At 45.0% G+C, this 57,671-nt stretch carries 52 protein-coding genes and 1 tRNA gene (1 of these 53 cut by a window edge); 17 read left to right on the top strand and 36 right to left on the bottom strand.

Features of this window, described 5'->3' with window-relative positions; translation table 11 throughout:
* On the top strand, window positions 1-1,194 hold the 3' portion of the coding sequence (locus tag HMPREF0645_RS05480; protein WP_007173916.1) for a RecQ family ATP-dependent DNA helicase. Its footprint begins 705 nt before the window's first position; 1,194 of the gene's 1,899 nt are visible here — the last part of the coding sequence; its start codon lies off the left edge, out of view; the stop codon is at window positions 1,192-1,194.
* 108 nt (window positions 1,195-1,302) lie between these two features.
* Here HMPREF0645_RS05480 and ilvC read toward each other — a convergent pair whose 3' ends face one another.
* The 13 genes from ilvC to HMPREF0645_RS05415 form a co-directional block, all read right to left on the bottom strand.
* Window positions 1,303-2,346, bottom strand: a complete 1,044-nt coding sequence (gene ilvC / locus HMPREF0645_RS05475; protein ID WP_007173915.1) for a ketol-acid reductoisomerase — start codon at window positions 2,344-2,346, stop codon at window positions 1,303-1,305.
* Between the two features lie 114 nt (window positions 2,347-2,460).
* Entirely contained in the window at window positions 2,461-3,246 is a 786-nt protein-coding gene (locus tag HMPREF0645_RS05470) for an acyl-[acyl-carrier-protein] thioesterase (protein ID WP_007173914.1), read from the bottom strand.
* Window positions 3,247-3,251: 5 nt separating this feature from the next.
* On the bottom strand, window positions 3,252-3,791 hold the full coding sequence (gene ilvN, locus HMPREF0645_RS05465; RefSeq protein ID WP_007173913.1) for an acetolactate synthase small subunit: 540 nt from the start codon (window positions 3,789-3,791) through the stop codon (window positions 3,252-3,254).
* Window positions 3,792-3,794: 3 nt separating this feature from the next.
* Window positions 3,795-5,588, bottom strand: coding sequence for a biosynthetic-type acetolactate synthase large subunit (gene ilvB / locus HMPREF0645_RS05460; protein ID WP_007173912.1), 1,794 nt, complete (start codon window positions 5,586-5,588; stop codon window positions 3,795-3,797).
* A gap of 32 nt (window positions 5,589-5,620) precedes the next feature.
* Window positions 5,621-7,423, bottom strand: coding sequence for a dihydroxy-acid dehydratase (ilvD, locus tag HMPREF0645_RS05455; RefSeq protein ID WP_007173911.1), 1,803 nt, complete (start codon window positions 7,421-7,423; stop codon window positions 5,621-5,623).
* Window positions 7,424-8,197: 774 nt separating this feature from the next.
* Window positions 8,198-9,313, bottom strand: a complete 1,116-nt coding sequence (locus HMPREF0645_RS05450; protein WP_007173910.1) for an OmpA family protein — start codon at window positions 9,311-9,313, stop codon at window positions 8,198-8,200.
* Between the two features lie 257 nt (window positions 9,314-9,570).
* Window positions 9,571-12,105: an alpha-L-arabinofuranosidase C-terminal domain-containing protein gene (locus HMPREF0645_RS05445; protein ID WP_044123322.1), complete on the bottom strand. Its 2,535-nt coding sequence runs from the start codon at window positions 12,103-12,105 to the stop codon at window positions 9,571-9,573.
* Window positions 12,106-12,264: 159 nt separating this feature from the next.
* Window positions 12,265-13,149: a bifunctional methylenetetrahydrofolate dehydrogenase/methenyltetrahydrofolate cyclohydrolase FolD gene (gene folD, locus HMPREF0645_RS05440; RefSeq protein WP_007173908.1), complete on the bottom strand. Its 885-nt coding sequence runs from the start codon at window positions 13,147-13,149 to the stop codon at window positions 12,265-12,267.
* Window positions 13,150-13,167: 18 nt separating this feature from the next.
* Window positions 13,168-14,523, bottom strand: coding sequence for a signal recognition particle protein (gene ffh / locus HMPREF0645_RS05435; RefSeq protein WP_007173907.1), 1,356 nt, complete (start codon window positions 14,521-14,523; stop codon window positions 13,168-13,170).
* A gap of 133 nt (window positions 14,524-14,656) precedes the next feature.
* Window positions 14,657-15,361, bottom strand: a complete 705-nt coding sequence (locus tag HMPREF0645_RS05430; protein ID WP_007173906.1) for an SIMPL domain-containing protein — start codon at window positions 15,359-15,361, stop codon at window positions 14,657-14,659.
* 167 nt (window positions 15,362-15,528) lie between these two features.
* Window positions 15,529-16,119: a response regulator transcription factor gene (locus HMPREF0645_RS05425; RefSeq protein ID WP_044123423.1), complete on the bottom strand. Its 591-nt coding sequence runs from the start codon at window positions 16,117-16,119 to the stop codon at window positions 15,529-15,531.
* The gene (locus tag HMPREF0645_RS05420) at window positions 16,119-17,075 is read right to left on the bottom strand and encodes a LuxR C-terminal-related transcriptional regulator (RefSeq protein WP_007173904.1); all 957 of its coding nucleotides are present in this window, start codon (window positions 17,073-17,075) and stop codon (window positions 16,119-16,121) included. Before HMPREF0645_RS05420 ends, HMPREF0645_RS05425 begins: the two co-directional genes overlap by 1 nt.
* 417 nt (window positions 17,076-17,492) lie before the next feature.
* Entirely contained in the window at window positions 17,493-17,831 is a 339-nt protein-coding gene (locus HMPREF0645_RS05415) for an RNA recognition motif domain-containing protein (RefSeq protein WP_007173903.1), read from the bottom strand.
* 503 nt (window positions 17,832-18,334) lie between these two features.
* Between HMPREF0645_RS05415 and HMPREF0645_RS05410 the strand changes: the two genes are divergently transcribed.
* Both HMPREF0645_RS05410 and HMPREF0645_RS05405 read left to right on the top strand, forming a co-directional pair.
* The gene (locus tag HMPREF0645_RS05410; protein WP_007173901.1) at window positions 18,335-18,730 is read left to right on the top strand and encodes a DUF1573 domain-containing protein; all 396 of its coding nucleotides are present in this window, start codon (window positions 18,335-18,337) and stop codon (window positions 18,728-18,730) included.
* 187 nt (window positions 18,731-18,917) lie between these two features.
* A complete protein-coding gene (locus HMPREF0645_RS05405; protein WP_007173900.1) occupies window positions 18,918-20,384 on the top strand; it encodes an SLC13 family permease in 1,467 nt (488 codons plus the stop codon).
* A gap of 83 nt (window positions 20,385-20,467) precedes the next feature.
* Here HMPREF0645_RS05405 and HMPREF0645_RS05400 read toward each other — a convergent pair whose 3' ends face one another.
* A complete protein-coding gene (locus HMPREF0645_RS05400) occupies window positions 20,468-21,697 on the bottom strand; it encodes an MFS transporter (protein ID WP_007173899.1) in 1,230 nt (409 codons plus the stop codon).
* 352 nt (window positions 21,698-22,049) lie between these two features.
* Here HMPREF0645_RS05400 and HMPREF0645_RS05395 point away from each other — a divergent pair, with 352 nt between their 5' ends.
* Window positions 22,050-22,796 carry an HAD family hydrolase gene (locus tag HMPREF0645_RS05395; RefSeq protein WP_007173898.1) on the top strand — a complete coding sequence of 249 codons (747 nt, stop codon included), beginning with the start codon at window positions 22,050-22,052 and terminating at the stop codon, window positions 22,794-22,796.
* A 599-nt stretch (window positions 22,797-23,395) separates the two neighbouring features.
* Here HMPREF0645_RS05395 and HMPREF0645_RS05390 read toward each other — a convergent pair.
* A complete protein-coding gene (locus tag HMPREF0645_RS05390; RefSeq protein ID WP_007173897.1) occupies window positions 23,396-23,791 on the bottom strand; it encodes a hypothetical protein in 396 nt (131 codons plus the stop codon).
* A gap of 350 nt (window positions 23,792-24,141) precedes the next feature.
* Between HMPREF0645_RS05390 and HMPREF0645_RS05385 the strand changes: the two genes are divergently transcribed.
* Together HMPREF0645_RS05385 and aroC are read left to right on the top strand one after the other, a co-directional pair.
* On the top strand, window positions 24,142-24,747 hold the full coding sequence (locus HMPREF0645_RS05385) for an FKBP-type peptidyl-prolyl cis-trans isomerase (protein ID WP_007173896.1): 606 nt from the start codon (window positions 24,142-24,144) through the stop codon (window positions 24,745-24,747).
* Window positions 24,748-24,866: 119 nt separating this feature from the next.
* A complete protein-coding gene (aroC, locus tag HMPREF0645_RS05380; protein ID WP_007173895.1) occupies window positions 24,867-25,946 on the top strand; it encodes a chorismate synthase in 1,080 nt (359 codons plus the stop codon).
* A gap of 276 nt (window positions 25,947-26,222) precedes the next feature.
* On the opposite strand, the gene HMPREF0645_RS05375 is transcribed toward aroC, so the two are convergent.
* The 4 genes from HMPREF0645_RS05375 to holA form a co-directional block, all read right to left on the bottom strand.
* A complete protein-coding gene (locus HMPREF0645_RS05375) occupies window positions 26,223-27,128 on the bottom strand; it encodes a dihydroorotate dehydrogenase (protein WP_007173894.1) in 906 nt (301 codons plus the stop codon).
* A complete protein-coding gene (locus tag HMPREF0645_RS05370) occupies window positions 27,122-27,895 on the bottom strand; it encodes a dihydroorotate dehydrogenase electron transfer subunit (protein WP_007173893.1) in 774 nt (257 codons plus the stop codon). The genes HMPREF0645_RS05375 and HMPREF0645_RS05370 overlap by 7 nt, the downstream gene beginning before the upstream one ends.
* Window positions 27,896-28,018: 123 nt before the next feature.
* Entirely contained in the window at window positions 28,019-28,483 is a 465-nt protein-coding gene (locus HMPREF0645_RS05365) for a helix-turn-helix domain-containing protein (RefSeq protein WP_007173892.1), read from the bottom strand.
* A gap of 780 nt (window positions 28,484-29,263) precedes the next feature.
* Window positions 29,264-30,292: a DNA polymerase III subunit delta gene (gene holA, locus HMPREF0645_RS05360; RefSeq protein WP_007173891.1), complete on the bottom strand. Its 1,029-nt coding sequence runs from the start codon at window positions 30,290-30,292 to the stop codon at window positions 29,264-29,266.
* A gap of 78 nt (window positions 30,293-30,370) precedes the next feature.
* Between holA and HMPREF0645_RS05355 the strand changes: the two genes are divergently transcribed.
* A complete protein-coding gene (locus HMPREF0645_RS05355) occupies window positions 30,371-30,820 on the top strand; it encodes a type I restriction enzyme HsdR N-terminal domain-containing protein (RefSeq protein ID WP_007173890.1) in 450 nt (149 codons plus the stop codon).
* A gap of 133 nt (window positions 30,821-30,953) precedes the next feature.
* Here HMPREF0645_RS05355 and HMPREF0645_RS05350 read toward each other — a convergent pair whose 3' ends face one another.
* A complete protein-coding gene (locus tag HMPREF0645_RS05350; RefSeq protein WP_007173889.1) occupies window positions 30,954-31,163 on the bottom strand; it encodes a hypothetical protein in 210 nt (69 codons plus the stop codon).
* 141 nt (window positions 31,164-31,304) lie between these two features.
* Here HMPREF0645_RS05350 and HMPREF0645_RS05345 point away from each other — a divergent pair, with 141 nt between their 5' ends.
* Entirely contained in the window at window positions 31,305-32,126 is an 822-nt protein-coding gene (locus HMPREF0645_RS05345; RefSeq protein WP_007173888.1) for a DnaJ domain-containing protein, read from the top strand.
* Window positions 32,127-32,238: 112 nt separating this feature from the next.
* On the opposite strand, the gene HMPREF0645_RS05340 is transcribed toward HMPREF0645_RS05345, so the two are convergent.
* Together HMPREF0645_RS05340 and HMPREF0645_RS05335 are read right to left on the bottom strand one after the other, a co-directional pair.
* Entirely contained in the window at window positions 32,239-33,078 is an 840-nt protein-coding gene (locus HMPREF0645_RS05340) for a zinc ribbon domain-containing protein (protein ID WP_007173887.1), read from the bottom strand.
* A 22-nt stretch (window positions 33,079-33,100) separates the two neighbouring features.
* Entirely contained in the window at window positions 33,101-33,922 is an 822-nt protein-coding gene (locus HMPREF0645_RS05335; RefSeq protein ID WP_007173886.1) for a Nif3-like dinuclear metal center hexameric protein, read from the bottom strand.
* A 380-nt stretch (window positions 33,923-34,302) separates the two neighbouring features.
* Between HMPREF0645_RS05335 and HMPREF0645_RS05330 the strand changes: the two genes are divergently transcribed.
* Window positions 34,303-35,256 (top strand): IS30 family transposase, encoded by a 954-nt coding sequence (locus HMPREF0645_RS05330; RefSeq protein ID WP_007173884.1) that lies wholly within the window; start codon window positions 34,303-34,305, stop codon window positions 35,254-35,256.
* A gap of 311 nt (window positions 35,257-35,567) precedes the next feature.
* A complete protein-coding gene (locus HMPREF0645_RS05320) occupies window positions 35,568-37,040 on the top strand; it encodes an alpha-amylase (RefSeq protein ID WP_007173882.1) in 1,473 nt (490 codons plus the stop codon).
* Between the two features lie 751 nt (window positions 37,041-37,791).
* Here HMPREF0645_RS05320 and HMPREF0645_RS05315 read toward each other — a convergent pair.
* Complete coding sequence (locus tag HMPREF0645_RS05315; RefSeq protein ID WP_007173880.1) at window positions 37,792-38,238, bottom strand: copper resistance protein NlpE N-terminal domain-containing protein; 447 nt, start codon at window positions 38,236-38,238, stop codon at window positions 37,792-37,794.
* Window positions 38,239-38,791: 553 nt separating this feature from the next.
* Here HMPREF0645_RS05315 and HMPREF0645_RS05310 point away from each other — a divergent pair.
* Window positions 38,792-39,691 (top strand): FimB/Mfa2 family fimbrial subunit, encoded by a 900-nt coding sequence (locus HMPREF0645_RS05310; RefSeq protein WP_007173878.1) that lies wholly within the window; start codon window positions 38,792-38,794, stop codon window positions 39,689-39,691.
* 270 nt (window positions 39,692-39,961) lie between these two features.
* Here the strand turns inward: HMPREF0645_RS05310 and HMPREF0645_RS05305 are convergent.
* From HMPREF0645_RS05305 to rlmN, 9 genes are all read right to left on the bottom strand, one after another.
* Window positions 39,962-40,037 (bottom strand) — tRNA-His (locus tag HMPREF0645_RS05305).
* Window positions 40,038-40,116: 79 nt separating this feature from the next.
* Window positions 40,117-40,512 carry a preprotein translocase subunit SecG gene (gene secG, locus HMPREF0645_RS05300; RefSeq protein WP_007173877.1) on the bottom strand — a complete coding sequence of 132 codons (396 nt, stop codon included), beginning with the start codon at window positions 40,510-40,512 and terminating at the stop codon, window positions 40,117-40,119.
* Window positions 40,513-40,522: 10 nt separating this feature from the next.
* The gene (locus HMPREF0645_RS05295; RefSeq protein WP_007173876.1) at window positions 40,523-41,293 is read right to left on the bottom strand and encodes a tetratricopeptide repeat protein; all 771 of its coding nucleotides are present in this window, start codon (window positions 41,291-41,293) and stop codon (window positions 40,523-40,525) included.
* A gap of 30 nt (window positions 41,294-41,323) precedes the next feature.
* On the bottom strand, window positions 41,324-41,863 hold the full coding sequence (locus HMPREF0645_RS05290; protein ID WP_044123422.1) for an LptE family protein: 540 nt from the start codon (window positions 41,861-41,863) through the stop codon (window positions 41,324-41,326).
* Window positions 41,864-41,882: 19 nt separating this feature from the next.
* The gene (locus HMPREF0645_RS05285) at window positions 41,883-43,136 is read right to left on the bottom strand and encodes a sigma 54-interacting transcriptional regulator (RefSeq protein WP_007173874.1); all 1,254 of its coding nucleotides are present in this window, start codon (window positions 43,134-43,136) and stop codon (window positions 41,883-41,885) included.
* 117 nt (window positions 43,137-43,253) lie between these two features.
* Window positions 43,254-44,261, bottom strand: a complete 1,008-nt coding sequence (locus tag HMPREF0645_RS05280; protein WP_007173873.1) for a lysylphosphatidylglycerol synthase transmembrane domain-containing protein — start codon at window positions 44,259-44,261, stop codon at window positions 43,254-43,256.
* Window positions 44,262-44,273: 12 nt separating this feature from the next.
* The gene (locus HMPREF0645_RS05275) at window positions 44,274-45,398 is read right to left on the bottom strand and encodes a PdxA family dehydrogenase (protein ID WP_007173872.1); all 1,125 of its coding nucleotides are present in this window, start codon (window positions 45,396-45,398) and stop codon (window positions 44,274-44,276) included.
* A 4-nt stretch (window positions 45,399-45,402) separates the two neighbouring features.
* Window positions 45,403-46,347: a DUF4837 family protein gene (locus HMPREF0645_RS05270; RefSeq protein ID WP_007173871.1), complete on the bottom strand. Its 945-nt coding sequence runs from the start codon at window positions 46,345-46,347 to the stop codon at window positions 45,403-45,405.
* Window positions 46,348-46,351: 4 nt separating this feature from the next.
* Window positions 46,352-47,431: a dual-specificity RNA methyltransferase RlmN gene (gene rlmN, locus HMPREF0645_RS05265; RefSeq protein WP_007173870.1), complete on the bottom strand. Its 1,080-nt coding sequence runs from the start codon at window positions 47,429-47,431 to the stop codon at window positions 46,352-46,354.
* 185 nt (window positions 47,432-47,616) lie between these two features.
* On the opposite strand from rlmN, the gene HMPREF0645_RS05260 reads away from it, so the two are divergent.
* Both HMPREF0645_RS05260 and HMPREF0645_RS05255 read left to right on the top strand, forming a co-directional pair.
* Window positions 47,617-49,026, top strand: a complete 1,410-nt coding sequence (locus HMPREF0645_RS05260; RefSeq protein WP_007173868.1) for a SpoIID/LytB domain-containing protein — start codon at window positions 47,617-47,619, stop codon at window positions 49,024-49,026.
* Between the two features lie 37 nt (window positions 49,027-49,063).
* A complete protein-coding gene (locus HMPREF0645_RS05255; RefSeq protein ID WP_044123318.1) occupies window positions 49,064-50,392 on the top strand; it encodes an MFS transporter in 1,329 nt (442 codons plus the stop codon).
* Between the two features lie 68 nt (window positions 50,393-50,460).
* Here the strand turns inward: HMPREF0645_RS05255 and HMPREF0645_RS05250 are convergent, their stop codons facing one another.
* From HMPREF0645_RS05250 to fldA, 4 genes are all read right to left on the bottom strand, one after another.
* On the bottom strand, window positions 50,461-51,216 hold the full coding sequence (locus HMPREF0645_RS05250; protein WP_044123420.1) for an amidohydrolase: 756 nt from the start codon (window positions 51,214-51,216) through the stop codon (window positions 50,461-50,463).
* 72 nt (window positions 51,217-51,288) lie between these two features.
* The gene (locus HMPREF0645_RS05245; RefSeq protein ID WP_044123317.1) at window positions 51,289-52,323 is read right to left on the bottom strand and encodes a YeiH family protein; all 1,035 of its coding nucleotides are present in this window, start codon (window positions 52,321-52,323) and stop codon (window positions 51,289-51,291) included.
* Window positions 52,324-52,743: 420 nt separating this feature from the next.
* Window positions 52,744-53,103 (bottom strand): DUF2023 family protein, encoded by a 360-nt coding sequence (locus tag HMPREF0645_RS05240; RefSeq protein ID WP_007173863.1) that lies wholly within the window; start codon window positions 53,101-53,103, stop codon window positions 52,744-52,746.
* An 82-nt stretch (window positions 53,104-53,185) separates the two neighbouring features.
* A complete protein-coding gene (gene fldA / locus HMPREF0645_RS05235; protein ID WP_044123419.1) occupies window positions 53,186-53,674 on the bottom strand; it encodes a flavodoxin FldA in 489 nt (162 codons plus the stop codon).
* Between the two features lie 316 nt (window positions 53,675-53,990).
* Here fldA and HMPREF0645_RS05230 point away from each other — a divergent pair, with 316 nt between their 5' ends.
* The 4 genes from HMPREF0645_RS05230 to HMPREF0645_RS05215 form a co-directional block, all read left to right on the top strand.
* Complete coding sequence (locus tag HMPREF0645_RS05230; protein WP_044123418.1) at window positions 53,991-54,848, top strand: M48 family metallopeptidase; 858 nt, start codon at window positions 53,991-53,993, stop codon at window positions 54,846-54,848.
* 343 nt (window positions 54,849-55,191) lie between these two features.
* Entirely contained in the window at window positions 55,192-55,644 is a 453-nt protein-coding gene (locus HMPREF0645_RS05225; RefSeq protein WP_044123316.1) for an NfeD family protein, read from the top strand.
* A gap of 12 nt (window positions 55,645-55,656) precedes the next feature.
* Entirely contained in the window at window positions 55,657-56,586 is a 930-nt protein-coding gene (locus tag HMPREF0645_RS05220; RefSeq protein ID WP_007173858.1) for an SPFH domain-containing protein, read from the top strand.
* A 228-nt stretch (window positions 56,587-56,814) separates the two neighbouring features.
* On the top strand, window positions 56,815-57,671 hold an 857-nt coding region (locus tag HMPREF0645_RS05215; protein ID WP_007173857.1), incomplete at its 3' end, for a UDP-N-acetyl glucosamine 2-epimerase.

Here is a 57,671-nt window from a genome sequence, read left to right as displayed (position 1 = left end):
AGTCGAAGAAGATGCAAGGATATTTCGGGCATGCTCGAACGAAATAATATTTCCTCCACATTTTATCATGCCGGACTGGAACCAACCGTCAAGGATGAACGCCAAAAGCTGTGGAAGCAAGACCAGAAGCGTGTTATCGTTGCTACCAATGCGTTTGGCATGGGCATCGACAAACCCGATGTCAGACTGGTGGTGCACATCGATTGCCCGGACTCCATCGAAGCATACTTTCAAGAGGCAGGCCGAGCCGGACGTGATGGTAACAAAGCTTACGCGGTACTGTTATGGAACAATAGCGATCATCGCAAGCTCATCAAGCGTATAGCTGATAATTTTCCCGAGAAAGATTATATTAAGGATGTCTATGAACATTTGTCCTACTACTATACAATAGGTGTGGGGAGCGGGTTTGAACATACCTTTGCTTTCGAAATCGATAAGTTCTGTCATACCTATAAATATTTTCCGATTATGGTGAATTCGGCCCTGAAGCTGTTGCAAAACGCCGGATACATCGAATATGAGGTTGATCCAGATGCCAGCGCACGACTCATGTTTCTATTGGGGCGAAGCGAACTTTACCGACTTAACGAACTCTCTCCACACGAGGAAGCAGTTATTACGGCCATTCTTCGCAATTATGGTGGACTCTTCACCGATTACGGATATATCGACGAAGCGCTTATAGCTATGCAAGCCGGAATTGGCAGAGAATCTACCTATCAAGTGCTCAAGACGCTCAGCAGAAAACATATCGTGCATTTTATCCCCCAACGCAAGACACCTTATATTACCTACACGCAAAGTCGAGTGGACATCGACGAAATGGTTATCGCGAAAAATGTGTATGAAGACCGGAAGGAACAGTTTACCAAACGCATCGAAGCCATAATCGAATATGCTTCAAACAATAATGTATGTCGAAGCCGCCAACTTCTTCGATACTTCGGGGAAACGAAATCACACGATTGCAACGTATGCGATGTGTGCGTTTCCAGCAGAGTGGACAGAACTTCCGGTGAAGATGACAAATACGCTCGCCAAGCCGTTATCGTTCTTCTTAAAGATGGAGAAAAACATATGATCAACGAGCTACACCAGCTCAACATTCCCAAAAAACAGCTTGACAACGCCTTGAGATATCTGGTGAACGAAGAGATAATACATTTGGATGGTTCGTTGATCTATCTATAAACAGATGGAGCGCATAGTTCATCATACACGTGGACTGTAGACAGCCATATAACGAAAAGCCCTGAACTTTCACAAGTTCAGAGCCATGACATGATATAATTATAAACTTTAATTGTTTTCCGGACGGAGCTGACGCACTGTCTCTGCGGCACGCCACATTTCCATATCGTGCATTTCTTTCAACTCAGCATTCAGTTTTTCACGATAGTCTGGCTGAGAGTTTCTGTCTATGGAAATCTGTGCTTCGGTTCCATTCTGCACACTCAGATAAAGCCACTCCATCACTGGCTTGATCGCAGCTTTAAAACGTGGACGCCAATCCAGAGCACCACGCTGTGCCGTGGTGGAACAATTGGCATACATCCAGTCCATTCCTTTTTCTCCGAACAACGGGCCAAGACTTTGTGTCAGCTCCTCAACGGTCTCGTTGAAGGCTTCCGATGGTGAATATCCATGCTCACGGAGGGTTTCATACTGAGCCTCAAGCAATCCTTCAATAGCTCCCATCAGTGAGCCACGCTCGCCAGTGAGGTCAGAGATAGCCTCGCGTTGGAAAGTTGTTTTAAACAGATAGCCGGCACCGATACCAATACCCAAAGCGATGGTTTTATCCTCTGCCTTGCCGGATGCATCCTGATAAACAGCATACGAGCAGTTCAATCCACGTCCTTCGAGGAACATAGTGCGGAGCGAAGTGCCCGACCCCTTAGGAGCAACCATAATAACATCGATATCCTTTGGTGGAACAACTCCTGTGCGGTCAGACCAGTTGATGGCAAATCCATGGGAATAATACAAGGTCTTTCCAGCAACAAGTAATGGCTTGAGCTTGGGCCACAAGGCAATCTGACCTGCATCAGACAACAGCATGCAAATAATGGTACCTTTCTTGACTGCTTCCTCGATAGGAAACAGCGTTTTGCCTGGCACCCATCCGTCTTCGACCGCCTTCTGGTAAGTCTTACCCTCACGCTGACCTACAATAACATTGAATCCATTGTCGCGTAGGTTACCGGCCTGTCCTGGTCCCTGAATGCCATAACCAATAACTGCTATGGTTTCGTCTTTCAGCACCTCTCGTGCTTTTTCCAAAGTAAACTCTTTGTTGGTGATAACGGTTTCCATAACACCACCAAAATTCATCTCTGCCATAATCTATGTGTTTTAATAACGTTAAATATCTTTTCCAAAATTCAAGGAAATCCTGTTTTGTTCAATTTTCGCCCACAAAGGTAACAAAATAATAGAAAATAAGCAAATAGTATTTCAACTATTTGAAAAATAAAGCAAACATCTTACAACTTCCACCTCTTCTTGATCTCCTTTTGTTACGCTCACGCAATATTCACCATCATTATTGCTCTGCTTGTAAAAATTGAGTCTGTCGCCCAGATGACTTTCTGCCACATAGGATATTTCCATCCTTTTAAGAAAGTTCGATCGATACCATTCCAAATTGAAAAGATCGAGTATATGTTCTATGTATTTGACAGAATTGACATGCCCATTCACATCTATATCATTATAATATGTGTCACAGCTACGCACAAACGTTGCATCCTTATCTATCTTCACACGTCCGGGATTATGAATAGGACACGCTTTTTCCGTTTCGATATATTCTAAAATCAATCCATCGTGTATACTTTGCAAATCCGCAGGGCGACGAGTTTGAGTATCAATCAGCGCCCAAATGCTGCGCCCATATCCGTAAACCTTTTTGCCGTCCCGAGCGACAACCGCAAAGTTTCGACTTGTAAACGACCTCATCGTTCCATCTACCCAGGTTTCAATCGAAAATTCATCATAGGCTTCAGGCATATCCGTTATTTCCACGGCCAGTCTGGACAACACCCATGTTTTTTGAATGGTATTGAGATAATGCATGCCATAACCACGTTCGTTGCTGTGGAAATCGGCCGCATTAAGCATTGCATTTCCCAAATGACCCATGAACATTCGATTTTGAAAATCGCAATGGAACGGTTCTGCAATAAAATCATACCGCCCCACCTTGGGTAACTTTTCGTCCTTCTGCTTGTCGTTCGTCATTACGTTTATATCATTGTCTCGTCCTGTCCATTGAGGTATTCCGTAATTGGTTCCTCAAAACTACGGGTTACAGCGATACGACCCGAGCGTGAATATTGCAACAGACAGTTATAAGCACTCAGCTGATCGTACAAGTCGGCGATATCTTCTGTCAGACCAGCAAGCAACACAGTGGAGTAAGTCGGGTTGACTTCCATCATACGCGCATCGTGCCTGCGTATGGTTCGTGATATTTCCGGATTGTCTAAAAGTGCCAGCGTGGAGATTTTATACAGGGCAACTTCATGGATAAACAACTCGTCATCCGTGTAGTAGTTAGCCTTGATCACATCTATCTTTTTCTCTATTTGCTTTGTGATTTTCACAATCTCATCGGGTACACTCCAACACGTTATGGTGTATTTGTGTATACCCTCTATGCTCGATGCCGACACATTCAGACTTTCAATATTCACCTGGCGACGTGTAAACACAGCTGTAACCTGATTCAACACACCAGCTACATTCTCACTATATACTAATAAGGTATAAAACTTCTGCTCCATTTCTTAAATATCCAAATGCAACTTCATTTCGTCCACAGCACTCCCCGGGGTTATCATCGGTACCACATTCTCCTCCTCCATCACAGCACATTCCAGTATATAAGGACCGTCCGTGGCCAGCATTTTTGCTATCTTGTCCTTGAGATCCTCACGGTTAATCGCCACATCGTATGGTATTCCGTATCCCTCGGCAATCGCATCATATCTGGGATTAAGCATTCGGGTGAAGGAGTGACGGTGATCAAACATCAAGTCCTGCCATTGACGCACATTGCCTAAATAATTATTGTTCATCACTATCATCTTGACAGGAGTCTGTTGCTCCATGATGGTGCCCAGCTCCTGAATAGACATCTGGAAACCTCCGTCACCCATAAAGCAGCATATCGTGCGATCGAGAGTCCCGAAAGCAGCTCCTATGGCTGCGGGAAGGCCAAAGCCCATGGTTCCCAGACCACCGCTGGTAACGATACTTCGTTTTTTTGTATAGTTGAAATATCGGCTCGAAATCATCTGATTCAAACCCACATCATTCACTAAGACGCCATCGGCACCCACGGCATTGGTCACGGCTCTCACCACCTCGCCCATCAACAAGGGTCCGGATTCAGGACGTGTTGCGCCATCGATTACTTCTCGTTTCTCTTCTTCATAGAGCGGGGCAAACGACTCTATCCATTCGCCATGATCGGCTTTTTGCAGCAGTGCCGTAATGGCCGGCAAACTTTCTTTGCAGTTGCCCACCACAGCTACATCGGCCCTTACATTCTTGTTTATTTCTGCAGGATCAATATCCAAATGAACAATCTTTGCCTGCTTGGCATAATCATTAAGCCGCCCGGTGTCACGGTCAGAAAAGCGCATGCCCACTGCGATAATCACGTCGGCCTCCTGTTGCTTCACATTAGGTGCATAGTTGCCATGCATGCCCAGCATACCCATATTCAGCGCATGATCTGTTGGCAGCGCCGACAATCCAAGCAATGTACGTGCAGCTGGGATGTTGGCCTTTTCTATAAAGTCTTTCAATTCATTCTGCGCATCGGCAATCTCCACTCCATGTCCCACAAGAGCCATGGGTTTGCTGGCATTGTTGATCAATTCGGCTGCTGCTCTCACGGCCTCGCGGTCGATCTTCGGATAGGGCAAATAAGAACGCACCGCGTTTGTCTTACCCGGCATCCACTTGGCTTTGCTCACTTGTGCATTCTTGGCAAAATCGAGCACCACAGGACCGGGACGACCACTCCGGGCTATATAAAAAGCACGGTTCACTGCCCATGCTACATCCTCCGCATGTCTGATTTGATAACTCCATTTGGTGATGGGCTGGGTCATTCCAACAAGATCCACTTCCTGAAAAGCATCGGTCCCCAAGTCGTTGATGCCCACTTGTCCGGCAATCACCACAATGGGTATAGAGTCCATCATTGCATCAGCCACACCAGTCAAGGTGTTGGTGGCACCGGGACCCGACGTCACCAAAGCCACCCCAACTTCTCCACTCACGCGCGCATAGCCCTCTGCCGCATGGGCTGCAGCCTGCTCATGGCGCACCAACACATGATGAAACCACGGCTCACGCTTATGGGTATAGGTATACAACCTGTCAAAAACGGGTATAATCGCTCCGCCAGGGTAACCAAATATCGTTTTTACATTCTCCTGGTATAAGGCGCGCATCAATATCTCTGCACCGCTGCACTCCTCTCCGATCTGAATTCCCGCCCACGGAGACTCTGTTTCCTGTAGACGGTTGTCGCTCTGTGTAGCGTATTCTTTTTTCTTACTATCCATTATCCTAACAAATTAATCTCTTGGAGGACTATTTAATCTACAATTCTAACCCCACCCTTATCGGCTGAACTAACACTCTGAGCATAAGCTCTCAAGGCTTTACTTACCAGTCGATTACGTTTTAAGGGTTGTTGTCTTCTGTTTGCAAGTTCGTCTTCGCTGAGCTTCACCTGAATACTCCGGTTGGGAATGTCTATCTCGATGATGTCTCCATCTTTGATCTTACCGATATTTCCGCCCGAAGCTGCCTCTGGCGAGATATGTCCAATACTCAGCCCACTGGTTCCGCCGGAGAAACGTCCGTCGGTAATCAGTGCACACGCTTTGCCAAGGTGGCGGCTCTTAATATAAGATGTGGGATAAAGCATCTCCTGCATACCTGGTCCCCCTTTAGGACCTTCGTGGGTAATAACCACGCAGTCGCCACTCTTCACTTTCCCACCAAGAATTCCCTCACAGGCATCCTCTTGAGAGTCGAAGACTACAGCAGGACCTGAAAAATGCCACAGGCTCTCGCTCACTCCAGCCGCTTTGACCACACATCCATCTTGTGCTATATTGCCAAACAACACGGCCAGACCACCGTCCTTGGTGTAGGCGTGTTCCAGCGATCGAATACATCCGTTTTCCCTGTCCGTATCCAAAGAGGGCCACTGCTCATTCTGGCTTCCCATCTTCGTAGAGAAGCGGTGACCAGGGGCACTATGGTAAATCCGGTCGGCTTCGGGCGAGATGTTTGGCTTCGTAATATCATACTCAGCTATAGCCTCACCCACAGTCAAACCATCTACACGTTTGACATGGTTGACGATCAGTCCACCCTTGTTCAGTTCACCCAAAATACCCAAAATGCCTCCGGCCCGATTGCACTCCTGCACCGAGTATTTCTGTGTATTGGGTGCTAACTTACATAGGCAGGGTACACTTCGACTCAGTCGGTCGATGTCCTTCATCGTGAAATCCACTTCGCCCTCCCGAGCCACTGCCAGCAAGTGGAGAATGGTGTTGGTGCTACCTCCCATGGCAATGTCAAGCGACATGGCATTCATAAAGGCATCGCGCGTGGCAATATGACGCGGCAAGACGCTGTCGTCTCCATCCTCATAATAAGCCATCGCATTTTTGACGATCTGTCGGGCAGCTTGCCTGAACAGTTCTATACGGTTGGCATGTGTAGCAAGAATTGTTCCATTGCCGGGCAGCGACAAGCCAATGGCTTCGGTCAAGGAGTTCATGGAATTGGCCGTGAACATGCCCGAACAGCTTCCACATCCCGGACAGGCCGATTCCTCTATTTTTTTCAGCTCCTCATCGCTGACCTCTGAGTCAGCACCCTTGACCATAGCTGTGATCAAGTCAGCATTTTCGCCACGCCAACGTCCGGCCTCCATCGGGCCACCTGAACAAAACACCGTTGGAATGTTTAGGCGCATCGCAGCCATGAGCATGCCGGGCGTTACTTTATCACAGTTGGATATACAGATCATGGCATCTGCCTTATGGGCATTGACCATATATTCCACAGAGTCAGCAATAATATCGCGTGAAGGCAACGAATAAAGCATGCCGTCATGCCCCATAGCAATACCATCATCAATAGCGATTGTGTTGAATTCAGCTGCGTAGCATCCTGCCTTCTCTATCTCCTGCTTTACTATTTGGCCAATCTCGTGCAAATGGGTATGCCCCGGCACAAATTGTGTAAACGAATTGACAATAGCAATAATCGGCTTGCCGAATTGCTCATGTTTCATGCCTGCTGCTACCCAAAGCGAACGAGCCCCGGCCATACGCCGACCCTCCGTGCAAACTGCACTTCTCAACTTGTGTTTCATAACAAAACTATATTATCTTTATGCAAAGGTACAGTTTTTATTTATAATCGCAACGAAACGGAGTATATAATTTCTTTTTTCAGTGCAAAATGTAAGCAAAATGCCAACATTTCTTTTAGTTTATTAGTCAAGGGTCGCATAATAACTCTCATATGCATCCGACAAATTGGAACTTGTCAAAATGAATTAAAATAGGTATAACCAGCAAGATGGGTTGCAAAACCATGCAGAAATGGTAATCTGAGAGGTATATGTTGTGTCAAGAAAAGTTCACCAAAAGACTGTTGTGGATTAATCATGCTCCAGACTCAATTGCGCCATGTTTCTGAAATAAAAATCGGAAATAAAACCCGTTTCATCTCCCATACCGTTGCGATTAGTATCGATTCATGATGCGGCAACAGTGCATTCGCACAATCGCGAAGCCACAATCGAATCGTCACTAAGCCTTAATCGTGCTACCAATAAGCCTTAATCGCAGGTTGATCAGATTACAAACAAAACAAGACAAGTATATGTAACTAATAATCTTTTGGTTATCAATAGATTACAAAACCAGCTCGTTCTTTCATTATTCTGAGCAAACGCTTTGTTATTTTCAAATTTGACAAGCATATGTGCGCTGTTGTCAAATTTTATATCTAATAAAAATCCCGCAGCCCTAATGGTTGCGGGATTTTCTTATAATCATTGCTATTAGTTAAAATAGCAAGCTGAGCCTGTTTGGTCAAGGATTATAAAATCTCTTTGACTCTTTGAATGTCGTGTTATTGATTACTGAACGTAAACAACTGCCAATCGGTTAGAGGTTGCACCCTGTACACCCTTACCGGTAGCTTCTTCGATCACGACGCCTCTGTTCTTCAAGTAGTTGGCAACAACGTCTGCACGAGACTGAGACAGTCTGTCGTTAATTTCCTTAGAACCTTCAGGTGAAGCTGTTCCAACAACCTGTACGTGTGAGCCTGACTTGATGTTGTCAAGAGCATTTTTAGCAGCTCTGGTCAATACGGACTTGCCCTGAGCAAATGTTACGAACACAAGGTTCTCAACCTTAACAACCTGCTTGGGAGCAGCGGCAGGAACTTCCTTAACAACTTCCTTAACAACCTCCTTGGGCTTCTGAGCCAACTGATTGCGGAGATCATTGATTGTAGAGTTCAGTGCATCAATTTCGTGCTGGTCGCGCAACTGGGCAATGGTGAAGTTATGGCTGCCATTCGAATTCTTAAACTTGTATACAAATCCGGCGTTCAACTGAACGAAAGATTTGTTGATGTTATACTCTACGCCTTCGTAGCCAAAACCATTCAGACCCCAGATCACAGCGGGCTCAACATAGAACTGCCAAGCCTTGGCGTCTCCAAGATTGAAAGCAAAGTTAAGTCCAGCCTTCGAGGTCAAGCTATTTGATTTAACAATATTCTGACCTGCTGCCATCTTAGCTCCCTGATCGGCATGCTTGAAGTCGGCACCAACATATTTGTCGCTATTGCCGAAAACATGTCCCCAGCCAAGGCCATAAATTGCACTAACCTCAAGAGGACGAGGCTCACCCTCGTAACCACCGAACCAGTTGCTCAGGTTAACAGTACCCAGCAAACTTGTGTTGACTGCACGAACTGCGGTTCCTACAGATTTCCAAGGCTTATTGGAAAAATATGCATTGCTTTCTACAGCAAGTCCGAACACCGGAGTAAAGTTGCGGCCGATACGAAGGCCCGCATTAGGATTGAGATCCTTCATCCATGCATGGCCTGTGGTTTTGGTAGCCACGCCACCATTTATACCAATGTATACATTGTCAAATGTTTTGCTCTCTGTAACAGTCTGAGCTGTCATCGTGGCAGCAAACATTCCTGCTGCCATTAAAGTAAATAATTTTTTCATACTCTCTGTTATTAAATTATATTGTCTTTATATCCTATTTAACATGATGCAAATTAAAGAAAAAAAACTCAGTTCTCCAAAAGAATTTTCTTAAATTTTTATATTTTCACAATCTTATTGATATAGAACAATCCATTGCTTCATACGAGCAGCCAGTGTCAATATCATTTATCAAATATGACCAGTGTTTTGCAGACCATTATACACGGTCTTATTGTGATGAAACCGGTTATAATGAACAAAAATATTAACCTCTTCTATAGTTCAAATATCCTTACAGTGTAGGGAGGAAGTATGATGCCAGACCCGTCTGTTTTGCTCTTTTCGATATTTACCTTGTGGTCTCCTGTTTTTGCAGAAAAGCCCTCGTAACTCGTTCCAGAAGGAATATTGAGCCCTTCAACATTCAAAGTGAGCTGGGAAGGCAATGCATTCACAAGTTTCAGATAGGTTCTACCCTTCTTGGTGTCTTGAACGACACTGGCAGCCACTCGATATCTGAGATTGTCCTGAATGTCAACAGATGAATCAACATAGAGATTCCCATGATAAGTTCCCCATAAACGCTGAACGTGGTAACTCGGGGTAAGATTCGCCAGGGTGTCCCCATTAAAATATATCAGGTTAGGATTCCAGTTGGCATGCCCTTCGCGACAGAGCAGCGGGGCATAGCTCGACATCACAACAACGTCGCCGTTTCGTTCTAAACCACAGAGGTGCATGGCCTCGACGAGTGCACTCTCGTGCGTGGTGGAACGCGATGCCCATTCACCAAGATAGACCTTTGGAGCACTGCGATCGTAGTTGTCGTAATAGTCCTGATGGTGCATATACCATCCGGTGGACTCATAATAGTGCTCATCTACCATGTCAATGATGTCTTTGTGGGCTTTAGCAAATTTCCATCCCTCAATATAGTCGGCGGAAGGCTCATGAAATGGCCCCACCGTACCACAAATAATAATATCGGGATATTTCTGTTTAATCGTTCTGCAGATCATCTCACAACGTTCTTGGAACGCCGTGGAAATGATATCCTCATTGCCAATACCTATGTATTTCAGGTTGAACGGTGCCGGATGTCCGGCCTCTGCACGCATACGTGCCCATTTTGATGTAGTAGGATCGCCATTGGCCCATTCTATCAGATTAAGCATCTCCTGACAATAGGCGGGCATATCTTTCATCGGAATACCACCCTGTTGTCCTCCATAGCCGTCTTGATCAGGATGAGAGTTTTGACAGGGAACGCCAGCCGCAAGTACAGGTAACGGTTCTGCTCCAATATCCTCGCAGAACTGGAAATATTCAAAGAAGCCTAAGCCACGTGTTTGATGATAGCCCCAAATATTCTTCGCAGGCTTACGATTTTGCCACGGTCCTATGGTTTCGTTCCAATGGTAAATGTTAGACAGTCCCTGGCCATGAGTCATGCAACCACCGGGAAAGCGAACGAATTTCGGGTGCAGGTCGGCTATAGCCTGGGCAATGTCCTTGCGGAGACCATGACCCTTAAACGTTTCCTCGGGGAACAAGCTGACCATATCTACATCAACGCTGCCCGACTTTAAGGGGACAAGAGCCAAACGCACATTTTCTTGAAGGGCTTTCTTGTTGACAGAGAGCCTGGCCGAATAGCGATTCCAGCCCTGCCCCTCGGTTTTGATTTTCGCCTTAGCTATTATCCCTTGGCTGCCAACCAACGCCACCAAAACCTGGTTCTTTCCTGCATTCTCATTGCGGAGATATACAGAGAAGTCAAACTCCCGGCCAGGTGCTGCCACAATGCCATCCCATCCTATATTGTATAAGGTGTCTCGAGAGGCCTGTACTGCATAGTTGGGGTTATTTTTGCTCAAAGGTGCGTCTGTTTTGATAACAATCGGCTGGTTTGATTGCCATGCCGTAGTGGCATTCCATTCTCGTCGGTCGTCCTTAGAATATTCAAAATCACGGTTTTGTAACAATTCGGCGTAAAGGCCACCATCGGCAGCATAACTGATGTCTTCAAAAAAAACACCCATTAACTTGTCGCTAATAGTCTTTGTTTTCGTTGTATTCACCGTGAGCTTGGCTGTCACATTATTACCAATGGAAGCAAACCGTTTGGCATCGTCTCGCATTGTTTCACGACTGAGTTCAGCATCGTGTGCCAAGGCTTGAAAGTATTGTTTGATATAATCCAAATGAACCTTGGGTACATCAAATAAGTTTCCTGCGTATGTTTTGCCATCGACAGAAGCCGTATCCCTCAGCCAAGCCACATTATCGATCGTACTAACACCGGGGGTTTCAGTGAATTTTCTGAAATCACTGCTTGCTTGAACATAGCGTCGGCTACTATCCTTTGCCTTATAATAAATATCGAAAGTGCCATCGTCCATCTGGAACATAACAGGCTCGAATACTCCTTTTTGAGATACACGAGGATAGTCTTGAGGTCTCCATGTCACCAAATCCTCACTGTATGCAGCTGCAAAGCATGGGGAATAATCATTCACACCAAACACTAAGCGCCAGGTACCATCGTTGGCATGCAAGACGTATGGGTTATACATTTTCTTTTCAGCTCCCCATTGGGCATAATCTGATCCACAGAGTTGGCCGGCATTGTGCCATTTGCTGTCATCGGTGAGATAGGCAACGTGCAGCCCACTCTTTTCGCCAGGAGAATAAAGAAATATCTGGCAAGTGGTATCATTGCCTATAATCTGATAGGACGGTTGTTGTGCATGGACTTGAAAAGATAGGGATAATGCTACTGCTGGCAATAACAAACGGATTGTCTTCATGTTTAGGGTTTTATGATTATACATGCAAAGATAATGGTTTTCCTGATTAATCCCCAAAAAAGATTAGCAAAAAAACACTTAATAAAAAAGACTGACCGTAATCACTACGAGCAGTCTTCAAATTAGAGAGTTATAAAAAATCAAGTTAACGCTAATACCTTATTTGTAAATTTCTTTTTTTCCTGCGGAGAGAGTGTTCTTCATCAGTGAGCATATTGTCATGGGACCAACGCCTCCCGGTACGGGCGTTATGAAAGAACACTTTGGGGCGACCTCATCAAAATTCACGTCGCCATTCAGACGGAATCCACGCTTCTTGGTTGCATCGGGCACACGGGTTGTGCCGACGTCTATGACAACAGCACCGTCTTTTACCATATCAGACGTTACGAAGTTCGGCCTCCCGATAGCAGCGATAATAATATCTGCATCGCGACATTCTTCACGCAACGTAGCTGAATGAGAATGACACACCGTTACGGTGGCATCGCCAAGCTGTTTTTGCATCATGAGCTGGGCCATTGGCTTTCCAACAATGTTGCTACGTCCGAGTATCACACATTTCTTGCCGGAAGTCTTGATGTTGTAATGCTGCAATAAGGTAAGGGTTCCCAATGGGGTTGCCGAAATAAAACAAGGCAAGCCTATAGCCATGCGCCCCACGTTGACAGGATGAAAACCATCGACATCCTTGCGGTAGTCGATAGCCATAATTATCTTTTGCTCATCAATATGATTGGGTAGCGGCAGCTGAACGATAAAGCCGTCGACGTCATCGTTGTTGTTCAGGTCATCAACACAGGCCAAGAGTTCCTCTTCCGTTACATCATCCTCGTAACGAATAAGTGTTGACTTGAACCCGCATTGTTCGCAGGCTATCACCTTATTCTTGACATAGGTTTCTGATCCTCCGTCATGACCAACAAGAACCGCAGCTAAATGTGGCTGCTTTCCGCCGGAAGCGATAATATTTTTCACATCCTCGGCGATTTGTTCTTTTATTTCAGCAGCTGTTGCCTTGCCATCAATCAGTGTATATGCCATTATTATTTTTTTAAAATGTTACATGGAGGGCATTCCGGGCATTCCCCCCTTCATGTCTTTCATCCTTGCCATCATAGACTTCATTTGGTTACCCGTAACCATCTTCATCATCTTGCGAGTCTGATCAAACTGTTTAACCAATCGGTTCACCTCCTGAATGCTTGTTCCCGAGCCCTTGGCAATGCGTAAACGACGACTCTGGTTGAGCACCTCCGGATTGGTTCGTTCTCTTGGAGTCATGCTCTTGATAATAGCTTCGATACCAACAAACGCATTGTCGTCTATGTCAATATCTTTGATAGCCTTGCCCACACCGGGTATCATGGCTGCCAAATCTTTCAGGTTTCCCATTTTCTTGATTTGCTCTATCTGATTCAGGAAATCATTGAAATCAAACTTGTTTTTCTGAATCTTCTTCTGAAGTCGTCTGGCTTCCTCCTCGTCAAACTGTTCCTGGGCACGCTCCACAAGTGAAACCACATCGCCCATACCAAGAATTCGGTCAGCCATTCGGTCAGGATGAAATACATCCAAGGCTTCCATTTTCTCGCCTGTTCCGATGAATTTAATGGGTTTGGTTACCACTGTACGGATAGAAAGGGCAGCACCTCCACGTGTGTCTCCATCAAGCTTGGTCAGAACCACTCCGTCGAAATCGATTCTATCGTTGAACTCCTTAGCGGTATTCACTGCGTCCTGTCCGGTCATGGAATCCACTACAAACAAGGTTTCATCCGGAGAAATCGCTTCCTTCAACGAGGCTATCTCGTTCATCATATCCTCGTCTACTGCCAAACGACCTGCAGTATCGACTATCACCACGTCATTTCCTTTTGCTTTTGCCTCCTGGATGGCGTGAAGTGCAATCTCATTTACGTTCTTGTTGCCCTCTTCTGTATATACAGGAACGCCTACCTGCTCGCCAACTACTTTAAGCTGTTCGATAGCTGCTGGACGGTAAACATCGCATGCCACAAGCAAAGGATTCTTCCCTCGTTTATTTTTCAGCAGATTCGCCAACTTCCCACTAAATGTGGTTTTTCCAGAGCCCTGTAACCCTGACATCAGCACAACGGCAGGTTTACCACTAAGGTGAAGTTCAGAAGCCTCGCCACCCATCAATTTAGCCAACTCGTCATGAACAATTTTCACAAGCAATTGACTGGGCTTGACAGCAGTGAGCACATTCATGCCTAAGGCTTTATCCTTTACCGTATTCGTGAAATTCTTGGCTACCTTGAAGTTAACATCAGCATCAAGCAATGCACGGCGAACATCCTTCAATGTTTCTGCAACATTGACCTCCGTGATCTTACCCTCTCCTTTCAGTATCTTAAAGGAACGTTCAAGACGGTCTGTTAAATTTTCAAACATACTGCTACTTTGGTTTTAGACAAACGAACACCTCTCCACACTCGCATGTGGAGATCCTGTTTGTAAGTATTTATGTGCAAAGATAAGCAATTATTCATTGACCCATGCACAATTTGAGAAGTTTTTTACATATTTAATTCTTCAAGGAATAGGTAACAGTAGTCACGACTCTCACCTTCTTAATGTAAGGAGTGTTCCGATCTCTGTCTTCAATAGAAAACTGCCCTTGATCCGCACTCACGATTTTATTCAGATTGGAATCGGAGTTCTTTGCAAACTGCTCAGCGGTAGTTCTGGCATTGGCTATGGCCTCCTGCATCATCTTGGGCTTCATTCCTTGAAATGACACATACTCATATTCTATTTGCGAGTCATAATCACCTCCAACGATTGCAATGCCTTGTTTCAGCAACTCTCCCTGCCGGGAAATAATGGCTCTCACTCCCTTGACGTTACGCGATGTTACCGTTATCGTGGAGGTAATGTTGTAACGATAGGGTTTCTGATTTACGGAATAGCGGTCAGCGTTCATGTCCACCACTTTGGGTGCATTGACTTGCATCTCACTCGCCTTCACACCGTTTTTCATCAGAAAAGCCTTGATTGTCTGTTGTTTTTGTGCGATACGATTGTAGAGATCGGGCAACTCATCTCCCATTTCCTGAAACACCACGGGCCATGTCACCTTATCAGCCTCAACTTCTCTTTCTGCCAGACCCTTCACAGTAACTTTTCTATCTTTGTTGGCAAAATCATCAATACCCCAACGAATACACAACCCCAATACAATAATACCGAAAGCAATAATCGCCGATTCATATAACCTGCTATTTTTCATACTCCTTAGTTTTAATGATTATTTCTTCAAAGATAACTGAATTGTTTGGAAAAGTCACCGTTATTATTGATTTTTTAACGGATGAGTTCGTTCTATTGATAAAAATAACGGATTATGCTCCCAATGAGAACATAGTTATTAAATTGCTGTTGTTTCCAAAAGTTGCATTAAATTTTGTTGATATCGACATACCCATGCATCACGGCATATATCGTAAGTGCCGACACACTCTTCACACCCAACTTGTCCATGATATTCTTGCGGTGCGTGATAACAGTGGTCAATCCGATGTTAAGTTGGTGGGCAATTTCCTTGTTAATATACCCCTCCACAATAAGCGTCAACACCTCGATCTCCCGGCCAGACAGTTCCTTGACAGAGAGAGACTTGGGCATATCCGGCAAGTTCCTTCCCTGAGCATGGGCATGCTGTTCGAGCATCAGAAGCGAACGCACGAACTGGTCTTCCGGTAGGTTAACGCAGAGACTGTGAAAACCACTGGGCTGAGTCAAAGGATCATTGCTTGTCGTGAGAACAATCGTCTTATGACGTCTGTCAAGAAAGAACTGACGATGCGGAATAAGAATTCCCTGGACAATGAAGTAATGGTAAAAACTATCCGGGTTGCTTTCTTCCAACGCCTCGAACGATGAAAAGGTATGCACATCCATAATCGGTATCACCTGCTGAAGAATCTGCTTCATGCCTAACACCGAGAGTGTGTTGGAGTCAATGATCGCTATCTTTGGCCTACTCATCATAACTTGACGCTGCTGATATCCACTAAGTTATTAACAATGGCATAGATGGTCAGGCCGGCGGGAGAATGGATTTGCAGCTTCCGCGCAATGTTCCTGCGGTGAGTGATGACAGTATTGATCGATATGCACAAATGGTCAGCAATTTCCTTGTTGGTCATGCCCTGTACCAAGGCAATGATGACATCCTTCTCGCGACCGGACAGATTTTCCTGCGAGCCTGGACTGTTATTAATCATATTGCTAATCTTTTGGCTCACATCGTTCTGTTTCGTTTTCCTTTCCAGACTCCGAATGACAGGTATGAAAATCTCATCCTCCACGTCGGCATGTTCCTTAAGCCACTGTTCGCAGTTATATATCTCATAAAGAGCCGCCGTAAGCTGGTTGTTGCGCAACCCATCGGAGGGAAGATATTTAATAATAATATTCTTCAGTTCGCTTAGCTTTTGGTCTATCTGCGTATGATGTTTGGAGAAGGTCTCAATGTCGTAGTTAGGCGATGCATTTCCCTTGGCGAGTTCCTCAACATATGGAAATACCGTTTTCTCCTCATATTGCATGTGCTTGCGAATGCTATGAGCATATTCGTCAAACAGTTTGAGAATCAGCCGGGCCAAGTTATCGTTCTCGTCGAGCGCATCTACCAGCGCCCGACGAATATAGGGCAATTCAAAGTCAAGGTAATAAACATGACTCGCCTTGAGATATTGCATCAGTGTAGGAATAGACAAGCGCACCGTATCCTCATAATTGTGATAGCCATTAATCGTAAAATTGATGACAGCAAGGAAGGTGTAAGTATCCACACCCTGACTCTCACATACCTCTTTCACCGTCTTGTCACCAAATCCCAAATTGATGCCAAACGACCCAAGACTCTGCAGTGTGTTATAGTTGTCCTTGATGATGGAAATCAGCTTATCATCAGGTTCGTATATCTTGTGATTCTTCATCCTTACAGCTCCTTTTTATAGAGGAAACGAGAGAACCGTAAATCACCACTGTAAGTGTAAAATATTTGTTTCGAGCGATGTCTCGGTGTCTTTCCACTTATTTTCGTTACAAAACAGTTCGAAATATTGCCAAGACCAATTTACAGAACTCCCCATAAATATTGTGCAAATTAACTAAAAAAAAACGAGATACCCAAACGATTTGGTCTGCTTTTTGTCAAGCGGGCTCACTATACCTATAAATAATGATGCCAGAGTATGCCCACTAATAATATAGGTGTCTACATATTCAGCATTCGCCTTTTGCACTCCCGCAACCAACTATTTCAATTCTCCAAACCAAAAATCGGGGCATATCCACGAAAAGGAATGCCCCGATTGATGCTTAGTCTAAATATGCAGAAAACTATACCGTTTTTAAAAGCGATCGTTATTGCCATAGTTGCCACGACCCTCACCATAACCACCACGATGGTTGTGATAGCCTCCGAAGTTCCTACGAGGAGCACGTTCCTCACGAGGGCGGGCTTCGCTCACATTGAGAACCTTCTCCTCGAATTCCTTACCATTAATCGCCTCAATGGCTGCCTTGGCCTCATCGTCGTTAGGCATTTCCACGAAACCAAAGCCACGTGAGCGACCTGTTTCGCGGTCAGTGATGATACGGGCAGAAGTTACTTCGCCATAAGAAGCGAAAAGATTCAACAGGCTCTCATTCTGAGTGCGGTAGTTGATGTTTGAAACAAAAATGTTCATTACTTTGTTATATTACAATAAATTGGATAAATAAATACTATACTGTTCATCCCAGTGGGATGTGACATACACCCGTCATCTCCGTAATTAGAGACACGAATCTGCTACCGGTGAATCATCAAAACATGAGAAAATCACTGCCTTCAGAGCTTGGGGGTTATCATCGCTGCTTGTCTCAACACCTCGTCTGCCGTTCGTCTAACAGCAAACTACAAGAAACTACATTTTGAGGTCAATTTTTACGATGATAAGCCCACTGTAAACAGTTGGGTGAAACATTGTGAAGAATAGATACTACAAAACCAATCGTTCTTATGGCGACAAAGGGATGTAATAAAATCGATACCACCGCACAAGTTTGGAAAAATTTATACTTTTCTTTCAAAATTCCATGCCACGGAACCACCTCCATCTTATGATTAATTAAGGTTAAAAAGGGCAAACACGCTGATAAAGTCGCAAATAATTAATATATTTGCACTGTAAATCAGTAATATTAGAATATGAAAAAGATTTTAGTCATAGCCTTGCTATTCGTAGCCAACATTAGCGCTGCATTGGCACAGGCTCAAATTAAATTTGACACACTGAGCCAAAATTTGGGTTCATTCTCAGAATCAAACCCTGTTCAGAAGTGTACATTCACATTTACTAACGTAGGTGACCAGCCCTTGATAATCAACCAGGCCGTAGCCAGTTGTGGTTGCACCGTACCCTCATATACGAAAACTCCCATCAAATCGGGCGAGAAGGGAAATATCACCGTTACCTATAATGGAAAAGGAAAATTCCCTGGGCACTTCAAGAAAACCATAACGATCCGAACCAATGGGGTTCCAGAAATGACGCGCCTGTACATTGAGGGAAATATGCAGGAAGTCAAGGGAGACAAGAAATAACACATGAATTTCCACATGCACACTATTATTGATGCATGTGGATTTTTATATCTTTACCTTTCCCCTACACTGCATATACCATGTAACCTTTTTATTAAACGACCTCCTCTACTCTTTTTATAAGCTACCTTACCAAACACCCCGCGGCACACTATCCTTGCCTATTAAACTTTCAACCATAAACACAATGCAAGAATCTATTAAAAAAGCACTCTCTGGTGATTTTGACAGGAAGAAGGCCCTTTGGTTTGTCATTACTGCTATCATCACCTTAATCGTTTGGAATCTTCCAAGCACAGTATTTGGAATCGAAGGGCTTACCGTGGTGCAGCAACGCGTCATTGCTATCTTCGTCATGGCAGTCATGCTCTGGCTTACAGAGGCTATCCCGGCTTGGGCCACATCCGTAACCATAATCTTCGTCCTGCTATTCTGCGTCAGCAATTCCTCGTTTAAATTTTTACAGGGCAATGGTGGCGAATATGGGCAACTGCTCGACTCTGTCGGCATCATGGCCTGCTTTGCCGACCCTACAATCATACTCTTTTTAGGCGGATTTATCTTAGCTATAGCTGCCACCAAATCCGGGCTTGACGTATGGATGGCCAAGACTCTCATCAAGCCCTTTGGCACAAAAAGTCAAAATGTTCTTCTTGGCTTTTTACTGATTACGGGAGTGTTCTCCATGTTTATCTCCAACACCGCCACTGCCGCCATGATGCTCACATTCCTTACGCCTGTATTCAAGGCGCTCCCCGCCAATGGCAAGGGACGTATTGCATTGACGATGGCCATTCCCATCGGGGCAAACCTTGGAGGCATGGGCACACCGATCGGCACACCACCAAACGCGTTTGCCTACAAGGTGCTGAACGATCCTGCCGGACTGAACATGGACATTGGCTTCGGTCAATGGATGATGGTCATGGCACCTCTTGTAATCGTTCTGCTTATCATCGCATGGTTTCTGCTCTGCAAGTTTTTCCCATTCTCACAGAAAAACATTGAACTCGAAATCGAAGGCAATATGCAACATAACTGGCGCACTGTCGTTGTGGGATTAACATTTGCCGTCACGATTATCCTGTGGGTGTTTGGAAAACAGTTTGGCGTAAACGCCAACACCGTGGCCATGCTGCCCATTGCCGTATTTGCGTTCACCGGAGTCATCACTGCCAAGGATTTGCAGAATATAGACTGGGGGGTTATCTGGATGGTTGCTGGCGGTTTTGCTCTTGGCTTAGCCATGAACGGAACGGGGTTGGCAGAAGTTGCCATCAAGTCCATCCCCTTTGGAACATGGAGCCCCATCGTCATTCTTGTTATCGCAGGCCTCGTGTGCTACTTTCTCTCCAACTTTATCAGCAACACGGCTACCGCGGCCTTGATGATACCTATTCTGACTGTTGTGTGCGAAGGTATGGGCGACAAGCTCAACATCATCGGCGGAACATCCACGGTGCTTATTGGCATTGCCATCGCAGCCTCTTCAGCCATGTCGCTCCCCATCTCCACACCTCCAAATGCCATTGCTTTCTCAACGGGACTTATCCAACAGAAAGACATGGCTAAGACCGGACTTGCAACAGGAATCATTTCACTGATTATAGGTTTCTCACTGTTAATTATAATCGGCAAAATGGGAATCTTCTAACATCAATGAATAAACGAAAGGTCAAAATTAAACGCACATCGTGTTTAATTTTGACCTTCTATTTTATCCCCCTCCTCCATCAATCAGCCGACTGTTTCTTTTTTCATCTTTGGTAGATACACCGCAATGATACCAAGAAGCGGCAAAAGCGTACTTATTTTGAAGATGAAAAGCAGACTTGTGCGGTCGGCCAACCATCCAAAAAACGAGCTACCCAATCCGGCCAAACCAAAAGAAAGGCCATAGAATATTCCAGCCACCACGCCCGTACGCCCAGGCAGCAAATCTGTGGCATAGACCAAGATGGCCGAGAATGCTGATGAGATAATCAGTCCAATAACCACCGACAGCAGTATTGTGCTATAAAAACCGTGGATATAAGGCAAGGCTATGGTGAAAGGAGCAGCTCCGAAAATAGAAAACCATATCACATACTTGCGCCCGAAGCGATCACCGATAATTCCGCCTACAATGGTTCCAATGACCTGTGAGGCCAAAAAAATAAAAAGACACAGTTGCGAAGTTTTCACGCTCACAGAGAATTTTTCGATCAGAAAGAACGTGAAATAATTCGTCATACTCGTGGAATAGAAGTTTTTGGAGAACATGAGCACAAAGAGTACAAACACGAAAAAATAAATCCTCCGCTTGCTGTAGGATACGGTCGTCATCCAACGCATACGCGTTTTATGTTCGGCTCTTTGCAATTCCCTGACATGCCAGTAGCCGATATAGGCCAACAACACAGCGCAGACCACGGCCAGCACTCCAAACCACCTGATGGCAGGCATGCCATAGGGCAGGATGATCACAGCTGCCAGTAAAGGTCCAACGGCAAAGCCCCCATTTCCACCGACCTGGAAAATACTCTGTGCCAACCCTTTCCGACCACCGGATGCCATCTGAGCCACTTGAGAGGCCTGGGGATGAAAGATGGCCGAGCCACTCCCAAGGAGCATCACGGAGGCAAGTATCATGGTGTAATCTGTAGAAGCAGACAACATGAAGATGCCGGTCAGGGTGAGCAACATGCCCACGGATAATTGCCAAGAATGATGATGTTTGTCGGCATAAAATCCCACCAACGGTTGAACAATGGACGAGGTGACCTGAAACACAGTAGTGATAAGTCCTATCTGTGTGAAACTGATGGCAAATTCCGACTTCAACATTGGATATATAGCAGGCAACATCGAGCTGATGGAATCATTGAGCAGGTGACAAAGGCTCACAGTGAAAAGAATCGCAAATGCCGTATTTTCCATTTGCGCCGTAGAAATATGTTTGTTCTCCATCTTCAAAATTGTTCTCATATTACAGATTCGACCCTGCATCGAATCGCATGGCATTCATGCCAAAATTTGCCTGGAACACTCCTGTCGTCACACATGATACGTGTCTCCGGCCTCCATAGCTCCTCCCAAACGCGAGTGCAAAGATATAAAAAGAAAGTGTCACGCAAGCCTTTCGGTATAAGAATTTTACAAAAAATGCTGCAATAGCCTATTTTCGAAATACTTAAACAAAATTAACCGCGACTACAACAAGCATTCTCACAATATTATCTATCTTTGTATAGGCTTATTCTAAGGATAAAGAAAACAAGTGTCTAAACAAACGGCACTGACTTTAGGACAAGTATAGTTTCAAAAACGCCAAGCCCACATGCACCTATCGCCTACACCGCCCCCATCATTCAGCGACATTCGGCTCATCGCTTTCGATGCCGACGACACACTCTGGGACAATCAGAGCCATTTTGAAAAGGTTGAGCATGCCTATTGCGACATCCTGTCGCCCTACGGACAAGCCGACAAAGTGTCGGCCGCATTATTCGATACCGAGACCCGCAACATGCCCATGCTGGGCTATGGGTGCAAGGCCTTCATCATTTCGTTGATTGAAAATGCCATCACATTCAGCCACGGACGTATCCCGGCCTCCGATCTGTTGCGCATCGTTCAACTGGGCAAGGAGCTACTCTCCTTTCCCACTATTCCCCTGCCCCACGTGGTCGAGACACTGGAAGAGATTCGAGCGACAAAAGCTTATAAGATGGTGGTGTTTACCAAAGGTGAACTGCTTGACCAGCAAAACAAGCTCACCCGCTCAGGACTGACGCGATATTTCGACGACGTCGTGGTGGTGGCCGATAAAACAAGAAGCGAATACATTCGCCTGTGCCACGTCTTTGACGTCGATGTTCATCGGTTGCTCATGGTCGGCAACTCTTTCAAATCGGATGTCGAACCCGTTTTACAGTTGGGTGGGCATGCCGTACACATTCCCTTCCACACCACTTGGCAACACGAAAAAGTGGAAGAATATCAACACACCAATCTCATCGTTTTGGAAAACATTCGACAACTCGTACCTCTCCTTGGCAGACCTTCGAGCGCAGTCAACATATAAAATTTCCTCAGGATAGTCCTGCGTCATCACCTGAGACTATATAAGGTAAGGGGAACCAGAAAACTAATAGCGGATGAGCAACCTGGATTAGAATGCCGGATTGAAGGATGAGATAGAATTGTATAGAAAACTTCACCAAAAAACCATCTGGATTTTTTGGCATGATAGAATCCAAAAAATCAAAATTAGGCTGTTTTACAACTGAAATCTTGATAAGGACACTGCGTGGGAAATGCGGTTAAGGTCTACTCACGGTGCGGAAGAGACTCAACCATGCAGCAAAAAGAGTGTATCCGTTGTATGACAAAGGCTCAACCGCAGTACGATTAAGCCGTAATCATCAAGAATATGAACGGGAATAATGAGCGGAAAAATCCGTTACATCCTCAACACTCTTATTTTCAAACAATTATATAATAGCCATATTTTTGAAGAATTTCAGACGATCGGGAAATTATTTTCAAATACGCGAAGCAGCAAAGACTCTTTGTCGGTTATTTTCATTGACGCCCAATCTGTCTTCAACAGGATGAAAAACAAAAATCGCAAACTCCTTGCGAAGTCTGCGATCCCATTATATCTCTCAAATATTCAAATTCTTATTTCAGCAATCCACGATTGTTCAAAGTCAGGTTCAGAAGTGTAGTAAACTTCTTATACTGGCTTTCGTCGAGTATGTAGCTCATATACTTCAGTTCCTTGTTGGCTGCTTCCTTAACAAGAGCCTTACGGTTTGATTCCTCAGCACGACCGGCATTGTTCATTTCGTCTATAAAGCGATTGTGCACCGTCTCAACAGCCTCCATCTGATGACCGTTTAATCCCAGGGCAGAGCCAAGTTTGCGGTAGTTCAGTGTCATATCATAGTTCTGATCCATGGTCATAACTGACACTTCCGTAGTCTTATTCTCCTTAACATGATTCTTCTCTGCATGGTCTGCAAATGCCATTGTCATTGAAAACAAAGCAACAAATGTCAATACAATCTTTTTCATTTTTCTTCTTTCTTTAATCTGTCCGCGCCGTGTGTCAACGCGAATCTTAATTCAACTTGTTATCCTTATGAAATCCTCTGATTTCTAATGCAAATATAAGGGAAATAATTGAGGGTGGCAAGGAAAAAGGTCTTTTGTGTGCGATAACAGTACGTTTTGTTGACTCAAATCAAGTTTATGAGAAATCCCATCTTTCTTATGGACTTTGCACATTGAATGTATTGAAAAACATCTTTTTGGAAAAAAAGCCCTATCTTTGCACACATAAAATAGGTGCTCATCATAGATGGCTTTCATAATTTCTATAAACATAATGATGAACGACCATTGATATTATCACAAAATACAATATGGACAACAAAATCAACAAGTACATCAAGGCTTCTTACCAGCTCTACGACACAACAGATGGACAGAACGAGCTTATCGAACAGATCACCGACGACCAACCTTTCGTGTTTATCAGCGGACTTGGGATGGTGTTAGATGAGTTGGAAAAGAACTTGGTTGGTCTCGAAACAGGCAACAAGTTCGACATCACGCTTCAACCTGAGCAGGCATACGGCGTTTACAGTGATGAACATGTGGTGGAATTGGATAAGCAAATATTCTTTGTAAACGGCAAATTCGACCAAGCAAACGTTTACCCGAACGCAACAATACCCTTGCAAAACGAAGATGGAGTCTATTTTTTCGGTCAAGTGATGGAGGTTTCAACAGACAAGGTGAAAGTAGACTTGAACAATCCACTGGCAGGTAAGGCCCTGAATTTCAAAGGAGAAATCGTCGAGAATCGCGAGGCAAGCACTGCAGAGGTGGCCGACATGCTGAACAAGTTATCCGGTGGCGGGTGCAAGGGCAATTGCAAATGTGGTGGCCACGGACAGGATGGAGGATGCGAGTGTGATGGCCACGGACAGGATGGAGGATGCTGCGGCAAGCATCATCAGCATTAACCACCCCACTCCATTGCTGCAAAGACGATGCACTACGGGGAAAATTCACACGCACAGACGGCGTAGTACAGACTGCCGCGGTGCAGATCATATTGATTTAACCAACCCCTATCGGAGAGATGACAAGAAACACTTTTGGAAACATCTTCACGCTGACTACTTTTGGTGAGAGCCACGGAGAAGCCATTGGCGGCATCGTGGATGGGATGCCAGCCGGCATAGAAATTGATATGCAATACATTCAGCATGAGTTGGATAGGCGTAAACCAGGACAAAGCAAAATCACAACATCGCGCAAGGAAAACGATGAAGTGAAACTACTGAGCGGCGTGTTTGAAGGCAAGACCACCGGAACACCCATTGGGTTTATGGTGGTTAACAAGAATCAACATTCCAAAGACTACGACAACATGCAAAAGCTCTTTCGGCCGTCGCACGCGGACTACACCTATTATTATAAGTATGGTGTGCGAGATCATCGCGGAGGGGGACGCTCCTCGGCACGCATTACCATCAGTCGTGTGGTGGCAGGCGCACTGGCAAAACTGGCTCTCAGACAACTGGGAATCTCCATCCATGCCTACACTAATCAGGTGGGACATATCGAACTGGAGCATGACTATCGTTCCTATGATCTCAGCCAAACCGAAAACAATATGGTTCGCTGTCCGGATGCCGAAAAAGCAGAGAAAATGGAGGAGCTCATCATGGAGGTGAAAAATGCCGGAGACACCATCGGTGGCGTTATCACGTGTGTGGTGAAAGGTTGTCCTGCCGGATTGGGAGAACCCGAATTTGGCAAGCTTCATGCTCAGCTGGGTGCCGCCATGCTATCCATCAATGCCGTGAAAGGATTTGAATATGGCGAGGGGTTTGCTGGTGCTGCATCAAGAGGCAGTGAGCAAAACGACGTCTTTATCAATGATAACGGGAAAATATCGACCGAAAACAATCACAGCGGAGGAATACAGGGAGGTATCAGCAACGGCCAAGACATCTGGTTCAGGGTGGCGTTCAAGCCTGTGGCGACAATTCTCCAGAAACAAAACACAGTGGATATCGACGGAAGCCCCACTGTCCTCAACGCTAAAGGAAGGCACGACCCTTGCGTCTTGCCTCGTGCGGTACCCATCGTAGAAGCTATGACGGCCATGGTGTTGTTAGATAATTATCTGATTAATAAAACGATTCAATTATGAAATTCTTGGGACATAGAATGGGGTTGAAACGCTGATGTCCTATGTATTTCGAGATTATGTCGTAAATTTGCAATATCAACGATATGGGATTTGAGAAGGCCCAAAATCAGTTCAGTTAAGTCTTAGTTTAGTTTTTGTGTTAGCAGGGAACCGTCTGACGGCGGTTCCCACTTTTTAGCTCGCCATATCGGATGTCTCAAGTCAGCTTCATGCGACACAACAAAGGTGAGTTTTATAAACGAACAAAACGTTTTCGTTCGCCTTCAAAATCGCTCTTTAGACCACTCCTATAATCTCTTGTACACTCTTGCATCCGTGTCGTTCGAGCCATTCGGCCATGCCGTTTTTTACCCGAAGCGTGACGGATGGGTCTATGAAGTTGGCCGTCCCAATTTGTATGGCAGTGGCCCCGGCCATCATAAATTCTATGGCATCCTCCGCATTCATGATTCCTCCAAGTCCAATGACTGGTATTTTTACCGCATGAGATACATCCCAGACCATGCGCACGGCAACAGGCTTCACGGCTGGTCCACTCAAACCGCCCGTGCGAATGCTTAGCTTGGGCTTTCTGCGCTCAATATCTATGGCCATGCCCATCAGTGTGTTGATAAGTGATACCGAGTCGGCCCCTTCTGCCTCACAGGCACGCGCAATTTCCGCAACATCTGTCACATTGGGGGAAAGCTTCACGATAAGCGTTTTATGGTAGACCTTACGCACAGCCCGAACTACACTTGCTGCTCCTTCACATGTCACACCGAAGGCCATTCCGCCCTCTTTGACATTGGGACACGAAATATTCAACTCAATGGCAGGTATCTTATCCAAGGCATCTATCTTGGCAGCACAAGCAGCATACGAATCAAGCGAATGGCCGCTGACATTGACGATAATATTCGTAGCGATGTCCTTTACCTGAGGGTAAATATGCTCACAAAAATAATCAGCCCCCTTGTTCTGAAGTCCGACGCAGTTGAGCATGCCCGAAGCTGTTTCGGCCATACGAGGGTAGTCATTGCCCTCGCGGTGCTCAAGCGTAGTTCCTTTAACAATAATGCCTCCAATTTCATTCAAAGGAACCAGGTCGGCAAACTCCAAACCGTAGCCAAAAGTGCCACTGGCGGTCATTACAGGATTAGTTAATTCTAATTGATTTATCTTTACACTTAGATCTACCATAACAAACTGTTTATATTAAAAACCGGTCCTTCTGTACACACGCATTGATTGCCCTTCACAGTCTTCTCCACACAACACAGACAAGCTCCAAGTCCACAGGCCATCAGATTCTCCAAAGATGCTTCACATTCAATTCCCTTTTCGCGGGCATAACGAGCCACCGACATCATCATCGGCTTAGGTCCGCAGGTCTGAATCATGTCAAAATGTTCCTGTTGCAGCACGGAATGATTGGTCACAAATCCTTTCTCTCCAGCCGTATTGTCTTCTGTAGTTACATGGACCGTCCCCAGTTTCTTAAACATGTCAAGTTCCAATAAGTCGGAAGAAGAACGAGCTCCCAGTAAAAATACGGGGTTGTTGCCCGATTCAGAAAGTTGCTGTCCTTGAAACAATAGCGGTGCAACGCCAACTCCTCCACCAATAAGCAATACCCTTTTTTCACTTAATTCTTCAGGAGGGGTAAAACAATTGCCAAGCGGAAAGAGGCAGTTAAGAAGGTCACCAGGTCGCAACCGCATCATTTGTCTGGTACCATCACCAACCGCTGCAACAAGAAGTCCAAATTCATTTTTCGCCTTATCTATAAAATTAATAGAGAGCGGGCGGCGAAGAAAAGTATGAGGAGAATGGTCTATTCTGACCTCTACAAACTGGCCCGGCTGCATTTCAGGAAGAGGATCTCCTTGAGTAAGTCTCAGCAAAACATGCTTGTCACTTAACCAATCCACCGAACTTATATACAGGTCATGACAATATTTTTTCATAAGTGCCTATCTTTGATATTATGTAATCTACAATTATTTCCAATACAATTATACCTTCTACAATTATATCTTCCACAAAGGTAAGCATTTTTTGGTTGATGCATTGCAGATGTAAAGACAAAGTTAGCGTTTAGGAACAAACGTTTCCCAAGTCTGATCATCGTAAAATATTCTGATTTCTGTTATTTTTCGTTCAGGCTTGTCAATATATTTCACAACAGTTTTGCCTACATTTGATAAAACTCCTTCCCCGCCAGCAACGCGTGTACTCTTTGAATCATCAAAAAGAGAAGGTGTTAACGAAGAATTTTGCACTTCAAGCAAAGGTGAGTTTTTCTCTGAAGTTTGTGCGTCGTTAGATGGAGTTTGACTTTTCTCAGTTATATACATTGACCCCGTTCCAAACATAATCCATTCAACAGAAATGTTTGGAAGTTTTTCATGTATGGTTTCTATCATCTGAATCGTTGGTCTTGTCCGTTCATTAAAAACTCCACTTAAAGATCCTTCTGATATTCCAGTAAACTGAGCAAACTCTTTCTGAGTCATGTGTTGATCGTCCATGATCTGTCTAATCCTGTCTTTCATACTTCTTTATTAGAATGGTGACTATGGAAAAACTGATTATTTTCATTCAGTACTTCCATTTGCAAAGTTAAACATTAAATTTGAAATCACAAATTTAATCAAGCAGATTTGATAATTCAAAATGTTGGTTTGAAATTTAAAATATCAAATCTCAAATCTAACTTTACTTTTCTTGAATTTGAATTTGTATATTTAAATTAAAATGATACTTAGGACATCTATATACTAATTGAACATAATCCTGTAAACATATGGATTATAATAAGATAATTACACATATAATTACTGAATTGAAGCTCCTTTCGTTCTTTTATACTTATAATAGATCGAAATATGTATAATATCCATTAGCACAAAATCTTAAATACCTGGTTATCAATGGATAAAGTAATATATACAAATATTGCATATTAATAAATGCAAATTCCTAAATAGGGTAATTTGTGTTTGCGAATTCAAAACCATTTAATTATAACTTATTACATATATTGAGATTTTGATTTGCAAATTTAAATTATCATAGATTGGTGTTTGGGTTTGAGTTTGTTGATTTGATATTTCAAATGTAAAATTAATTTAATTTTAGATTGCACTTACCTTAAAGTGGTAAATAAGCTGAAATTTTAAGAATTTAAGGCAAGCGATAAGGCCAGCTCAAAATACGCGAATTTTGAGCATATTGAATCTGTATAACTCTCCTATTACAATAAGGTTAAGTCATAAAACTATACTTTCGAGACTACATGAAATAGAAAAATAAGGAATGATTTGACCGTGTTTTTAATGAAAAATGAAAAAAACAAGCTCTTTCATCAAGTCCCCAGGAGAAGTATTAGGGTTGTTTACACCTTTACTTTGAGTATCTGTTTCTCTGATTTTCGAAAGGATCTGCAAAGTTTTCTTTGCAGGATAGTTTCTCATTCCAGTCATATAGTCTACTGCCCCCCACTCGCTTAGTAAATCCAAATATCCTGCGACACTTTTTTTATCACCTCTATTCGGAGCATAGTATGCGATCATCAAATTCTGGAAGAAATTAAAAAGCAGAGGTAGGAAGGAATACACTGAACCCGCCTTGGGATTACTGTCAAAATATTTGATTATTTGATTCGCTTTAAAAATGTCCTTGTTAACTATGGCGCTTCTCAATTCAAAAGCATTGAAATCTTTGCTTACACCAATGTTTTTTTCAACCATTTCAGGGGTTATGCGTCGGTCTTTCTCCGGAAGTGCAATGAGAAGTTTGTCCAATTCCGATTGCAAGCGATTCAGGTCTGCACCAATACATCCAGCTATCATACTGGCGCTTTTCTCATCTATACCTACATTCTGCGTTGCCAGATACATTTGGATATGTCTCGGAAGTTGCCAATCCTTTAGTTTTTTACTTTCAAACACTACACCAACCCGCTCAGCAGCGGCCATGAACTTCGTACGCCGATTAATCGTCCCATTCTTATAACAAATCACAAGAACGGTTTTGGGCTGTGGATTTTCAGCATATTTCTCCAGCTTCTCAAATGATCTCATGCCCTGTGCTTCCTTCACAACTATCACCTTCCGCGATGCCATCATCGGATATTGCATAGCCAAGTCTGCCACCTGCGCTGCATTAACATCAGCGCCAAACACCACAGTCTGATCAAAGGCTTGCTGATCCGGACTCAAAACATGGTTAAGAATATAGTCGCTGATTTGGTCTATATAATAAGATTCTTCACCCATCAACACATAAATAGGCGAAAAACTTCCAGCTTTGAGCTCACGCATAATCGCATCATAAGTGAGAACGGGTTTCTTCTGTGGCATGTTTTATAAATGTACGTTCCAAAATCTCGGTACAATTCGCTATCTTTGCACCATTAAAATCCATGCAAAGATAACAAAATGATTCCATTAAACCTACCCTCTTTTGATATAAAATTGCAAGGCACGCGCGAGCATCCCCGCATCTTCGACATCTTACGAAGACGCTACATTTCACTCACGCCGGAGGAGTGGGTACGCCAAAGCTTCATACATTATCTTATTCATCATCTCGGATACCCGTCTACTCTTCTTGCAAACGAAATCAGTTTGAAAGTTGGACAGAAGACATTACGTGCCGACAGCGTGCTCTTCAACCAATCGCTGCAACCTCGCATGATTATAGAGTACAAGGCGCCAACTATTGAAATCACACAAAAAGTATTCGACCAGATTTCAGCATACAATCTATTGCTACATGCCGACTATCTTATCGTGTCTAATGGCATGAAACATTATTGTTGCAAAATGGATTATATTGGTAAAAAATATTTATTTCTTGACCACATCCCAAGGTATGAAGAGCTTTGACAAATTGCATCATTCCCATCGTACCTTTCCTCCTCTATACACAGCAACGAGGTCTGTCCCCATCCGGAACAAGCCTCGTTGCCATATTCGTATTATTACAATCTGAAATCCTATCTAATCCGAGGTAGGATTATTAGTCTACAGCACTATATCCCTTCGTGCTGTTGTCCTGCAAGATATCCCTCAGACTCTTCTCAACATACTCACCACCTTGGTGCGCAGTTGGATCCGGGTGATGAGGAACATCCTCTTCATAATTGAATCCTTTGTAGTTCAACTCAGCAACTCCCCAGAGTACTACCGCAACTATGAGAAAAGCAATAAGTGCAACGGCTATGTTCATAATGAATACGTATTTTGTTGATTATAGTTGCAAAGTTAGCAATTTTTCAGCAGAAAGGGTCCATACAAAGATTATTTTGTATATTTGCATCACGATTATGTATCGGCAATGTTGCCACATTAATATATAAGATAAACTATTATGGCCAAATTAGGCAGATGGATTGGCGGTGTTCTTGGTTTTATTGTCACCGGAAGTCCCCTCGGTGCATTGGCAGGTTACGCCTTGGGTTCATTGTTTGAGTTCGACTCTGATCATGGCAACACACGTTTTTTTGAAGACAACTTTCAGAACAATACAGGATATTCCCGGTATCAATATGGTTATCAACCAAACAATCCCTACAGCAGTCAACGCAACGACTTTCTTTTTTCACTACTCGTTTTAGCCTCATACGTCATCCGCGCAGACAGCAAGGTGATGCACTCAGAGATGAACCTCATGCGACAATGGCTGCGCACCAACTTTGGCGAAAACAGTGTTGCAGAGGGTGAACAGGTCATGCTCAAACTCTTTGAGCAGCAGAAACAGATGGGACTCGCAGAATATCGCAGTGTTGTGATGTCAAGTTGTATGCAGATCAGACAGCACATGTCCTACGAACAGCGCCTGCAGCTTCTCAACTTCCTCGTCTTGCTCGCACAGGCCGACGGGGTTGTGGTCACTGCCGAAATCAACGCCCTACGGGAATGTACACTACATCTTGGCCTTAGCGAGGCCGATCTCGGATCCATGCTCAACCTCCAAGATGCAGGAACAAGCCTCGATGCAGCTTATAAAGTGCTGGGCATCTCTCCCTCTGCCTCCGACAGCCAGGTCAAGGCCGCTTATCGCAAACTGGCGCTGCAACATCATCCCGACAAGGTGTCGTCCCTTGGAGAGGACGTGCGCAGAGCCGCCGAAAAGAAATTCCAAGAGATAAATGCTGCCAAAGAAACCATATGGAAAGCGCGCGGGCTTTAATTCCACTCTCGCATGCATGTGATAGAAAAATCCCTCGCCATACCATCATATCAGGACGACGAGGGATTTTCTTATCCTCACATTTTCACATGGGCATCTGCCAACTGATCATCTATGCCTTTGGAGCTGAACTATCTGCGTCAGCCTTCTTGCGCCGAGTCGTACGCTTCCGCTTTGTCTTCTTCTCTGCCGACTCCTCCGGTTTGATGCCGGCCAATTCCGGATCAATAAGAATACGACCGCAATACTCGCACACTATGATTTTCTTGTGCATCTTGATATCGAGCTGGCGCTGAGGCGGAATCTTATTGAAGCATCCACCGCATGCGTCGCGCTGAACATATACCAGTCCCAACCCATTGCGAGCACCCTTCCGAATGCGTTTGAAGCTATCAAGCAGACGAGGTTCGATCTTAGCCTCCATATCTTTGACTTTAGCCTTCAGTTGCTCTTCCTCTTCACGAGTCTCCTGTATGATTTCTGACAGTTCCTCACGTTTGTGGTCCAAATCTTTCTGGCGCTCATCAATGATTTCCTGCGTATTGGCCAAATCTTCCTGACGTTCGGACACCTTCACCGCAGCTTCCTTGATTCTCTTGTTACACAACTCGATCTCCAGACTCTGAAATTCAATTTCCTTGCTCAGTGTGTCGTATTCACGATTGTTTCTCACATCGTCCAACTGAGACTTGTAGCGCTCCACACTCGCCAAAGCCGTCTCTATGTCATTGCGTTTCTGTGCAATGGCCGACTGGAAATCCTCTATCTCGCCTTCAATCTTGTTATAACGGGTCGTCAGTCCTTCTACCTCATCTTCGAGATCTTGCACTTCCAAAGGCAGCTCGCCACGTAACGCACGCTTCTCATCGATTGCCGACAAGGCAGTCTGCAACTGATAAAGAGTAGACAATTTCTCTTCTACAGACAATTCTTTAGGGTCTTTCTTTGCCATAATATATAAATATGTTTAAAATTTACAAGTAAATTATCGGATTGGTATTGGTCTTGGTCAGATAACATTTCACGCCGAGGCATTGATCTTCGATAATCTCCCGAAACACCTCGTTGGTGTACTGCTCGCTCTGATAATGACCGATCACTGCTATCTGGATTTCCTGTTCGTGATCAAAATAATCATGATACTGCATCTCGCCTGTCACAAAAGCATCAGCTTTCTGTGTCACCGCCTCTTGGAGAAGAAATGAACCTGAGCCACCACAAACCGCCACGGTCTTGATGTCGCGTCTCAGCAGCTGATTGGCCATCACACATTCCACATTGAACACCCGCTTAAGCATGATGATAAAGTCGTCAGCCGCCATCGGCCTCTCAAACTCACCAATCACACCCTCACCGCCTTCAACCATGACCGGAGTCGCCTCCCCTTCCATCGCCGGAGCTTCCACTATCTGCTCCTTTCCAAAGAAACGCAGATTGTCCAACCCCATCTTTTCCGCGATTTTGTGGTTCACACCTCCCTTGGCACAATCCATGTTGGTGTGCATAGAAACAATCACAATATGGTTTTCAATGGCTTTCATCACCGTGCGCTGAACATCATTCTCTCCAACAATCCTCGCCAACTTATGAAAAATAAGCGGATGATGGGACACAATGAGATTACAACCCAAACCGATTGCTTCGTCCACAATCTGCTCGGTTATATCAAGACACAACAATGCCCCTGAGACTTCCGCTTCTGTTAATCCTACCTGCAAACCGGCATTATCAAATCCAGCCTGCAGGGGCAGAGGCGCGAAACGTTCAAGGGCATACACCACTTCTCGTATTTTCACGCTATGTACGTTTTTATTTTAAAGTACAAAGATAGTAAATATAAAGAAGAATTAGAAGGCCGCGCAACACTCTTTTGTCATATTTAACAAATAAAAGCGCTTTAGGTAACTATGCAATAGCCATATACCATCTCCCATCCTATCATTGTAGGATGGGGGATGGCGTATGACCTATGACTATTGCTGAATGGTTACAATAGCGCTAATTCCAATTAGAAGTGCAAAGCCTGCGGTGTATAAAAAACATGAAAAACACCGCGGAGGTTTGCCTTGCGGCCGGGGGCGCGAAGCCCCCGAAGAGCACCAGCGGATTGCTTAAGCAATACAAAAAGAGGAGAACTTTCGTTCCCCTCGATAAGATTAATTAATTTTGTGTTGTTATGTATAAGCAATTAATCCCGAAGCAAAGATACACAATAAGCGTATTACTCCAAAAGAATTTTTCAAATAGTTATATCGCCGGAATCATCGGCGTGAATGTAAGTACTGTCTCACGTGAGAAGCGACGCAATTCCAATTCCAAAGGAGTATATGACCCTCGTACGGCCGTACTGAAGGCCAAGCGGCGGAAGGCTCGGAATCCCGGTAACCGTAGCATACCGCTTTATGTGCGTAGCCGCGTCTTCGAGCTGATCCGTACGGAACAATGGTCACCCGAGCAGGTATCCGGATGGCTTGAAAGGGAAGAAGGCATCATGGTGTCAAAGTCTACCATATACAATTGGGTAGGAGCACTCTCTCCGCATACCAAGGATAATGTCAGGAAATACCTCAGGCGTGGAGGAAAACAAACACGGAAGGCATCCAAGGATGTTAAGGTCCCTATTCCCAATCGGGTATCCATTGAGCAAAGGCCTGAGGATGCCAACGGACAGACCATGGGCGATTGGGAAATGGACACCATCGTGGGAAAGGACGGCAAAGGTGCCATCGTGACGTTGGTGGAAAGAAAAAGCAGCTTTATGCTCATGGAAAAACTCGACACGGGAAAGCAAGCCGTACCACTGGCACATACCGTTGTCAACTTACTCAAAGAACTGCCTGTGCCCATAAGAACAATAACCACTGATAACGGGTCGGAATTTGCCGCCCATGAGATCATCGCAAGGGAATTAGGGACGGCTGTTTATTTTGCCCATCCGTACTGTTCCTGGGAAAAGGGAGCCATAGAAAACATGAACGGACTTATCAGGCAATATATACCCAAGAAAACAGATTTCAGAGGAGTATCAAAAAATTACATCAAGGAGATTGTCGAAAAATTAAATAACAGACCCAGAAAGAAAAACGGATTTATAAAGCCAAAAGATATGATTAAAACAAAAATAGTATAACTTTGCACTTGCTTATGGAATCCGCCTTAAATTAATATAATTTGTACGAGAACATTCCTGTATTATGTATATCTTTGTATGGTACAATCCACAAAACGACGACATTATGAATGTTTTTCAGTCACCATGAGGTTACCCTTTGCGCATATTTTTTGAAAAAGGTGCCAATCAAATAACCCATTCAAGTGAATGACAACGTTTACAAACCCATCAGCTGCAACAAGCAAATCAACTTCGCACCAGTTCAAGTAACGGCTTTTGCCAACCAACACTTCATTTTTAATAAACGCTTTACATAAAGAGATAAAGGTATGAATCAAACTATTTTGCAAGGTTTCCACTGGTACACAGAAGGAAACGGCGTGTTTTACAAACACATGAAAGAGATTTCCGATCAGCTTCAAGAGTTAGGAATCACTATGGTGTGGTTTCCCCCAGCATACAAGGCAGCTAGTGGTGACAACTCTGTTGGCTACGATTCCTATGACTTGTTTGACCTGGGAGAATTTGATCAGAAAGGATGTGTTGCCACGAAATACGGCACCAAGGACGAATACATCGATGCTTGCAAAACATTACAGAGCAAGGATGTTTCGGTGATGGTTGATGTGGTGCTTAATCACAAGGCCGGTGGTGATGAGACAGAACACTTTCACGTGGTGAAAGTAGATCCCAACAACCGCCAAAAAAACATATCAGCCCCTTTCGAAATAGAAGGCTATACCAAGTTTACTTTCCCGGGTCGAGGCGACAAATATTCTAAATTTAAGTGGGATTTCACTTGCTTCTCCGGCGTAGATTATGCAGTTGGGCAGGACAAGGGCATCTTCCAAATCATCAACGACCATGGCGATGGCTGGGAATCTGTTGTTGGTACGGAGAAAGGTAATTACGACTATTTGATGTACAACGACATTGAACACCGAAATCCCTATGTTCGCAAGGAACTGAACGACTGGGGTAAATGGTATCACGACCAAGTGTTTTTCGACGGTGTGCGACTGGATGCCGTGAAGCATCAATCGCCTGAATTCTATAAAGAATGGCTGAATCTATTGCGATCGAACACCGGAAAAGACATTTTTGCCGTGGGTGAATACTGGACACCGGGTCTGCTTCCGTTGATGCTCGATTATCTGGAAGCTACAGATGGATGCATGAGCCTGTTCGACGCATCACTGCAGCAAAACTTCCATAATGCCTCCAACAGTGGCGGTGATTACGACTTGCGACGCATCTTTGATGAAACGCTGTTGTCAGCCCGTCCTGACAAGGCAGTGACAGTGGTCGACAACCACGACACCCAACCCTTACAGGCGTTAGAAGCACCGGTAGAAGCGTGGTTCAAGCCTTTGGCTTATGCCCTCATTTTATTGCGACAAGATGGGTATCCTTGCGTATTCTATCCCGATTTGTTTGGCGCTCATTATACGGATAAGGGCAAGGATGGCAACGATTATGAGATTTTCTTGGATAAGGTTGATGGCATTGATGGCCTGTTGAAAGCCCGAAAAGAAAATGCTTATGGCACACAGCGCGATTATTTTGAAGACGCCAACTGCCTTGGTTGGACACGCGAGGGCGATGGATATAACCGAGGATGTGCCGTGGTGATGAGCAACAAGGATCAATACGAGAAACCCATGGAAGTAGGAAAGGCTTATGCTGGGCAGTATTTCTACGATTTGTTAGGCAGATTCGACCACAAGATTCAGATTGATGAGAATGGTTGGGGCAACTTTACCTGTCCGGCAGGGAATGTCTCCGTGTGGGTTCCAGAATAGTTTTTGCAGGTGGTTTATCAGCCATCTGACATATAGAGGGCATCCATGATTATGGGAAATGGGAAATTTTGGGGATGTGATTCCCATTTTTCCATTTCCCATTTCCGTTGATAATCAAAGACTTTTCATATTGCGGATAACCGTGTTCTGGTCGATAGTCAAGTTAGTGCTGAGACAGAATTTGTCATGAACAATATTGCTGAATAGTTATTCTTCCATTGATGTTATCAAAAGATAATGAATAATGATGACAAACATCGTTGCATACGTCGCGTATTTAGGAAACAAAAACAATTTATCCGAAAAAAACGAAAAAATCAGCCCGTTTCGTAATCATCTGGAAACTAAACACTTGTAATAAAAGCCCCATTTACATGGTTTCCCTAATCGGAAAAATCATCGTGAGAAAGCACCGATCGCACTCCGACTAAGGCTTACTCGGCAGACGTTTAGGCTTTTGTCATCATACGGTAACACGCTAAGCACGTTACGAATACTATCCAATCGGAAACAAAACAAGAACAATTATTGCCCAGAAAAGATTTTAAAGTCAAGAAAGATGGCGCAATCTTGTCTAATTGTTCACAAAATCAAACCCCGTTTTCTGTGATGTTTTATTGACAATTTTTGGTGTAAACTTATATAGTATCAATTGTCTGTAGAAACAATTTAATCGCAGTTTGAAGATAAGAAATAAGTCCGTCAAGGGAAATTCTACCCTTGGCGGACTTGACGTATTATTTTACAAAGATTACCTCACGAGTTTCAAATCGTAAGACATGCCTTCTGTTTTGACAGGCTCCTCGAATTCAGCATTAACCATGCGGAGTGTGGAGTCGTTGAGCACCATGAAAAAGAGCGTATCGTTCTCTTCCAAAGGCAACTTGAAGTAGTTGTTTTCCTTACCGTCAATCGTCTTGGTGACAGCAATGGCAGTGCCATTATAGTTGAAACTTGTGTCCACCTCGGTTTCAGACTTCATGTAACTCTGATTCAAGTTGAATCCCATGGTAGAGTCCTGAGACATGGCTAACCGATAATTAATGCCGTGGCAGTCGGCTGCAGGCGTCATTCCTTCGTAAACTACAGAATCTACAGCTACAGTGTCTTCTGTTGCAACTGGCGTTGCTTTCTTACTTTCGTTACAGGCTGCCATAATGGCTGCGCATGCGAAGAGAATAAAAGTTGTTTTCTTCATTTTACTTTCTGTTTTTAAAAATTAAATCTGTGAGTCTTTACATCTATAACGTGCCTTAGGCAGCTTTGTTGTATGGATTCACATAATATTTTTTCTTTATTGCGTTATTTTGATAGATACCGGAAGGGTTATCATGTGTCCTGCTGCATCCGTGAAGTATATCATGAAATGTCTTTCCCTAAAAAAGTTGACGGCAAGCAGTAAAGAACCTGCATGCAGAATACTCAAGACATTACCGGGTGTCGAGTCTTTGCACACAATTTGGCGTGACGAAGCAGGCCTATTACAAGTATGATGAGACCCGTCTCCTTGAAACGAAAATAAGCGTAGGCTTTTCGGTTTATTATATCAGAGAATGGGTATTGACATGATGACACCATATAATGTTTAACTGAGTCAACTTTTTCCAAGGATAAGCCTCTAAGGTAGTCAACCTAAATCAAGAAACTACATGTTTTTAGGAACAATGGTCATCATTTTTTTTGTATAACTGACTTACAAATCGAGAATTTTATGTAAGTTTGTCGATAATTACATTAACTACTAAAAATTTATGAAAAGAGTTTTTTTGTTACGAATGATGTTTTTCGCATTGTGTGTTTCGTTTGTGGCCTGCCAAAAGATGATAATCGATGAGGCAGACGGGGACGAAGATGTCAAAAACCCCAAAGCAGTAGAGTTTAATATTTCTCACTTGGAGCAAATTCCGTTTGACCAAACCTTTGCATCGCGTGGAACCGATGTGTCGTCAGTGTGCAATCGTATCAGCTTGGCCCTGTATAAAAACGGCGAAAAAGTGAAGCAAATCAATCAGACGACAGCCGACAGCAATTTTGGGCATATGAAACTGGTTGTCGCAGAGGGCATCTATAAAGTTGTGGTAATTGCACATAGTGGCGAGAAAAACCCAACCATGAGCAATCCGCAAAAAATCAGTTTTGATGGTAAGGTGACTGACACATTCTATTATAGTGAGGATGTGGAGCTGAAGGACGGGGGTTCGTACGATCTTACGTTGAGGCGTGCAGTGGCCATGTTCCGTTTGGTTATATCCGACAAGATTCCGTCTGATGTTGCATTGATTCGCTTTTACTACACAGGAGGTAGCTCAACTTTTGATGCGGTGCATGGTGTAGGATCTGTAAACTCCAGACAAACAGAGCCAAAGTATGTCACAAAGGATATGCAAGGCAAATCCGGAGTCTTTGAAGTCTATACTTTCCCACGGTCAGACAGCAATGTCCTAAAAATGCAGGTCACTGCCCACGCTAGTAACAATAATGTGCTTTACCAGAAGAATTTTGAGAATGTTGAGATTAAAAGGAATATGATAACCCAATACAAAGGCAATTTCTTTAATGGCGATTCAGAGGAAGGGGGACTTGGCAATGGTTCTCTTCAGCTTAACTTTTATTCAGAGGACGAGTGGGACAAGAGAGAAACCTTATATTGAATCCTATAACATCTCTCATCTATTTAATCACTGCATGTATGGGCTCAGGCGTCTTCCTCCAGTTTGTGAGTGTTCCTGTGTGCAGTCCTGCTTTCTGTTTACCTTTTTAATTACAGCTTTTATGTTGCCGTGATTAATTCCTTTTAGTCCGTTTTTATTAACTACTTTCTGATTTCAGAACTTACTTTCAACGATTCTTTGTCAATTCCTGTAGGATAAAATAAAAGCGGGAAGCCTTTGTTTATCGGGCTTTCCGCTTGTTTTCTTGGAGGGTGGAAGGTGGGACTCGAACCCACGACATTCAGAACCACAATCTGACGCTCTAACCAACTGAACTACGTCCACCGTGTTATCAATACCTTTTTTAAGGCGAGTGCAAAGGTAGAGGATTTATTTGATTTAACCAAATAAATCCTCCTTTTTTTTTATTTTGCAGGAGTAACGGGTGCCTTGGGAGCTGCGGCCGGAGCCTGTCCGTTTTGCGTTCCCTTCGGGGCTGTTCCCTCAGCAGGCGCAGCTTGAAATCCCTGAGTGTTAATGGGATTGGTCGTTTGTGTTTCTGTGGCAGCTTTCTCAAGCACACTTTGACTGGTAGATGCTTGCGGAGCCGTGTAGGCACAAACAATACTGAAGACAACCATCAAAGCGGCAAGCCCCCATGTTGCTTTCTCTACGAAATCGGTGGTCTTGCGCACACCCATGATGGCATTAGAAGATGAGAAGTTGCTTGCCAAGCCGCCTCCTTTAGATTCTTGGATGAGCACGATGAAAATCATCAACAGCGATACCAAGACAATAAGAACTACAAAAAATGTGTACATAATTCTTTACTTATTTATTTTTATTATTTAAAATCAACTTTTCCAAAAAACGTATTTGGTCTGCAAAGTAAGCACTTTTTTTTGGATAATTCAAATTTATTCGTTGAATTATTTCAAGCGCCTTGTCATATCTACCTTGTTTGATATAAATTTTTGCCAGTGTTTCCGTAAAATATCCCTCATTGCCATCTTTTTCACCTTCGTCGTTTGCCTCTTCAAGTGTGGGCATGTATTCCGGCTCCTCCTTCAGTTTGATTTTTTTACTTTCATTGTTTATGAAATTATCTATCAAATCCTGCCCTTTCAGTTGTGGTGCCAAGTCGTGTTTATCATCCTCCTCACTCTCTGTCTCGAGTAAGTAAGAAACATAGTCGACTGCAGCATCAGCCGGAGTGGGTCGGCGCTTGGTCTTGGATTCCGGCTCTTTTTCCTCGGGTATGGTATCGAGGAAATGGTTGATGAGCGAGATCGTTCGATCTTGTTTTCCTGTAGTCTTGTCCGGCGTCTTATCGAGCGCTTCCTTGTTTTGGATAGTGTCTGCCAACTTGAACCTATAGTGTGCCGCTTCCACAAGGTTAAATATAACCCTACGGTCGGTAATGTATATGGCTGCTCGCTTTAGTTCATCGTTGAACGTAGGATCGTGGAGAAGATATAGGTTTTGCAAGAGCAACAGCCTTGCAGTTTGGTAGTATGGATACAGCGCCAACAGACTGCGGAGATCGTAAAGAGTTTCGCTGTCAAGCAATTCAGGGTGTTTGATAAGATTTGCTATATCCATAACATTATAATAGATATTGGTTGGCGGGGTTTACCAGTTGGCTACTGTTGCATTAAAAATCTGATCCGTAAGATCTTTGCACATTTGTGTGACAAGCTCTTCCTGGACACTATTTAGGTTTTGTGTTGTCTCGTAGGTCTGCGTAGCTGTGAACGACCGCTCAAAATCCTCATTATGATTGATATTATTGATGAAGCGCACATTAACGGTCATCGACAGCTCTGTTTGAGCCGAATGGCCTTCGCTTGAAACAGATTTGTTGCGTTGGGAATACTGTGTAATCTCTCCTTCTACTACCAAATCGCCATCACGTTTAACTTGTGTCAGACGTGTGTGGTTGGCGTAGGTGTCTTTCAGTTGATTGTTGAACAAGGGTGCCATTGGTCCCCACACATAACTACTGCGAATGGGGAAGTCAGCTATTTGTATGGTTTTAGTCTTGGTGTAGTCGATGCTGGAACCATTAAAACTATAGCTCACTTTGCAAGATATAAGTATAACGGACACTATTAGCACCCCAAGTGTGCTGGCTAAGGCACACTTTCGATTTCTTTTGGCATCGAATTTCATATCTGTATGATGCGAGAATTTATTTCTTGTCCAACCCATATTGCTTAATCCTTCTATAGAGTGTGCGGTCGGAAATGCCTAATTCTTGAGCGGCTTTCTTTCTATTGCCCCCATTTCTTTCCAGAGCTTTTTCAACCATCTGCCTCCCCAAATCATTCAAGTTGAGGCTCTCTGGTTCAGCTTTAATTTCCTCAGCCTCTGCTTCGATTGCAGAAGACGAAGCAACGGCACTCATGCTATGTGAGCCTTTTGTATGTGTGGGGAGCTGAGGGTTATTAGCTTCTATAAACTTGTTGTTTTGATAGGCAATAGTTTCGTTCAACTCGTGCGTATCATCCAACTGCTTACGCAATCTGTTCAAGTCGCGTCTCAGATCAGATACATTACCCCGGAGTTCATAAAGAATTTTGTATAGTATTTCCCGTTCACTTTCATAAGAGTGGTTTCCGGGTTGATTGATAGTGGCCAATTGGGTACTCTCAGGATCTATGGGGATGTAGCGCTTGAGTTGTTCTGCATTAAGCTCCCTTGTCTCACTGAGTATAGATATCTGCTCAGTGATGTTTTTCAACTGACGCACGTTACCTGGCCATTTGTATTGGAGAAGCACTTGTTTCGCATCTTCCGTGAGTGTTATTTTGGGGATGCGATATTTTTCTGCCATTTGCATCGCAAAAAGCCGAAACAGTAATATGATATCATTGCCACGATCGCGCAAGGGGGGCATCTGGATAGGGATAGTGTTGAGACGATAGTAAAGGTCTTCCCGGAAACGTCCTTCTGTTATAGCCTTATGCATGTTAACATTCGTGGCAGCGACTATGCGCACATCGGTCTTGCGAATTTCTTGTCCTCCAACACGGATATACTCACCTGTTTCCAGCACCCTAAGCAGGCGAGCTTGGGTTGCTATGGGAAGCTCACCCACCTCATCAAGAAAAATCGTTCCCTTGTTGGCTATCCCAAAATAGCCCTCGCTTTCGCCTACTGCCCCGGTAAAGGAACCTTTCTCATGTCCGAAAAGCTCACTATCAATGGTGCCCTCGGGAATAGAGCCGCAGTTTATCGCAAAGTATTTTTCTCGTTTGCGCGGGGAGTTATCGTGAATCACACGGGGAATTATTTCCTTACCCGCACCACTTTCTCCAATGATGAGGACACTGAGGTCGGTAAGAGCTACCTGCATGGCAACATCAAGAGCCCGATTAAGTTCTTTATAGTTGCCTACAATGTTATAGCGTTGCTTAATTTTTTGCAGTTCCGATGCGTTCATAGGCTGACAAAATTACATAATTTATTTGAGATTACTGCAAAGATGGCAGAAAAAAGATAATTGCGTGCGCTCAGATGCGGCCATCAAAGATATCGTTTTAGGAGTGGAATAAATATCTTATTGACTTCGTTTGCCAAATTTAATAAGGAGCAGTCCAATCCCCGTCCATATCAGCTCTCGAATACGTACCAGCAAAGCTACGAAAATACCACCGTTTGCACTGACGCCCAACATGGTAGTAGACATCAGAAAGCCGCCCTCACGTCCACCCAGTTGTAGGGGCATAAAGAACAAAAGATTGGCGAGAAGCGATGTGAATGCCAATATAAAAATACAGTTGAAGAAGTTTACACTGGGCATGATAACCAAAAGGATAAAAAATATTTCTAATGCAGAACACACCCGACAAGAGAACTCGAGCAGTACCGCACCAATAAAATTACGTGGATTCTGGCGGTGAAGTGCTGCAATTTGCTGATCGATTGTGTCCAATTGGTTGCGATGTCTTTCAACAAAGGGGCGTGCCCACCTTTTCACATAGGGAATATGTCGCATGACATTCATTACCCTGTTGGCTAATCCCTTGCGGTATCCAGCAATAAAGAACCATATTCCCAATATGCTAAAACCAATAACTACAGCTAAAAAAACGCCCACCAGAAAATTTACGGGGTGAATGATGGTAAAAAGCAAAGCTGATAAGAGCCAGAACCAGAAGTGACTGAATATATGTGTCATGGCATAGAGAATAACCGATGACGAAGCTTGCTCTGTACCAATCTTGGGTGCCAGTTCCATAACCCTATAAGGTTCACCTCCCATCAGTCCACCAGGAGTAGCATAATTGAGCGCAAAACCCGAAATTGTAATCTTGTATAGCCACGCAAAAGGAATTTTTTTGGCCGACTCATCAGTTGTCGACCCACTGCAGACGCTCTTAATGATGAGATACCAAGCACTGGTATTGAACATATACAAAAACATCCACAGTGCGACAACGGCAAAAAACCAATGACCGGCATGCTGAAGCCCTTGCCATACCTGGACAAAATCAAGTTGGGTGACCATGATGACAAGCACCAAAAGTCCGAAAATGAAAAACCCGTTCTGGTATTTCTTTTTCATCGCGATATTCGATTATTGCTTTTTCTGACGCTCCTTGTAGGCGTTATCGTGCTTCTTGGGAATAGAGAATCTAACCTTGTCACTATCGTCTCTGCGCTCATGATAGAGCTTAGGCAGTGGATGAGCAAGGGGGGCATCATAATTGTTACGATTGCGGAAACCGTCGATGGCATGATAAATGGCATGAAGGAGAGCCGTCTCATTGGCCTTACCTTGTCCAGCAATGTCATATCTGGGAGTTACGTCTACTGCCGTGCTGACGAGCGGCAATCCCCCAAGGTAATGAATATTGTTTTCGGGATCCAGGGCTTTCAAGGGCACCAAACCTTGGTCGTGATACATGGCCAACACACCATCAAATGCGCAATAGTCCCCATTCCCAAAGAACCCGTTGGCCTGATAAGGCCCAAATACGCACACACCTGCATCTGCCAACTTCTGCACGGCTGGTATGATAACTTCTGTCTCCTCCTTACCGGGACGTTCCTCACAATGGTTGGGGTTGAGAGCGAGAACAGCAATTCGCGGGTTGGAAATGCGCATATCACGCCGCAACGTAGCAAAGAAGGCAGCTACTTTCTGAATAACACCCTCTACTGTGATGCACTCAGCCACCTCTTTCAGCGCAATTTGGTCTGTCATCAAGGCCACGCGCATCCATTTATTCATTAGTATATCAATACCCTGACGTCCTTCTCCTATGCTACTCTCTATGTATTTGGCATTATCGGGTATGGTATAGCCGTCTACAACAAAATGATTGTTGTTGACAGGACAGGTTACCATCACGTCTATCAATTCCTCTTTGTAGTCGGTTATAGCCCTGTCGAGTGCTCGTGCTGCCGCACGGTTAGCTTCTTCTGAAGGCACACCTAACTCCACCTTTATTTCTTCGTCAAACACGGGCAGCATGTTCACTCTACCATCTTCTATTTCTTCTGACGAGTTTATAATACTAAAATTGGCCTCAATGCCAAGTGCGTTGCGGTGATAGGCGGCCACCTTGGGCGAACCGTATATGACAGGAGTGCAAATTTCAAGGATGTCCGGATTTTCAAAAGCCCTGAAAATCAATTCATATCCAATGCCATTGGTATCTCCATGGGTGATTCCCACACGAATTTTTCTATTGTTCATTTGTTCACTGTTTTAATGTATATAGAGCGGCCTCAAGTTGCCGCAGTTGGTTTCTTTTTTTCTTTCCGGGCGCAAAGAGAAAAGCTTCTGCCGTGATATCACCCACAGTATGGCTTACAAACGGTCCGCCCATACAATCGCCCTTCATCTCCCATAGTCCTCTGAATATCAAGACATCGTGTTTATTCTCCCTAATCTTTATTCCACTCACTGTCTCTTGAACAGTTGTCATAAACATTCCGTCGGTTTCCCCTTTGATGTTGCTTTGCATCACACTGTCACGCAAGGCAGTGAACGTTGTTACATCTGGGTTGGCTCCGTGTCTGTAAACCACAATATTCCGCATGTTCGCAGTCGAATTGTTACTCAACCAGACAAAGTTCTTACCCTTCCTGCTGGCTGTTAGATCCTCGGGGATCCACATCTTCACACCCAGCAACTGTTCCACTTGCTTCTCGGTCTCAGCATTTCTGTGCGTTTTCAGATGTTCTATAGCGGCGTTGCTCTCGACACGCTCGAACAGCTTGCACAAGAAGCGGGATTGCTGTGACATATCGTGTCTCAAAGCCAACAGGGATGGCGTTCCGATATAAACTATCATCTGTGGCCGGGCATACTTGTTTTTCTCATACCGTATTCGGGTGTTGGTGAAAACACCTGAGTCGATGTCGAGTATGACGATGTTGCGCGCCAATCGTAGTGAGGCGTTCAGTCCTCCTCGTTTCACGGTCGACACATCAAACTGCGGTTCGTGCTGCGGCAGTCCTACTACATCACGACCAAGGGCTTTCCTGATCATATCCATAGTATCGCCTACCACCAGCACCTCGTAGGGCATTCCGCCAGACTTAGGCTGCACCCATTTTGTGTCACTGCATGCTCCCCATAGACTTGCTAACAGTACAACGACCAGCCAGCCGCCAACCATCTTCCGATTCCTCCTCTGCATAGCTCTATTTGCAGCAGTCCCCGTCCGCTTTCCTCGACGTATTCAACAGTCCGCAGGCTGCCAGGATATCCTGACCGCGGCTTGCGCGGATTGTTGTATGTATGCCGTGTGTGGTGAGGTAATTTCGAAAACTTTCCATCTGTTTGTCATCGGCACCATGCAGGTTTACGTGAGGGATTGGGTGGAACCGGATGAGGTTAACGCGACAGAACAGCCCCTCCAGCAGCCGAACTATCGCACGGGCGTGTTCTTTCGAGTCGTTAATGCCCTCAAACACGATATATTCGAACGACAGCCGGCGCTGGTGTGAGAAATCGTAATTGCGCAAGAGGTCTACGATCTCTTCTACCGGAGTGGTACGCTCGATAGGCATCAGTTCTGCCCGCTGTTCATGAAAGGGCGAATGGAGGCTCACCGCCAAATGGCAGTCACTCTCCTCGATAAATCGTTTGAGCTCGTTTTTAATACCGATGGTGCTCACTGTGATGCGTTTTGGACTCCAAGCGAATGCGTAGGGTGCAGTGAGAATCTCAGTCGTCCGCAACACGTTGTCAAGGTTGTCCATGGGTTCACCCTGACCCATAAACACAATATTAGTTAGGCTTTCACGTTCCGGCAAGCTATAAATTTGATTGAGAATATCAGCTGCCGAGAGGTAACCCTGAAACCCCTGCTTTCCGGTTTGACAGAAAAGGCAATTCATCTTGCATCCCACCTCGCACGACACGCAAAGTGTAGCGCGCTCCCCGTCGGGAATATACACCGTTTCTACAAACTTGGGAGAGGTCTTCTCATTCCCCGCTTCGCCTTCTTTGTACGAAGTAGTGCGCACGGGAAACAAATACTTGATCGTGCCGTCTTCAGAGTGCTGGGCATCTATAGGGTCGACGCATCCTATCTCATATTGCTCGGCTAAGCATGCACGATTAGTCTTGGAGATATTAGTCATCTCATCTATCGAGCGTACGTGCTGTACATACATCCAATTGGCGATCTGATCTCCTGTAAAGGCTGGCATACCCAAGGACTTTGCAACAGCCTTGAGTTCAGTGGGTGTCATGCCGAGTAATATTTTTTTGTTCATAATGCAAAGATACAAACTTTTTGACTAAAGCATGCTGATTACGCCCTATTTTCGCTATCTTTGCAAAGTTTACGTTTACTTTTATTGCCGAATGATGAGACATGGACACCTTTTGCATACACGGCAGGGGTACGAAGTGTTAGTTAGATGTGCAAGGGGTGAGCGCACCATAACCAGATAGGACGATGGAAAACGAGAGAGGATACAAACTGAATTTCGCAAACAACCATAGTGCAGGGCCTTCGCAGAGACAAGAGCCCCAAGTGGCAGTGGGCATTGTCTGTGACAAACAGATTACCTTTACGCTAAATGCTCCTTATACGGCAGACGGTTGCCAAGCCATGGGTGAACAGGAAGTAGTCTTTGACGAGGGAGTCATTCGTTGGAATGACAAGTGTTATGAGCAGTTGCTGTTCCATAGCGACAATGCCGACGCTTCTTTCGCTTTGAAAGATGTGACTATCGGCATTCATTTCCACTGGGAGCGCAAGGAAACACAAGTCTTTTCGGGTTCCCTTCGATTTATTGTTGATGGCGACAAAATTTGGGCCATCAACGAATTGCCTGTTGAGGATTATCTCCATAGCGTTATTTCCAGCGAAATGAGCAGCACGTCGAGCCTCGAATTACTGAAGGCTCATGCCGTTATATCACGCTCGTGGCTACTTGCCCAGATGGAAAGGCGCAGAGCGATGACAGGGCACACGACCGCACCATCGGCCGTCTCCACCGACAATGAGCTTGTCAGGTGGTACGATCGTGAGGACCATGTGTTGTTTGATGCATGTGCCGACGACCACTGCCAGCGTTATCAGGGCGTATCGAAAGCCATGTCGCCGCAGGTGACTGAAGCCGTCAGGCAGACGCGGGGACAACTGCTTGTGTCGCATGGAGAGATTTGTGACGCTCGGTTTTCCAAGTGCTGCGGTGGTATGGTCGAAGAGTTCCAGTATTGCTGGGAAAACACACCCAAATCATATCTGAGGGCCGTGCTGGACAGACCAAATCGGTCTGATGGCTCCAACGATTCCGATCCTTCAGCCACACCCCTACCCGATCTCACTCTTGAACAGAATGCGGACCAGTGGATTCGCACAGCTCCACCCAGCTATTGCAACACGCACGATGTCAAGATCCTGTCGCAGGTGCTCAACAATTTTGATCAGGAGACCACCGACTTTTATCGCTGGCGAGTTTGCTATACGCAGTCGCAAATCTCCGAACTCATCGCCCGCAAGTTGGGAGTCGACTTTGGGAAGATTGTCGATCTTGTGCCCTTGGCACGCGGAAAAAGCGGCCGCCTGTATAGGTTAAAAATTATAGGCACGCAGAAGACGCTTATCGTTGGCAAAGAGCTTGAGATACGACGCATTCTAAGCGAAAGCCACCTTTACAGCTCAGCCTTCGTGGTTGATAGGAAAGACTTGGACTCCAATGGCATTCCTGCCATGTTCGAACTTATCGGAGCCGGATGGGGACATGGTGTAGGGCTATGTCAAATTGGTGCGGCTGTGATGGGAGAACAAGGATATGGTTATGACGAAATCCTCACACACTATTACCCCGGAGCCAACATTGTGAGAGTATACAAATAAGAAGTTTCCCTAAGATAAAATATATAAGCATTAGTCAATGAATTCTGTCCCACCCCATAACAACTCAACTCCCGATCATGACAAGGTTCGTAGCGGCTCTCCATGGCATTGGGTTCCCACCCTAACTTTTGCCGACAGCCTGCCAGCCGTGACAGTGATGACCATTTCGGTCATCTTTTTCAAGCAAATGGGTCTGAGCAATGCCGTTATCACGTTTTACACGTCCTGGTTCTACCTGCCTTGGGTGTTGAAACCCATCTGGAGTCCTTTTATCGACCTCGTGAAGACAAAACGATGGTGGGTGCTGGCCATGGAAATACTTATCGGAGCAGCCCTGGGAGGTGTAGCTTTTACCATACCGACGGCCTTATGGCTGCAAGGCACATTGTTTTTCTTCTGGCTCATGGCATTTGCCGGAGCCAGTCATTGCGTGGCAGCCGACGGTTTCTATATGCTTGGGCTCAATCCTCATCAGCAGGCAGAGTTTATGGGAGTACGTACATTGTTCGACCGGTTGGCCACTATTTTCGGGCAGGGCATATTAGTGATGGTGGCCGGAAACCTGCAAGTGGTATTCCGCAACAGCATTTCCTATTCCTGGAGCCTGCTGTTCTATGGCATGATGGGCATCTTCCTGGCATTATGGCTATGGCACAGCTATTCGTTACCATACGCCAAGGAGGATGTGAAGCATGAGTATGTGAACGGACGCACAATATGGAACGGATTCGTGGAGACATTCCGCACGTTCTTCACCAAAGATCATGTAGTGTTTGCGGTATTGTTCATTATGTTGTTCCGCATGCCCGAAGGATTGCTGTCCAAGGTTTCAGAACTCTTTCTCATAGATGCCGGGCACAATGGAGGATTGGGGCTGTCTCCCCAGGAATACGGCTTGGTACAGGGCACCGTAGGCATTGTAGGCATAGCCTGCGGTGGAATTTTGGGCGGATGGTTGGCCAGTCGTGATGGACTGAAAAAATGGTTGTGGCCCATGGTGATGGCATTCTCCTTGCCCGAATTGGTCTATGTGATTCTAAGCTACACACTGCCATCAAGTCTTGTTGTTATCAACATTTGTGTGTTTACCGAGCAGTTTGGCTATGGCTTCGGTCTCACGGCCTATATGCTCTTCCTTATATATTACAGCAGGGGCGAGTTCAAAACCAGCCATTATGCACTGGCATCGGCCATGATGTTCCTGTCTATGATGCTTCCTGGCATTGTGGCCGGAGCTTTGCAGGAATCGATGGGCTATCGCCATTTCTTCATCCTCACCTTAGCTTCGTGCGCGGTGACGTTTGCCACGGCCGCATGCATACAAATCGATCCCGAGTTTGGGAAGAGCGAGGAACCGCTGGAGTAATTTGTAACTCTTCCTGAGGAAAATGCTGCACTGATTTATCCTCTCATTTCCTCATCCTGAGAAAATTCCTACAAAGAAAAGGAATCCCCGTCCTCAAGTACGGGAAATTGTTGTCTGAAATCCAGCAACGACTCGATACCAAACTCTGCCGTAGCTGTCCCAACCGTGTTTTGTTCGCATGCCGCAATCGTCTCGCCCCAGGGGGCTATAATTTCACTCCCGCCGCTATAATGGCACGACGGGTCGTCTCCGGTGCGGTTAACTCCTATTGTGTAACACTGATTCTCGATGGCCCGAGCATGTAGCAAGGCTGTCCACGCTTTCAAGCGCACAGTGGGCCAGTTGGCCACATAGATAACCATATCATAGTCCTTTCGGTTCCTGCTGAACACTGGGAAACGAAGGTCATAGCAAACCTGCAGGAGGATTCGGAAGCCTTGGTATTCGACGATCACGCGTTCTTGTCCCGCCGTAAAGTGTTTGTGTTCGCCCCCGTGAGTAAAGAGGTGTCGCTTGTCGTAGTGTAGCACGCGACCATCTGGGAACACAAAATAAAAGCGGTTGTAGTAGCGGCCACTCTCTTCTATCGCAACGCTGCCAGCTATGGCGCAACCTTGCCTTTGTGCCATTGCCTTCATCCAGTTGATGGAAAAACCATCCGACTCCGCAATGCCCGCAGGTCGGGTAGCAAATCCAGTCGAAAACATCTCCGGCAAGACATAAAGATCTGCCCCTCTGTTCTGATCAAGCAGACATGTTGCGTTCTTGATGTTTTCCTGTGGGTTAGCCCACACTATATCCGTTTGTAGTATCGTTACTTTCATTTTGCCCACATGCGCTACCAGCTTTTCGCAATCACCTACCATTGGGAATAAGCGAATCGTTGTCTCGCCTGATTATACCAAAACAGGCACGAGGTATTTAGCCAGACAATAGCCTCCGCCAATAAGCCAGACATAGAGAATGGCTGCCAGGAGGAAGGGTTTGAAGCCGGCCTTCTTGAACTTGTCGATACTGGTCTCGGCGCCTAAGGCGGTCATAGCCATGGTGAGAAGAAAAGTATCAAGCGTATTGATAAACTCCACGATGTTTCCGGGCAACAGGTCGAGAGAATTGAAACCGATGACTACAAGAAAAAGTATGGCAAACCAAGGTACGTTGATTTTGGTCTTTCCATTTCCGTCCGCACGACTCGCAACGTCCTTGGCCACAATAAAAGCAATAACAAGCAACACTGGCACGAGCATCATCACGCGAATCATCTTCACAATAATGGCAGAATCACTGATGGCTGCTCCCATCGCATTTCCCGCTCCCACCACGTGAGCCACCTCGTGTATCGTTGCTCCGGCAAAAATGCCCATCTGATCGGCGGGCAGGTTGAAGATGCCTGCACGGTAGAGTATGGGATAGAGAAACATGGAGAGCGTACCGAAAATCACCACCGTGGCGACGGCGACTGCCGTTTTATAAGGTTTCGGACGAATAGCTCCATCCACGCCCATCACCGCTGCTGCGCCGCAGATAGCACTTCCGCAGGCTGTGAGCAATGCAATGCTGCGATCCATTTTCAGCAACCTCCCGACAAAGACACCCAACAATATTGTAACCACAACGACAATAGCATCGATGACTATAGCCGGAAAACCCACGGCAACGACATCCTGAAACGAGAGCTTGAAACCATAAAGGATAATACCAAAGCGCAATATGCGCTTAGAACTGAATGTGATACCCGGCACCCATGTGTCAGGCAAGTTGTTTCTCAGACTGTTGGCATACAACATACCAAGGATAATACCCACCACTAAAGGGCTGAGCGACAAGGCCTTCACCCAGTTCATCTCACCTATGTAAAATGCGGCACAGGCAAAGAGAGCCATCAAGAGTATGCCGTGGAGCATACTTCTTCGTTCTTCTGACAATTTCATTTTTTCTATATTTTTTATTTGTTTCCGTACGTTCCTCCCTCCACACTCAAGACAATGATGTCCCGTGCAATCGAATTCCGATTGTGTCTGCAAAGTTAAGGAGTATACGACTAAAATCATAATACTCTTCCATATTTTTCAAGAATAATCATTAAAATGACCTTCATTGTGATGTGAATGAACTACAAGCTGTTTAATCTAAATCCGATTCACTATGTCCGCTTATGGTTGGCACAGACGGTATCCGTGTTGACGAGTTAAGATTGTTTGAAAAAGCATCAAGATCAAATCCACAAACAATTATAAAAGCCCCGCTTCACAGCGAGGCTTATACATTTTATACAAAAACATTATGAATTTTATAGCGAACAAATGTAAAATGGATAATTGAAAACATTATTATTTCATTGTTGAGTCATCCTAACAACCGGCACACTTGCCAAGTCGAGTCTTGCGCTGACAATAGCGTTGACATTGCATACGAATGTCGTAGCCCAAAAGTGCTCCCAGCATAAAGTCTTCTTCGGGCGAAAGCTCGCTGAGCGACTTACTGACAACAAAACCTATAGCGTCAAGGCACTCCTTTCTCCCAAAGAAAAGATTGACCGTCTGTTCTCCGGCCGGGTGCAAGAGATAATGGATGTTCTGATGCTCTAACCGTTTGGTGGCATAATCGACATAGCGACGGTTTAGGGTATACAGCACCATTTGGCGGACGCCTTTCTGATACTCATATATGTGGTTCATGAGAACTTTCATCTCTACGGGCACGTCAGACATATTGCTAAAACATTTGAGAAGTTAGATACTAATTAGGGGGAGGAAGGGGCGCAGTGCCTGTCACACTGCATGCCCAGCAAAGTCAAAATCCAAGCGTTGGAATCCAAGCCTCGATGCGTTCTCCGGTCTTGTCGTCTTCGTTAACGTCGTCGAGAGCCAGCCCCACAAACATTCCGTCTATCACGGCCTCTGAATCATCAAACTCATAACCGTCTGTGCTCACTGCTCCAACAACGGTTGCCCCAGCTGCACAAGCCGCATCATAAAGTTCTTTCATGGCACTACAGAAAGTATCCGGGTATGAAGCCGAATCACCACATCCAAAGACAGCCACCCGCTTGCCTGCCAAATTAGCCTGCTTCACGATATCAACACCGTCATACCAGTCGTCTTGCAACTCGCCGGCACCCCATGTCGAACTGCCGAGCAAAATATTATCTGCCGCTTCAAGCTGATCTTTGGTCAAATCCGACACTTCGATAACTTCTGCATGAAGTTTTTCTCCAATGGTCTGTGCTATGCTCTCGCAGGTTCCGGTTGATGAACCATATACTACTACCGTTTTACTCATTTTCTGTTGATTATAGTTGATGTAACATGATGTATTAACGGTTGCAAAGATAAAGGGTTTTTGCACATGCTGCAATACCTAAAAATAGTGGTTTTACAAGAATACCTACAAATGATGACGGCAATGTCAGAGGGCAACGACTGCCCAAAATGGCACATGCCGACATGCCGAGAAACTGCGAAAGCAATAAAAAAGACAAAAAAGTTGCGCAAAACGACCGTATATTGTCATTAATATATAACTTTGTGGAATATTGGTAGATGGTTAGCACACCACAAAAACAACACCTACCCTATATCAACTAAACTGAGATATGATGAAAAAAATTAAATTAGTATTGATGACTGCAGTAGCAGCCATGCTGATGTCTGCTTGTGGCACCACCTCAACCGTGCCTATCACAGGCCGCAAACACACACTCTTGGTGAGCGATGCTCAGATTTTAAGTTTGAGCAAAGCACAGTACAGCGAGATTCTGGAGAAGAGCACACTGTCTTCAAACACAGCCAATACAGCTATGGTACAACGTGTGGGACGGAGGCTGGCATCTGCCGTGGAAAACTATCTAAGGAGCAACGGTGCCGCCAACGAACTTCAGAACTTCGCATGGGAGTTTAACCTTATCAGGAGCAACGAGGCCAATGCTTTCTGTATGCCTGGCGGTAAGATTGCTGTTTACGAAGGGATCCTGCCTTATACTCAGAACGAAAATGCACTTGCCATTGTTCTCGGGCATGAGATTGCGCACGCGGTGGCCAAACATTCGGCCGAACAAATTTCCAAACAAATACGCCAGAGTTATGGAACCCAGATTCTTGGTACGGTGCTCAACAGTGCGGTGGGCAGTGGCGTGGGCGACTTGGCAGCTCTGGCAGCCCAGCAGGGATTTTCATTTGCCAACCTGAAATATAGCCGAGACAACGAAACTGAAGCCGACTATATTGGTCTGATCTTAGCTGCCATGGCCGGCTACGATCCACAGGAGGCCATCGCTTTCTGGCAACGCATGTCAAGCGGAAAGAGACAGCAGAGTGATTTCCTGAGCAGCCACCCGAGCGACTCCAAACGCATCGCGATGCTGAAGCGGCAAATGCCTGAGGCCATGAAATACTATAAGGGAGCCAAGCCAAAGACGACGGCAACTTGGAGATTCACGCCTACAAAGAGAAAATGACGCTCTCTTTGCAGTCATAACAGAACAAACCGGAAGCCCTGCCATAATCATATGGTGGGGCTTTTTGGTTCCTGTTGTGTCATTCAGGCTTCAAGGTTATCGTCTTGCGGTCGCAAGACGATCGTACTTCGGCCGCAAGACACGTGCATTGCGTTCGAAGTACAACTGTATGCCGAACGAAATACGCTGCCGCCGAATCTTCATCATGGCAATATCGAGCGCTCATCACCCATACAAATTAACTTCAGGAGCCTTGAAAATATTTTCGGGAATCGGTTGGTCAATTCAAATATTTCAATTAACTTTACAACAACATAAGATCATTCTTAAAACAACCCTTGAAATGATTGACTATCTGAAAGACCATCTGTGGCTTGTATGGACGCTGATTACCGTGCTTGCCTTGATATTGGAAGTCACCTCCGGTACGTTCTATCTCATGTGTTTTGCCATAGGGGCTACGTGCGCCATTGTCTTGTCGCTGTTTCCCATACCTTTTTGGCTGCAAGTGTTGGCATTTATCATATTCTCGGCTGTCAGCGTGTTTGTTGTCCGCCCATTTGTCATGAAGTATCTTCATCCCAGGCATGAAGACCGGCTGAGCAACGCCGATGCCCTGATTGGTCGCGAAGGCAGGCTGATAGAACCCATCACCGACCATTCGGATGGATATGTGCGTATAGACGGCGACGAATGGAGAGCTGTGAGCAGAGACGGGGAGCCAATAGAAAACGGAGCTATGGTGAAGGTTGTAGCGCGCGAAAGCATTGTCGTAACCGTGGAAAGAGTAATTTAAACGTTAGATATTATGATAGGAACATACGTATTGATTGGACTGATAATCCTTGTATTGATTTTTGCCAAGACGGCTCTTGTGATTATCCCACAGAGTGAAACCAAAATCATAGAGCGGCTTGGAAGGTACTATGCCACACTGAAACCTGGCATCAATGTTATCATCCCGTTTGTAGATCGAGCCAAGACCATTGTGACGATGAGCCGTGGCCGGTATGTATACAGTAGCAACATTGACCTGCGTGAACAGGTGTATGATTTTGACAAGCAAAACGTGATTACTAAAGATAATATCCAAATGCAAATCAACGCTTTGCTCTATTTCCAGATTGTTGACCCATTCAAGTCTGTATACGAAATCAACAACCTGCCGAACGCCATCGAAAAACTCACGCAGACCACACTGCGAAACATCATCGGCGAGATGGAGCTTGACCAAACACTGACATCGCGCGATATCATCAACACACGGTTGCGCGGCGTGCTCGATGATGCAACCAACAAATGGGGCATCAAGGTAAACCGTGTGGAGCTGCAAGACATCACTCCCCCGCAGAGCGTGCTCCAGGCCATGGAAAAACAAATGCAGGCCGAGCGCGACAAGCGAGCTACGATTCTGACCTCCGAGGGTGAGAAAATGGCAACTATCAATCGTGCCGAAGCCGACAAGCAGCAATCTATCCTACGTGCTGAGGGCGAGGCTCAGGCACGCATACGCAAGGCCGAAGCTGAAGCTATTGCCATTGAAAAGGTGACCGAAGCCGTGGGCAAGTCTACCAATCCGGCTAACTATCTCTTGGCACAGAAATACATACAGATGATGCAAGAGCTTGCTTCGGGCAACAAGAACAAGACCGTGTTCCTCCCCTATGAGGCAACCAACATCATGGGTAGTTTGGGAGGCATCAGAGAATTGTTCAAGGACTCGCAGGACAGAGATTAGGATATTGCGCGGAAATATGGAAAAGGAAAAAGTACTTTAATGAGATCCACATTTTCCGAGTAATAAACTGAAAGCGAAATATTTCATGCTCGATCGATAAAATAATGGCGGTGAATATTGGCCGCCATTATTTTTTTGTATAAATTTGTAGGAGAGTAAAAAGAAACGCTGATGGAGGGAAGGAGATAACAAGCCAGCATCTCCAACCTTCCCTAAACATCAACTACAATGAATATATGTATAGTTTGCGGTGCACGTCCCAATTTCATCAAGGTTGCGCCCGTCATCAGAGCCATCGAAACAGCTAAAACGCAAGGCAAGGACATTGATTATCACTTGGTTTATTCAGGAGAGAAAGACGACCCGACACTGGAAGACGGCCTATTCGAAGATTTGCAGATTCGTCGCCCGGACGTCTATTTGGGTGTCACTTGCCAGAATCTCAATGAGCTGACGGGACAGGTAATGTCTGCTTTTGAATCTTACTTGCACAGGCACCCCACCGATACGGTTGTGGTGGTAGACGACTTGGCATCGACCATGGCTACTGCTATCGTAACCAAGAAGCAGGGCATACGGTTGGTACATCTTGCCGCCGGAACACGCTCGTTTGACATCCGAATGCCCAAGGAAATCAACAGGCTCGTCATCGACGGACTGTCAGACATTCTCTTCACGGCGGGCATCAGCAACAACTCAATTGCTAATCGCGAGGGAGCTGAGCTTTCCAAAGTCTACATGGTGGGTAATGTGCTCATCGATAATCTGCGGTTTAATCGTAATCATTTGGTAAAACCATCCCTTTTCGATACTCTGAAACTGCGTGAGAAGGATTATTTAGTGTTTACGCTGAATCGTAGAGTGCTGATAGACGATAGGGAAAACCTACAGAAAATGATTGAAGCCATAGCCGAAAACCATTTGGGTGTAACCATTGTGGCTCCTCTTCGGGGGTTGGCTAAGGAAGCCATAGAGGCTTGCCATAATAAGATTGGTAAGAAGGTATTGACGGTTGTAGAGCCCCTGCCTTATCTTGAGTTCTCTTATCTCATGGCCCATGCAGCCGGCGTGATTACCGATTCGGG

This window comes from Hallella bergensis DSM 17361 (genome assembly GCF_000160535.1).
Taxonomy (GTDB): Bacteria; Bacteroidota; Bacteroidia; order Bacteroidales; family Bacteroidaceae; genus Prevotella; species Prevotella bergensis.
The sequence above is the reverse complement of the archived record's forward strand: the minus strand, read 5'-3'. Positions and strand labels throughout refer to the sequence as shown.

What these genes read in the sequence shown, in the direction of transcription:
- HMPREF0645_RS05445 (WP_044123322.1), bottom strand. Translation starts at nt 12,105, where the DNA reads ATGAAGACAATCCGTTTGTTATTGCCAGCAGTAGCATTATCCCTATCT.
- HMPREF0645_RS05385 (WP_007173896.1), top strand. Translation starts at nt 24,142, where the DNA reads ATGGACAACAAAATCAACAAGTACATCAAGGCTTCTTACCAGCTCTAC.
- HMPREF0645_RS05355 (WP_007173890.1), top strand. Translation starts at nt 30,371, where the DNA reads ATGATTCCATTAAACCTACCCTCTTTTGATATAAAATTGCAAGGCACG.
- HMPREF0645_RS05370 (WP_007173893.1), bottom strand. Translation starts at nt 27,895, where the DNA reads ATGAAAAAATATTGTCATGACCTGTATATAAGTTCGGTGGATTGGTTA.
- ilvB (WP_007173912.1), bottom strand. Translation starts at nt 5,588, where the DNA reads ATGGATAGTAAGAAAAAAGAATACGCTACACAGAGCGACAACCGTCTA.
- HMPREF0645_RS05240 (WP_007173863.1), bottom strand. Translation starts at nt 53,103, where the DNA reads ATGTCTGACGTGCCCGTAGAGATGAAAGTTCTCATGAACCACATATAT.
- HMPREF0645_RS05260 (WP_007173868.1), top strand. Translation starts at nt 47,617, where the DNA reads ATGGAAAACGAGAGAGGATACAAACTGAATTTCGCAAACAACCATAGT.
- HMPREF0645_RS05295 (WP_007173876.1), bottom strand. Translation starts at nt 41,293, where the DNA reads ATGGATATAGCAAATCTTATCAAACACCCTGAATTGCTTGACAGCGAA.
- ilvN (WP_007173913.1), bottom strand. Translation starts at nt 3,791, where the DNA reads ATGGAGCAGAAGTTTTATACCTTATTAGTATATAGTGAGAATGTAGCT.
- HMPREF0645_RS05410 (WP_007173901.1), top strand. Translation starts at nt 18,335, where the DNA reads ATGAAAAAGATTTTAGTCATAGCCTTGCTATTCGTAGCCAACATTAGC.
- HMPREF0645_RS05340 (WP_007173887.1), bottom strand. Translation starts at nt 33,078, where the DNA reads ATGGCAAAGAAAGACCCTAAAGAATTGTCTGTAGAAGAGAAATTGTCT.
- HMPREF0645_RS05290 (WP_044123422.1), bottom strand. Translation starts at nt 41,863, where the DNA reads ATGAAATTCGATGCCAAAAGAAATCGAAAGTGTGCCTTAGCCAGCACA.
- HMPREF0645_RS05310 (WP_007173878.1), top strand. Translation starts at nt 38,792, where the DNA reads ATGAAAAGAGTTTTTTTGTTACGAATGATGTTTTTCGCATTGTGTGTT.
- HMPREF0645_RS05255 (WP_044123318.1), top strand. Translation starts at nt 49,064, where the DNA reads ATGAATTCTGTCCCACCCCATAACAACTCAACTCCCGATCATGACAAG.
- HMPREF0645_RS05225 (WP_044123316.1), top strand. Translation starts at nt 55,192, where the DNA reads ATGATTGACTATCTGAAAGACCATCTGTGGCTTGTATGGACGCTGATT.
- HMPREF0645_RS05425 (WP_044123423.1), bottom strand. Translation starts at nt 16,119, where the DNA reads ATGAGTAGGCCAAAGATAGCGATCATTGACTCCAACACACTCTCGGTG.
- HMPREF0645_RS05275 (WP_007173872.1), bottom strand. Translation starts at nt 45,398, where the DNA reads ATGAACAATAGAAAAATTCGTGTGGGAATCACCCATGGAGATACCAAT.
- rlmN (WP_007173870.1), bottom strand. Translation starts at nt 47,431, where the DNA reads ATGAACAAAAAAATATTACTCGGCATGACACCCACTGAACTCAAGGCT.
- HMPREF0645_RS05470 (WP_007173914.1), bottom strand. Translation starts at nt 3,246, where the DNA reads ATGACGAACGACAAGCAGAAGGACGAAAAGTTACCCAAGGTGGGGCGG.
- HMPREF0645_RS05250 (WP_044123420.1), bottom strand. Translation starts at nt 51,216, where the DNA reads ATGAAAGTAACGATACTACAAACGGATATAGTGTGGGCTAACCCACAG.
- holA (WP_007173891.1), bottom strand. Translation starts at nt 30,292, where the DNA reads ATGCCACAGAAGAAACCCGTTCTCACTTATGATGCGATTATGCGTGAG.
- HMPREF0645_RS05345 (WP_007173888.1), top strand. Translation starts at nt 31,305, where the DNA reads ATGGCCAAATTAGGCAGATGGATTGGCGGTGTTCTTGGTTTTATTGTC.
- HMPREF0645_RS05230 (WP_044123418.1), top strand. Translation starts at nt 53,991, where the DNA reads ATGAAAAAAATTAAATTAGTATTGATGACTGCAGTAGCAGCCATGCTG.
- folD (WP_007173908.1), bottom strand. Translation starts at nt 13,149, where the DNA reads ATGGCATATACACTGATTGATGGCAAGGCAACAGCTGCTGAAATAAAA.
- ffh (WP_007173907.1), bottom strand. Translation starts at nt 14,523, where the DNA reads ATGTTTGAAAATTTAACAGACCGTCTTGAACGTTCCTTTAAGATACTG.
- secG (WP_007173877.1), bottom strand. Translation starts at nt 40,512, where the DNA reads ATGTACACATTTTTTGTAGTTCTTATTGTCTTGGTATCGCTGTTGATG.
- HMPREF0645_RS05450 (WP_007173910.1), bottom strand. Translation starts at nt 9,313, where the DNA reads ATGAAAAAATTATTTACTTTAATGGCAGCAGGAATGTTTGCTGCCACG.
- HMPREF0645_RS05420 (WP_007173904.1), bottom strand. Translation starts at nt 17,075, where the DNA reads ATGAAGAATCACAAGATATACGAACCTGATGATAAGCTGATTTCCATC.
- HMPREF0645_RS05365 (WP_007173892.1), bottom strand. Translation starts at nt 28,483, where the DNA reads ATGAAAGACAGGATTAGACAGATCATGGACGATCAACACATGACTCAG.
- HMPREF0645_RS05320 (WP_007173882.1), top strand. Translation starts at nt 35,568, where the DNA reads ATGAATCAAACTATTTTGCAAGGTTTCCACTGGTACACAGAAGGAAAC.
- HMPREF0645_RS05330 (WP_007173884.1), top strand. Translation starts at nt 34,303, where the DNA reads ATGTATAAGCAATTAATCCCGAAGCAAAGATACACAATAAGCGTATTA.
- HMPREF0645_RS05395 (WP_007173898.1), top strand. Translation starts at nt 22,050, where the DNA reads ATGCACCTATCGCCTACACCGCCCCCATCATTCAGCGACATTCGGCTC.
- HMPREF0645_RS05430 (WP_007173906.1), bottom strand. Translation starts at nt 15,361, where the DNA reads ATGAAAAATAGCAGGTTATATGAATCGGCGATTATTGCTTTCGGTATT.
- ilvD (WP_007173911.1), bottom strand. Translation starts at nt 7,423, where the DNA reads ATGAAACACAAGTTGAGAAGTGCAGTTTGCACGGAGGGTCGGCGTATG.
- aroC (WP_007173895.1), top strand. Translation starts at nt 24,867, where the DNA reads ATGACAAGAAACACTTTTGGAAACATCTTCACGCTGACTACTTTTGGT.
- HMPREF0645_RS05315 (WP_007173880.1), bottom strand. Translation starts at nt 38,238, where the DNA reads ATGAAGAAAACAACTTTTATTCTCTTCGCATGCGCAGCCATTATGGCA.
- HMPREF0645_RS05220 (WP_007173858.1), top strand. Translation starts at nt 55,657, where the DNA reads ATGATAGGAACATACGTATTGATTGGACTGATAATCCTTGTATTGATT.
- HMPREF0645_RS05375 (WP_007173894.1), bottom strand. Translation starts at nt 27,128, where the DNA reads ATGGTAGATCTAAGTGTAAAGATAAATCAATTAGAATTAACTAATCCT.
- HMPREF0645_RS05285 (WP_007173874.1), bottom strand. Translation starts at nt 43,136, where the DNA reads ATGAACGCATCGGAACTGCAAAAAATTAAGCAACGCTATAACATTGTA.
- HMPREF0645_RS05350 (WP_007173889.1), bottom strand. Translation starts at nt 31,163, where the DNA reads ATGAACATAGCCGTTGCACTTATTGCTTTTCTCATAGTTGCGGTAGTA.
- HMPREF0645_RS05270 (WP_007173871.1), bottom strand. Translation starts at nt 46,347, where the DNA reads ATGCAGAGGAGGAATCGGAAGATGGTTGGCGGCTGGCTGGTCGTTGTA.
- fldA (WP_044123419.1), bottom strand. Translation starts at nt 53,674, where the DNA reads ATGAGTAAAACGGTAGTAGTATATGGTTCATCAACCGGAACCTGCGAG.
- HMPREF0645_RS05390 (WP_007173897.1), bottom strand. Translation starts at nt 23,791, where the DNA reads ATGAAAAAGATTGTATTGACATTTGTTGCTTTGTTTTCAATGACAATG.
- ilvC (WP_007173915.1), bottom strand. Translation starts at nt 2,346, where the DNA reads ATGGCAGAGATGAATTTTGGTGGTGTTATGGAAACCGTTATCACCAAC.
- HMPREF0645_RS05400 (WP_007173899.1), bottom strand. Translation starts at nt 21,697, where the DNA reads ATGAGAACAATTTTGAAGATGGAGAACAAACATATTTCTACGGCGCAA.
- HMPREF0645_RS05280 (WP_007173873.1), bottom strand. Translation starts at nt 44,261, where the DNA reads ATGAAAAAGAAATACCAGAACGGGTTTTTCATTTTCGGACTTTTGGTG.
- HMPREF0645_RS05405 (WP_007173900.1), top strand. Translation starts at nt 18,918, where the DNA reads ATGCAAGAATCTATTAAAAAAGCACTCTCTGGTGATTTTGACAGGAAG.
- HMPREF0645_RS05415 (WP_007173903.1), bottom strand. Translation starts at nt 17,831, where the DNA reads ATGAACATTTTTGTTTCAAACATCAACTACCGCACTCAGAATGAGAGC.
- HMPREF0645_RS05245 (WP_044123317.1), bottom strand. Translation starts at nt 52,323, where the DNA reads ATGAAATTGTCAGAAGAACGAAGAAGTATGCTCCACGGCATACTCTTG.